53 protein-coding genes and 2 pseudogenes (1 of these 55 only partly in view) are annotated in these 57,069 nt (G+C 65.4%); 32 read left to right on the top strand and 23 right to left on the bottom strand.

Features of this window, described 5'->3' with window-relative positions; genetic code table 11:
* The first annotated feature begins 183 nt into the window (after positions 1–183).
* Positions 184–693, top strand: a complete 510-nt coding sequence (locus ACFXHE_RS37785; protein WP_379389556.1) for an SUKH-3 domain-containing protein — start codon at positions 184–186, stop codon at positions 691–693.
* 241 nt (positions 694–934) lie between these two features.
* On the opposite strand, the gene ACFXHE_RS37790 is transcribed toward ACFXHE_RS37785, so the two are convergent.
* From ACFXHE_RS37790 to ACFXHE_RS37800, 3 genes are all read right to left on the bottom strand, one after another.
* Positions 935–1,855, bottom strand: a complete 921-nt coding sequence (locus ACFXHE_RS37790) for a hypothetical protein (protein WP_379389558.1) — start codon at positions 1,853–1,855, stop codon at positions 935–937.
* A 158-nt stretch (positions 1,856–2,013) separates the two neighbouring features.
* A complete protein-coding gene (locus tag ACFXHE_RS37795) occupies positions 2,014–3,042 on the bottom strand; it encodes an SEC-C metal-binding domain-containing protein (RefSeq protein ID WP_379389560.1) in 1,029 nt (342 codons plus the stop codon).
* A 240-nt stretch (positions 3,043–3,282) separates the two neighbouring features.
* Complete coding sequence (locus ACFXHE_RS37800) at positions 3,283–4,998, bottom strand: plasmid pRiA4b ORF-3 family protein (RefSeq protein WP_379389562.1); 1,716 nt, start codon at positions 4,996–4,998, stop codon at positions 3,283–3,285.
* A 321-nt stretch (positions 4,999–5,319) separates the two neighbouring features.
* Here ACFXHE_RS37800 and ACFXHE_RS37805 point away from each other — a divergent pair, with 321 nt between their 5' ends.
* A complete protein-coding gene (locus ACFXHE_RS37805; protein WP_379389564.1) occupies positions 5,320–6,036 on the top strand; it encodes an LppP/LprE family lipoprotein in 717 nt (238 codons plus the stop codon).
* Between the two features lie 15 nt (positions 6,037–6,051).
* Here ACFXHE_RS37805 and ACFXHE_RS37810 read toward each other — a convergent pair whose 3' ends face one another.
* Positions 6,052–6,258 carry a hypothetical protein gene (locus tag ACFXHE_RS37810; RefSeq protein WP_379389566.1) on the bottom strand — a complete coding sequence of 69 codons (207 nt, stop codon included), beginning with the start codon at positions 6,256–6,258 and terminating at the stop codon, positions 6,052–6,054.
* A 395-nt stretch (positions 6,259–6,653) separates the two neighbouring features.
* The gene (locus ACFXHE_RS37815; protein WP_379389568.1) at positions 6,654–8,603 is read right to left on the bottom strand and encodes a UvrD-helicase domain-containing protein; all 1,950 of its coding nucleotides are present in this window, start codon (positions 8,601–8,603) and stop codon (positions 6,654–6,656) included.
* A gap of 510 nt (positions 8,604–9,113) precedes the next feature.
* On the opposite strand from ACFXHE_RS37815, the gene ACFXHE_RS37820 reads away from it, so the two are divergent.
* Together ACFXHE_RS37820 and ACFXHE_RS37825 are read left to right on the top strand one after the other, a co-directional pair.
* Positions 9,114–10,166 carry an FAD-dependent oxidoreductase gene (locus ACFXHE_RS37820; RefSeq protein ID WP_379389570.1) on the top strand — a complete coding sequence of 351 codons (1,053 nt, stop codon included), beginning with the start codon at positions 9,114–9,116 and terminating at the stop codon, positions 10,164–10,166.
* Between the two features lie 213 nt (positions 10,167–10,379).
* Positions 10,380–12,062 carry a DNA/RNA helicase domain-containing protein gene (locus ACFXHE_RS37825; RefSeq protein WP_379389572.1) on the top strand — a complete coding sequence of 561 codons (1,683 nt, stop codon included), beginning with the start codon at positions 10,380–10,382 and terminating at the stop codon, positions 12,060–12,062.
* 168 nt (positions 12,063–12,230) lie between these two features.
* Here ACFXHE_RS37825 and ACFXHE_RS37830 read toward each other — a convergent pair whose 3' ends face one another.
* From ACFXHE_RS37830 to ACFXHE_RS37840, 3 genes are read right to left on the bottom strand one after another with little or no spacing between them, the layout of a single operon-like run.
* Complete coding sequence (locus ACFXHE_RS37830; RefSeq protein WP_379389574.1) at positions 12,231–12,788, bottom strand: BRCT domain-containing protein; 558 nt, start codon at positions 12,786–12,788, stop codon at positions 12,231–12,233.
* Positions 12,745–13,260, bottom strand: coding sequence for an exonuclease domain-containing protein (locus ACFXHE_RS37835; protein WP_379389575.1), 516 nt, complete (start codon positions 13,258–13,260; stop codon positions 12,745–12,747). Before ACFXHE_RS37835 ends, ACFXHE_RS37830 begins: the two co-directional genes overlap by 44 nt.
* The gene (locus tag ACFXHE_RS37840; protein ID WP_379389577.1) at positions 13,260–13,841 is read right to left on the bottom strand and encodes a hypothetical protein; all 582 of its coding nucleotides are present in this window, start codon (positions 13,839–13,841) and stop codon (positions 13,260–13,262) included. The genes ACFXHE_RS37835 and ACFXHE_RS37840 overlap by 1 nt, the downstream gene beginning before the upstream one ends.
* A gap of 512 nt (positions 13,842–14,353) precedes the next feature.
* Here ACFXHE_RS37840 and ACFXHE_RS37845 point away from each other — a divergent pair.
* Positions 14,354–16,639, top strand: coding sequence for an AAA family ATPase (locus tag ACFXHE_RS37845; RefSeq protein ID WP_379389579.1), 2,286 nt, complete (start codon positions 14,354–14,356; stop codon positions 16,637–16,639).
* Positions 16,640–16,676: 37 nt separating this feature from the next.
* Entirely contained in the window at positions 16,677–17,321 is a 645-nt protein-coding gene (locus ACFXHE_RS37850; protein WP_379389581.1) for a hypothetical protein, read from the top strand.
* On the opposite strand, the gene ACFXHE_RS37855 is transcribed toward ACFXHE_RS37850, so the two are convergent.
* Positions 17,255–17,740 carry an ATP-binding protein gene (locus tag ACFXHE_RS37855; protein WP_379389737.1) on the bottom strand — a complete coding sequence of 162 codons (486 nt, stop codon included), beginning with the start codon at positions 17,738–17,740 and terminating at the stop codon, positions 17,255–17,257. The two genes, ACFXHE_RS37850 and ACFXHE_RS37855, sit on opposite strands and share 67 nt — an antisense overlap.
* Positions 17,741–18,066: 326 nt before the next feature.
* Between ACFXHE_RS37855 and ACFXHE_RS37860 the strand changes: the two genes are divergently transcribed.
* Complete coding sequence (locus ACFXHE_RS37860; protein WP_379389583.1) at positions 18,067–19,734, top strand: DUF262 domain-containing protein; 1,668 nt, start codon at positions 18,067–18,069, stop codon at positions 19,732–19,734.
* Between the two features lie 246 nt (positions 19,735–19,980).
* On the opposite strand, the gene ACFXHE_RS37865 is transcribed toward ACFXHE_RS37860, so the two are convergent.
* Positions 19,981–21,171, bottom strand: coding sequence for a Fic family protein (locus ACFXHE_RS37865; protein ID WP_379389585.1), 1,191 nt, complete (start codon positions 21,169–21,171; stop codon positions 19,981–19,983).
* 378 nt (positions 21,172–21,549) lie between these two features.
* On the opposite strand from ACFXHE_RS37865, the gene ACFXHE_RS37870 reads away from it, so the two are divergent.
* Entirely contained in the window at positions 21,550–21,930 is a 381-nt protein-coding gene (locus ACFXHE_RS37870; protein ID WP_379389586.1) for a hypothetical protein, read from the top strand.
* Between the two features lie 137 nt (positions 21,931–22,067).
* On the opposite strand, the gene ACFXHE_RS37875 is transcribed toward ACFXHE_RS37870, so the two are convergent.
* Entirely contained in the window at positions 22,068–22,670 is a 603-nt protein-coding gene (locus ACFXHE_RS37875) for a YbhB/YbcL family Raf kinase inhibitor-like protein (RefSeq protein WP_379389588.1), read from the bottom strand.
* A 456-nt stretch (positions 22,671–23,126) separates the two neighbouring features.
* Here ACFXHE_RS37875 and ACFXHE_RS37880 point away from each other — a divergent pair, with 456 nt between their 5' ends.
* Entirely contained in the window at positions 23,127–24,263 is a 1,137-nt protein-coding gene (locus ACFXHE_RS37880; protein ID WP_379389590.1) for a CapA family protein, read from the top strand.
* Positions 24,264–24,398: 135 nt separating this feature from the next.
* On the opposite strand, the gene ACFXHE_RS37885 is transcribed toward ACFXHE_RS37880, so the two are convergent.
* Entirely contained in the window at positions 24,399–26,237 is a 1,839-nt protein-coding gene (locus ACFXHE_RS37885) for an AMP-dependent synthetase/ligase (RefSeq protein ID WP_379389592.1), read from the bottom strand.
* Between the two features lie 183 nt (positions 26,238–26,420).
* Here ACFXHE_RS37885 and ACFXHE_RS37890 point away from each other — a divergent pair, with 183 nt between their 5' ends.
* Positions 26,421–27,044 (top strand): antibiotic biosynthesis monooxygenase, encoded by a 624-nt coding sequence (locus ACFXHE_RS37890; protein ID WP_379389738.1) that lies wholly within the window; start codon positions 26,421–26,423, stop codon positions 27,042–27,044.
* 217 nt (positions 27,045–27,261) lie between these two features.
* On the opposite strand, the pseudogene ACFXHE_RS37895 reads toward ACFXHE_RS37890, so the two are convergent.
* Positions 27,262–27,608 (bottom strand): annotated as a pseudogene (locus ACFXHE_RS37895) (IS1380 family transposase); the annotation flags it as partial.
* Between the two features lie 236 nt (positions 27,609–27,844).
* On the opposite strand from ACFXHE_RS37895, the gene ACFXHE_RS37900 reads away from it, so the two are divergent.
* The 6 genes from ACFXHE_RS37900 (at position 27,845) to ACFXHE_RS37925 (ending at position 33,742) form a co-directional block, all read left to right on the top strand.
* The gene (locus ACFXHE_RS37900; RefSeq protein ID WP_379389593.1) at positions 27,845–28,723 is read left to right on the top strand and encodes an alpha/beta hydrolase family esterase; all 879 of its coding nucleotides are present in this window, start codon (positions 27,845–27,847) and stop codon (positions 28,721–28,723) included.
* Positions 28,724–29,045: 322 nt separating this feature from the next.
* Positions 29,046–29,729, top strand: a complete 684-nt coding sequence (locus ACFXHE_RS37905) for a hypothetical protein (RefSeq protein ID WP_379389595.1) — start codon at positions 29,046–29,048, stop codon at positions 29,727–29,729.
* Between the two features lie 2 nt (positions 29,730–29,731).
* Positions 29,732–30,961 carry an exonuclease domain-containing protein gene (locus ACFXHE_RS37910; RefSeq protein ID WP_379389597.1) on the top strand — a complete coding sequence of 410 codons (1,230 nt, stop codon included), beginning with the start codon at positions 29,732–29,734 and terminating at the stop codon, positions 30,959–30,961.
* A 77-nt stretch (positions 30,962–31,038) separates the two neighbouring features.
* Positions 31,039–32,055, top strand: coding sequence for an alpha/beta hydrolase (locus ACFXHE_RS37915; protein ID WP_379389599.1), 1,017 nt, complete (start codon positions 31,039–31,041; stop codon positions 32,053–32,055).
* A gap of 98 nt (positions 32,056–32,153) precedes the next feature.
* On the top strand, positions 32,154–33,254 hold the full coding sequence (gcvT, locus tag ACFXHE_RS37920) for a glycine cleavage system aminomethyltransferase GcvT (RefSeq protein WP_379389601.1): 1,101 nt from the start codon (positions 32,154–32,156) through the stop codon (positions 33,252–33,254).
* Positions 33,255–33,283: 29 nt separating this feature from the next.
* Entirely contained in the window at positions 33,284–33,742 is a 459-nt protein-coding gene (locus ACFXHE_RS37925; RefSeq protein ID WP_379389603.1) for a GNAT family N-acetyltransferase, read from the top strand.
* 69 nt (positions 33,743–33,811) lie between these two features.
* Here ACFXHE_RS37925 and ACFXHE_RS37930 read toward each other — a convergent pair whose 3' ends face one another.
* On the bottom strand, positions 33,812–34,405 hold the full coding sequence (locus ACFXHE_RS37930) for a hypothetical protein (RefSeq protein WP_379389605.1): 594 nt from the start codon (positions 34,403–34,405) through the stop codon (positions 33,812–33,814).
* Between the two features lie 30 nt (positions 34,406–34,435).
* Positions 34,436–34,804: a hypothetical protein gene (locus ACFXHE_RS37935; protein WP_379389606.1), complete on the bottom strand. Its 369-nt coding sequence runs from the start codon at positions 34,802–34,804 to the stop codon at positions 34,436–34,438.
* On the opposite strand from ACFXHE_RS37935, the gene ACFXHE_RS37940 reads away from it, so the two are divergent.
* Positions 34,803–35,903 carry a branched-chain amino acid aminotransferase gene (locus ACFXHE_RS37940; RefSeq protein ID WP_379389608.1) on the top strand — a complete coding sequence of 367 codons (1,101 nt, stop codon included), beginning with the start codon at positions 34,803–34,805 and terminating at the stop codon, positions 35,901–35,903. The two genes, ACFXHE_RS37935 and ACFXHE_RS37940, sit on opposite strands and share 2 nt — an antisense overlap.
* Before the next feature lie 92 nt (positions 35,904–35,995).
* Here ACFXHE_RS37940 and ACFXHE_RS37945 read toward each other — a convergent pair whose 3' ends face one another.
* Positions 35,996–36,709: an MBL fold metallo-hydrolase gene (locus ACFXHE_RS37945; RefSeq protein ID WP_354847762.1), complete on the bottom strand. Its 714-nt coding sequence runs from the start codon at positions 36,707–36,709 to the stop codon at positions 35,996–35,998.
* Between the two features lie 115 nt (positions 36,710–36,824).
* On the opposite strand from ACFXHE_RS37945, the gene ACFXHE_RS37950 reads away from it, so the two are divergent.
* Together ACFXHE_RS37950 and ACFXHE_RS37955 are read left to right on the top strand one after the other, a co-directional pair.
* On the top strand, positions 36,825–36,956 hold the full coding sequence (locus ACFXHE_RS37950) for a hypothetical protein (RefSeq protein ID WP_379389610.1): 132 nt from the start codon (positions 36,825–36,827) through the stop codon (positions 36,954–36,956).
* Positions 36,957–36,996: 40 nt separating this feature from the next.
* The gene (locus ACFXHE_RS37955) at positions 36,997–37,701 is read left to right on the top strand and encodes a hypothetical protein (protein WP_379389611.1); all 705 of its coding nucleotides are present in this window, start codon (positions 36,997–36,999) and stop codon (positions 37,699–37,701) included.
* 137 nt (positions 37,702–37,838) lie between these two features.
* Here the strand turns inward: ACFXHE_RS37955 and ACFXHE_RS37960 are convergent, their stop codons facing one another.
* Both ACFXHE_RS37960 and ACFXHE_RS37965 read right to left on the bottom strand, forming a co-directional pair.
* Positions 37,839–38,804, bottom strand: a complete 966-nt coding sequence (locus tag ACFXHE_RS37960; RefSeq protein WP_379389613.1) for a carbohydrate kinase family protein — start codon at positions 38,802–38,804, stop codon at positions 37,839–37,841.
* Positions 38,805–39,008: 204 nt separating this feature from the next.
* Complete coding sequence (locus ACFXHE_RS37965) at positions 39,009–39,359, bottom strand: iron-sulfur cluster assembly accessory protein (protein WP_033089671.1); 351 nt, start codon at positions 39,357–39,359, stop codon at positions 39,009–39,011.
* Positions 39,360–39,554: 195 nt separating this feature from the next.
* Between ACFXHE_RS37965 and ACFXHE_RS37970 the strand changes: the two genes are divergently transcribed.
* Entirely contained in the window at positions 39,555–40,226 is a 672-nt protein-coding gene (locus ACFXHE_RS37970; RefSeq protein WP_379389615.1) for a DUF3043 domain-containing protein, read from the top strand.
* A gap of 68 nt (positions 40,227–40,294) precedes the next feature.
* On the opposite strand, the gene ACFXHE_RS37975 is transcribed toward ACFXHE_RS37970, so the two are convergent.
* Positions 40,295–40,519 carry a hypothetical protein gene (locus ACFXHE_RS37975; RefSeq protein ID WP_379389617.1) on the bottom strand — a complete coding sequence of 75 codons (225 nt, stop codon included), beginning with the start codon at positions 40,517–40,519 and terminating at the stop codon, positions 40,295–40,297.
* A complete protein-coding gene (locus ACFXHE_RS37980; RefSeq protein ID WP_364616437.1) occupies positions 40,516–40,638 on the bottom strand; it encodes a hypothetical protein in 123 nt (40 codons plus the stop codon). The genes ACFXHE_RS37975 and ACFXHE_RS37980 overlap by 4 nt, the downstream gene beginning before the upstream one ends.
* An 86-nt stretch (positions 40,639–40,724) precedes the next feature.
* Between ACFXHE_RS37980 and ACFXHE_RS37985 the strand changes: the two genes are divergently transcribed.
* From ACFXHE_RS37985 to ACFXHE_RS38015, 7 genes and pseudogenes are all read left to right on the top strand, one after another.
* Positions 40,725–41,690 (top strand): helix-turn-helix domain-containing protein, encoded by a 966-nt coding sequence (locus ACFXHE_RS37985; RefSeq protein WP_379389619.1) that lies wholly within the window; start codon positions 40,725–40,727, stop codon positions 41,688–41,690.
* 60 nt (positions 41,691–41,750) lie between these two features.
* Positions 41,751–42,023 (top strand): hypothetical protein, encoded by a 273-nt coding sequence (locus ACFXHE_RS37990; RefSeq protein ID WP_379389621.1) that lies wholly within the window; start codon positions 41,751–41,753, stop codon positions 42,021–42,023.
* A 97-nt stretch (positions 42,024–42,120) separates the two neighbouring features.
* Complete coding sequence (gene cobT / locus ACFXHE_RS37995; protein WP_379389623.1) at positions 42,121–43,977, top strand: nicotinate-nucleotide--dimethylbenzimidazole phosphoribosyltransferase; 1,857 nt, start codon at positions 42,121–42,123, stop codon at positions 43,975–43,977.
* A 201-nt stretch (positions 43,978–44,178) separates the two neighbouring features.
* On the top strand, positions 44,179–44,925 hold the full coding sequence (locus tag ACFXHE_RS38000) for an adenosylcobinamide-GDP ribazoletransferase (protein ID WP_379389625.1): 747 nt from the start codon (positions 44,179–44,181) through the stop codon (positions 44,923–44,925).
* A 303-nt stretch (positions 44,926–45,228) separates the two neighbouring features.
* Complete coding sequence (locus ACFXHE_RS38005; protein ID WP_379389627.1) at positions 45,229–46,035, top strand: DUF4239 domain-containing protein; 807 nt, start codon at positions 45,229–45,231, stop codon at positions 46,033–46,035.
* A 42-nt stretch (positions 46,036–46,077) separates the two neighbouring features.
* Positions 46,078–47,043, top strand: a complete 966-nt coding sequence (locus ACFXHE_RS38010) for a hypothetical protein (RefSeq protein WP_379389629.1) — start codon at positions 46,078–46,080, stop codon at positions 47,041–47,043.
* Positions 47,044–47,160, top strand: a pseudogene (locus tag ACFXHE_RS38015) (2-keto-4-pentenoate hydratase); the annotation flags it as partial.
* A gap of 20 nt (positions 47,161–47,180) precedes the next feature.
* On the opposite strand, the gene ACFXHE_RS38020 reads toward ACFXHE_RS38015, so the two are convergent.
* Complete coding sequence (locus ACFXHE_RS38020; RefSeq protein ID WP_379389631.1) at positions 47,181–48,044, bottom strand: MetQ/NlpA family ABC transporter substrate-binding protein; 864 nt, start codon at positions 48,042–48,044, stop codon at positions 47,181–47,183.
* A gap of 147 nt (positions 48,045–48,191) precedes the next feature.
* Here ACFXHE_RS38020 and ACFXHE_RS38025 point away from each other — a divergent pair, with 147 nt between their 5' ends.
* The 3 genes from ACFXHE_RS38025 to ACFXHE_RS38035 are packed head-to-tail and all read left to right on the top strand — an operon-like array spanning position 48,192 to position 50,856.
* On the top strand, positions 48,192–49,067 hold the full coding sequence (locus tag ACFXHE_RS38025) for a MetQ/NlpA family ABC transporter substrate-binding protein (protein WP_379389633.1): 876 nt from the start codon (positions 48,192–48,194) through the stop codon (positions 49,065–49,067).
* Positions 49,064–50,167, top strand: coding sequence for a methionine ABC transporter ATP-binding protein (locus tag ACFXHE_RS38030; protein WP_379389635.1), 1,104 nt, complete (start codon positions 49,064–49,066; stop codon positions 50,165–50,167). Before ACFXHE_RS38025 ends, ACFXHE_RS38030 begins: the two co-directional genes overlap by 4 nt.
* Positions 50,168–50,193: 26 nt before the next feature.
* Entirely contained in the window at positions 50,194–50,856 is a 663-nt protein-coding gene (locus tag ACFXHE_RS38035) for a methionine ABC transporter permease (protein WP_364616575.1), read from the top strand.
* A 28-nt stretch (positions 50,857–50,884) separates the two neighbouring features.
* Here ACFXHE_RS38035 and ACFXHE_RS38040 read toward each other — a convergent pair whose 3' ends face one another.
* The gene (locus tag ACFXHE_RS38040; protein WP_379389637.1) at positions 50,885–52,303 is read right to left on the bottom strand and encodes a DUF1254 domain-containing protein; all 1,419 of its coding nucleotides are present in this window, start codon (positions 52,301–52,303) and stop codon (positions 50,885–50,887) included.
* Positions 52,304–53,115: 812 nt separating this feature from the next.
* On the opposite strand from ACFXHE_RS38040, the gene ACFXHE_RS38045 reads away from it, so the two are divergent.
* Complete coding sequence (locus tag ACFXHE_RS38045; RefSeq protein ID WP_379389639.1) at positions 53,116–54,105, top strand: ATP-binding protein; 990 nt, start codon at positions 53,116–53,118, stop codon at positions 54,103–54,105.
* An 89-nt stretch (positions 54,106–54,194) separates the two neighbouring features.
* Here ACFXHE_RS38045 and asnB read toward each other — a convergent pair whose 3' ends face one another.
* Positions 54,195–56,162 carry an asparagine synthase (glutamine-hydrolyzing) gene (gene asnB, locus ACFXHE_RS38050; RefSeq protein ID WP_379389641.1) on the bottom strand — a complete coding sequence of 656 codons (1,968 nt, stop codon included), beginning with the start codon at positions 56,160–56,162 and terminating at the stop codon, positions 54,195–54,197.
* 314 nt (positions 56,163–56,476) lie between these two features.
* Between asnB and ACFXHE_RS38055 the strand changes: the two genes are divergently transcribed.
* Positions 56,477–57,069: the 5' portion of a cytochrome c oxidase subunit II gene (locus ACFXHE_RS38055; RefSeq protein ID WP_379389643.1), read on the top strand. The gene runs 526 nt beyond the window's last position; the window shows 593 of its 1,119 coding nt (coding positions 1–593); the start codon lies at positions 56,477–56,479; its stop codon lies beyond the right edge, outside the window.

Here is a 57,069-nt window from a genome sequence, read left to right on the forward strand (position 1 = left end):
GAACCCGGAAGCTAAGGCCACCTGCGCCGATGGTACTGCACTCGACAGGGTGTGGGAGAGTAGGACACCGCCGGAACATCCTTCGCGAAGGCCCCGACCATTTGGTCGGGGCCTTCTGCGTATCCAGGCACAGGTCAACCAAATCGATACGTGCCCAAAGCGATTCAGCACCGAATAGTCTCTATGCGCTTCTATTGGCCGAATCCAATCACGTCACAGGCTCTCACCGCCGCTGGCTGGACACCCTCCCGCCGAGTTGATATCACCGAATGGATCGACCGCCTGGAAGCCGAAGGCTTCCACGTCTCCCGCCCCGCGGCATCAACCCTCGAATCCTTCGGCAACCTCGCCATCCGCCCCCCGGACCTCGCCGGCGCCCTGTGGCCTCCCGACCCCATCTTCTTCGACCCCATCGATGTAGCCAACGGCATGTACGACCGCTACGCCGACTTCGAATCAGCCCTCGGCCACCGCATGACCCCCCTAGCCGCCAACGCCACCGGCACAACCTTTCTCCTGATGCTCGACAACGGCAACGTCGTCGCCGACGGCATCCTGGCCCTCCACCTCCTGGGCCCCACCTTCCCCCAGGCCCTCGACCTCATCCTGCGCCGCCACCGCACCCCCGACCAGATCCTCACGTACCACCGCGGCCGGCCGATCTCAGCAGCCCGGCAAACCCGAGCATCCTAGGTGCCGGCACAACCTCAGATCGGATGACCACCGCCTATGCCAACGTCTCGGATCTCACCGAGCCGCCAGGCAATACGACATCAGAGACCTTCCAGAGGAGCGAGCGTGACGGCCGAGGGGCAGGTGTGCGGCTCGATCGGTGTCGATCAGTCGTGGTGACGGGTTCGGTCCACCCGTCACCACGGTCGAGTTCTGTCTCCTAGCGAGAGGTCATCTGCACCTGACACCGTAATCCGGCAGGTTATGCAGGGTCCTCGAAGAGGCTGTCGACGGTGCTGGCCGTGATGGATTTGTCCAGCCAATCGAGGAGACGTTCGGGTTCTGTGCAGGACATGATGCGCTCACGGACCGCGGCGGTGATGGTGATTCCGTTTCGCTCCAGTGTGTGAATGACGGCTACGGCAAGCCCCTCCGCACGTCCTTCAGCGAGTCCTTCAGCGAGCCCCTCGGCATGTCCCTCAGTGCGGGCCTGCGCGCGCAGGCGCTGGGAGGTTTCGGAGCGGAAAAAGGAGAGGTCCACGGTCATCAACTGCCTCCAGAGTCGTCCGGCCGGGCTTTTGCCCAACCCGAGTTCAGTGAGTTCGGCGAAGATCAGTGCGTCGTCCTCGTCGACTCTTTGCAATGCGGTGGCCAGCGTTTTCAGTATGTCACCGATGCCAGGGTCGTTGGCATGGGTGATCGCGGAGAGGGTGGCCAGCGGAATATCGCTGACCGCCTCCTGTAGATCGGTTACCGGCCGCACGTTGTGCGGGCCCAGGACCAGGGGCCTGACGACGAGGCTGGCCCACTGGCGTGGGCCGATATGCTGTGGACCGGCGGCCCATGCCGCGGTCGCGGCGTCCTGGCATACGACGAGCAGGACCGGGTGCAGGTCGTACTTCGCGTGGACGTGGGCGAGGTAGTAGGCCCAGGCGCTCGGCTTGCGCTTGTCGTCTCGGCTCTGAGCCTCCACCAGTAGCAGGAATGGGCCTTCGTCGGTGTCGACGCGTAGGAGTGTGTCCACGCGCCGCTCCAGCGGTTCGATCTCAGTGAGATCGTTGGGCAACAGTGCCACGGTATTCGGTTTGGGGAACGGCAGATTCAGCGCGTCGAACGCGCGGCCGAATACATCCGGGTGGCGTTGGAAGAGCCGGTGCATCGCTTCGTGTTTGGAGCCGACCATGCGATGAAGCTATCGCGTCGGATCGAATGTGTGTGCGATTGTTGTGATGTCGTCCGGACCCTCCCGATTTGCACGGGACTCGGCGGGTTGGCGGCCGGGTGCAACCGGGAAGGTCCCTCGCGCTCGGTCCGCGCGTCGAGCGCGTCATCGGCGGGATCTCAGTCCGGTCGCCCGCAGCACTTCTTGTACTTGCGGTCGGAACCGCACCAGCAGGGGTCATTTCGGCCGGGTGGCCAGGGTGCGGCGTGGTGGGTGGTGTCGACGAGTTGTGTCGCGAAAGCGGCTCGCGTAGTGGGTAGTTCGGGGTTGGCGTTGGTTCGGGCCGCGTATTCGGCGAGCCCATCGACGGTCGTGGTGATCACCCGTGGCGACCGTCCCGGCTCGAGCTCACGCAGGGAGTGTTCCACCGCCGCGCGGTGCTCGTCGAAGGTGTCGTAGGCGTGCATGGCCGGCCATCGCCGAATGGCTTGTGCGAATTCGTGTTCCGGGAAGAACAGGACAGCGGTTCGTACGGGCTTCGCGGGGAGGTCGCGTTGGGTCAGATCGGCGATCACGCGCGCGCGGTGTTGGTCGACGCCCAAGTCAGTCTCGTCCTCCGGAAGTCCGAGCAGTTCGCGGATGCGGGCGCGACCCGATGCCAGCCGGAATCGTGTCAAGGATTCCCGGGCGTCATCGTCTGCTGCGGACATCCGCACCCGCTCGAGTCCCGATTCGAACCAGCGCAGTGCTTCCTCGAGATCCCCGTGCTCCGCGAAGGCCTCGCCGGCAATCTCGTACACCTGGTAGTCGTCGGATCCCTCGGCGAATACCACCTCGAGCAGGTCGTAGGCCTCCTCCTCGTCGCCGTGCTCGAGCAGGAATGTCGCATACCAGACGCGCGCGTCGGCGGCGACCGGACCGCCGTCGGCGATGGCGTCCAGATACCGCCGCCGTGCTTTGTCGTAGTCTCCGGCCATCGCCCAATACGAGGCGGCCTCGTTGAGGTTCTGTGCTCGGTCCAAAGGTTCGCCCGCCGCGGCCTCCCGCTCGAAGTCCTGGGCGATCTTCTCGGGAGGCTGCTGAAAACCCGCAAATTCCGCCGTGACCGCCGCCAACTCCGCAGTCAGCCGGGCATTCTCGGCTTCCAGCCGCTCCTTCTTCCGCCGCAGTGCGTCGAGCTGGCCGTCGTCGGTCGGTTCAGCGGGCATTCTTCCCCCTTACGATGACGGTGGTTTCGGCTTTCGTCACCACTCGGGGAAGCATACTGACCGGGGCTGGGCAGCAGTCTCGGCAGCGTGGTGTCTCGAGGGTCGGGATTGCGGCCGGTCAGTCTTGCATGGTGTCCGGCAGGTGTGACTTGCTCAGCGGTAAGCACTCCGGGCAGGTGTCCGCGTAGTTGCCGTCTCAATCATCTCGCACAACGAGTGGGGTGACCATTCTTCGGACACCTACCGCAACAGTATCGACCGCGCGAACTCGGCTGCGTGTGAACTGAACTGGCGTCCGAATGTGGTGCGGTCCCGCCGTAAGAGGTTCATCCGCTCGAACACATCGCTCATGTGCCCGACCGCGGACGTGATGTCCATCGTCTCGAGCGGGGTCCCGTCAGCGAGCCGCCAGCCTGTGGCGGTCAGGAGGTCGGCGACCATGCGGTCGACACCATCGGTCACACCGGCAGCGATTGCCATGAGATACAGCAGGGCTGGCTCGTCCCCGTACTTGCCGATCTGTTCACCGGTCTTCGTTGCCAGGTGCCACCACAACGCAATCGGGTCATTGCGGAGTGCACGGCCTTTCGTTGTGGCCGACAGCTTGCCCCGGTATTTGCGCACCAGGCCCATCTGCTGCGCCGACGCTCGCAGCTGTGCCACGGGTGGAGTCAGGTCTTCGCGATTGCCCTTTCCGATCCAGTCCTCGTCCATGCTCAGCTCGCGGAAGATGGACGCCACGACGGCCGGTGGAAGATATCCGGCTCCGGTCAGGGCGATGCCGCTGGTTCCGAGATGCTCGATGAGGCAGCGATAGGGGCGTACCGCGTCGGAAGCGATTTCCTCGTCGATGTGTACCGGGATGCCGAGCTGTACACGATCGATCAGCTGTCGCAATTGATTTCGAGCCGGCGGCGGTGCTGTCCGCTGGAGTATGACGACGTCGCGCATCAGCTCAGGCAGATCGGCGTCTGTGCTATCGATCGGCCCGGGCTCCCGGTCGGCGGGAATCTCCAGGTCGATGGCGGTGAGGCGCTCGTTGATCGTGTCGAGGTCGAAGGGTACCGGCGAGTAGTAGTTCTGATCGATGTCCTCGCCGTACAGACTCCGGAACTCGGCCACCGCCTGACGATGCTCAGGATGTGCGGGATCAGTTGCCGCAATGATCAATTCGTATCCTCCGACACCGCCGCAGTCCTCCGGCGGACCTGGCCTTCGGCCGTCCGTGCACACTGCGCGAGCAGCGCCGGGCTCGCGCGGCGACACGGCCTCCAACTCGATGACGTGCTGCCAGTCGTCGCCGAAGTCGTAAAGGTAGTACAAGATGTCGCCGACGTCGACCAGCACCTCATCCAAACGGACTTGCTCTTCGGGGATCCCCGGCTCACCCTCGTCGGCTTGGAACGCGCACAGGTAGTACTCCGTGCGTCGGTCGTAATACGCTGGCCCGCTGCCGAATTGATGCAAGTGACTGTCGGTCCAGCCGAACGCGGCCTGAATGGCCGCATGCAGTTCGTCGAGAAACAGTCCGGACGAGAGCTCGAGCCGCCGCCACACAGGCGGTTCGGTATCCACGAGATCGATGCGAACGCGATAGGTCATCGCCTGCTCCCGCCGCGGTCGGCGTCGAGAGGGCACCAGCACCTCTTCCGCCTCGCGGGGGCCCTCCATCAACTGCCCGATCAGCGCTTTCAGATCATCGGGATGCAGCTGCGCCAGCATTTGCTCGATGACGGGATCCATATCGCGCTGAGGCATAGCGAGCACGCTACTCGGCCCCCAGCTGCCCGCCCACCCGTGGACGCTCACGGGGTCCGCCGCCCGGTTTGCCGACCCGATGCCAAGCCTGGCAATCGGCACATCGATCGAACGACAGATCGTGAGATCCTCGAAGGCCGAAGGCCCGAGCTGACGGGTGGCCTTGGTGACGAGCGCCGGCGCGTTACTGCGCCCCACGCGGACGGTGTCGGGTTGCCAGATCCCCTTGCGACCAATACGGCTTCCTCCCAGCCGAATACAACCAGCCTGGGGTATGCGTTAGTGGTTTCGCTCGGGGTGTCCACGAGGGCTGTGGCCGATTGTTTGTTCGGGATTGACTGTCGTAGCGTCGCCGTCCGAAGCTTCTCAGCCGTCTGGGTGAATTGTGTTCGCGCCCCTGACTTTTGGGGCATCACGCCCACAAACGCTCCGGTAACGCCTGCCTGACTGGACCCGATGACCAGTTTGTCCTTCCGTTTGGATGGAAGTCGGGGATGGCGTATCGATGCGAGGAGAAATATGAAGGCCAGATCAGTGCTGTTCGCCGCGTTCGCCACCGTCCTCGTGGCGTCCGCGAGCGGATGCTCCGGCAGCTCGTCGACCCAGGCGGGAACAGCGAGCACGACAGTCGCCGCATCCCAGGGGACGACCGTGCCGCCGCAGGGTAACCAGTCGGCTCCGCCTCCCGCCCAGGCCCCGGGCGGCCAGGGCGGCAATCCATCTGCGGGCGATGCCAATTCGCCGCAGCCCGCACCTGCCACCAGTGCCGCGACCGACACGTCGCAGCCCACGATCGTGCCGGTGACCACGAATCCGGCACCCAACGGCAGCGGCCACGGACTGTGCTTCGACCTCAATTCCGGGCTCGCCAACTCGGCGATCAAGAGTCTCGCCTCGACCGCGAACGGCGGATGGGGCAATCCGTCGGCGAGCAATGACCCGATCTCGGCGGGCTGCGATGGCGTGCTGTCGTGGATGACGGTGGAATCGGGCAATATTCACCCATACACCCATGTCCTGTTCTTCACCAACGGCACCTACCTGGGTACCGCGACGTCCAACCCCTACGGCTACACCGAGGTCATCGGAAAGACCACGAATACCGTCTCGGTGCAGTACAAGTGGGCGAAATCCAGTGACGCCCTGTGCTGCCCGAGCGGCGGCCCCAGCGTGGTGACCTTCACACTCTCGGGTGGCAAGGTGGTGGCGAAGGGGCAGTTCCCGCCGAGCAATTGAGTGTCAGGCCGATGCTCAGGGCGGGCGGACCGCGTCCGGAGCATCGGCGAGTTGGACGAGCAGCGGCGTGCCGTGCAGGGATGTCGGTTCGGGCTCGCCCAGGGCACTGGCGGTGACGCGGGCGATGCCGAGGATCATCAGGCGCGCCCGCACGAAAATGAGGACGGCCAACGGGATTTCGGCGAGACCCGCCGCCTGCGCCCCCGCGACCAACCTGAACACAACAAGAGCCGAACCGTGCAGGCCACCAGCGAGGAATCTTGGCAGTGTCGCCTCGAACTGGCGCACAACCGAATCAAGGAATTGACCGAGGAAGTCAGAACCCTTTGCAGACAGCTCGCACTGGCCCACGGCCAGCGCCGAGCCGATCAGATCTCTGCGACGAAGACCATCCACGAAGCAGATCCCCAGGTCAGATTCTATGAGGACGACAGAGCCCCAGGAACCGATGTGCGATTGTTGTGATGTTGTCCGGACCCTCCCGATTGGCATTGGGTTCGGCGGGTTGGAGGCCGGGTGCCCCGGGAAGGCTTGGGAACGTCCCCTCCAGTAGGGATCGTTTCGGCCGGGTGGCAGTCTCGGCAGCGTGGTGTCTTGAGACATGGGATTGCGGCGGGTCAGTCTTGCATGAATCCGATCCAGAGGTAGTCGCGTGCTCGGGTCAGCGCGACCATGCGTTGTCTCGCGGCCAGATCCGCACGGTCACGTTCGGCGCCCGTGAGTGGTGTCGAGGCGGGCTTCGGCGCGTCGGTGAGGTGGAAGACGCCGGCGAAGTCCATGCCTTTGGCTCGATGGACTGTGCCGATCTTGACTGCTTCCTGGTAAGTGCCGTCGAAGCTTTCGAGGGAGACCGTGGGGATCGCCGCTCGGCGGAGAGCCGCCGAGGCTCGGCCGATTTCTCTATTCGTGTTGAGGATGACCGCGATGTCGGCCAGAAGAAGCCGGGAGTCCTTGATCGCTCGAACCAGCCGAGCCTCAGCCTCCCGGCGCGGGAAAGTCTCGGATTTCGCTGTGCCCCCGGGCAATACGACTTCCGTGTCGCGCAGGGCGAAGCCTGGTGCGCCATCGAGGTCGTCGACGGTGTTTCCGGCATCGATGCGTTTGGCATATTCGTGCACCGCTGCCCGATTGCGATAGTTGGTGTCGAGCACCGCGCCACGCCCGACAATGGGAATCCCGGCATCGGACAACCGCCAACCGCCGGCGTAGACCTGCTGTTGGCCGTCTCCCACGAGCAGCAGCTGGGCGGTAGGTTCGCCGCCGGCGATCTGGTGAACCAGCCGCAGCTCCAGCAGCGTGAAGTCCTGCACTTCGTCGACGACGACCAGCCCAAACGGATCGTCGAGTGGTGCGGCCCGCAGCTCCTCGATTGCCATGGTGATCACATCCATGAAATCGCAGACGCCGCGTTGCGCGAGCCAATCCTGATACGGCTGGAACAGTCGCTCCCAGACGATCTTCCGGCGTGCGTCGCCGAGGCTGATGCCGTTGCGGCCGGTGCGATCGATGGACTGGTACTGCGTCAGCGTGGTGATCCCGCGGCCCTTGATCACGCGCTGGATCTCGTCCTTCCAGTAGCCAGGATTGGATTCGACGGATTCGAGCGACCCGCGCGCATGGTCCTTCCACGCCTGGCTGAACGCGGTCTCGGCAGCGCTGTTGTCCAAGGTGAATTCGACCGCGCGATCCTTGAGGAACCCCATGGTCCACCCGTAGAGGCCAACGAATTCGGCCCGATCCCCGGCGTGTGGCGCCAGTCGGACGAATCCGGACCGGTGGTACTCCGGCAGGTTGCGCACAAAGCTGGTGAACAGCAGCCGGCCGGGATTGTGCTTGGCGAATCGCGCCATTCGATGCAGGGCCACAACGGTTTTCCCGGTTCCGGCGGGTCCGCTGAACCGAGCCGGCCCGTTGTAGTTGCGGATCACCAGGTCCTGCTGACTCGGATCGAGAAAGATCATCCACTCGTGGAAGGGACGCCCCAGCATCTTGGTGCGAGCGTCCTCGCGCAAGTCGGCGGCTGCGAACAAGCCCTCGGTGACCTGCGCGGCTGCGGCCGCCGGGGCCTCGTCGGTCGAAAGCAGTTCGTACCTGTGACTTCGTGCGGCGACCGTGTCCGCGATCTCCCGGGCCCGCTTTCTGGTGAGCCGCACTTCTCCCCCGAAGAGCGCACGCGGGATGCTGTTCAAGTCCACCGTCGAGAACGAAGCCTCCGGACCGAAGTCCGCTGCCCTGTCCATGAGCATCAGTAGCTCGATCATGTGCGGCACGTATTGGCTGCGTCCCACCCCGAGATTCGCGAATGTCTCCTCGGCGCGGTGACGAGCTCGTCTCACACTCGACGTTGCCGGAACCGTGTCCGTGAACATGAATGCGAACACGCCCGTGGGTCCGATCGCGAACGCGTCAACCCGCTCCGGATCGCCGAACCCGCCCTGCCGATCGACCAGCACATGCCAGCCACTTCGCATCAACGGAACCGACAGGAACCGCCGGTGTACCGCATCCAGGAACGACAGTTCCCCCAACTCCCGCTCGACCCACCGTCGCCGCTGCTCAAACTGCATATCCGCCACCGGAATCCCCTTTTCTCGTCGCTCCGGCGATGAGGCCGACCGATCGTCGTTGACGGTGGAGCGATTCATTCCGGAGACGAGTTCCTGTGTCTTGCAACATATTACGATGGCATCGTGGTCGTCTTGGTCACAGTATCGATTGTCACGGACCGTCACATGACTTGGCACAAAAGAGAATTCACGATACGCCTGCTATTAGGCGCGATGAACGACCGTGTGATGGGATGGCTGGTCTCCAGCTCCAGCTCCAGCTCCAGCTCCAGCTCCAGCTCCAGCTCCAGCTGGCACGGCGGGCCGGGCTATCCCCCGAACGGACATGCCACGGTGCGTCGACCAGCTTACGAGCGCCCACACCCAAGCGAACCCTGGAGACCGTCGAGATCGTCTGCCGGTCAAGGGCACATCGTGGATAGGCTTGCGAATGGTCGGCGCGAAGTGGTCGAGATGGCTGATCACCTCCGGCCGGAATATCCCAGATTGATTACCGCACAGGAGATCCGAATGACGACCATCATCGGCGGCGGCATCGCTGGCATCGCGCTCGCAGGTGCGCTGGCTCGCGCCCAGGACAAAGTGACGCTCTACGAACAACAATCGGCGGGCTCCGCTGGCGGCGGTGCGTTCCTGTTTCTGGACCAGCGCGGACATGACGCGCTGACCGGGCTCGGACTGGACCGGGATGCCCTGCATGCTGCCTCGCATCCGGTGCATGGCCTGGACTACACCAACAGCGCCGGCGTGCATTCCAGTCGAATGGGTCAGGGTCACCGGTTCTGGCTGCGCCGCAACCTGATCGGCGTCCTGACCGAATTCTTGGACGGGTCCGGCACCGAGGTGCTCGCAGGGGCCGCAGTCACCAACGTGACCCTGGATGGCGGGGCGGCGGTAGTCCACCGCGGCGGTGAGACCATCGCCATCGATTCATTGCTCATCGGCGCGGATGGTATCGATTCGGTCGTGCGCGCCGGCCTGGAACCGCATCGTCGCCCCACCTACGCCGGAGATGTCGTGTTGTACGGCATGACCACGGCCGGGTTGGAATTGCCCACGCCTCCCGATGTCCTGCACTTCTACGCCGAGATTCCCGAGCTCGGCGGCCTCGGCAGCACGTTCGGGCATGTCTGGAGCCGCGCTGAGAACACCACCGCCCTGTGGTTCCTGCGCATTCCACGTCCGCCACTCGACGCCGACGATCTCGGCTTCCGCCCGGTCGGCGAATGGGCCGACACCGTGCTCGAGGCTGCCCCGTCCAACCGCGAGATCCTTGAAACCCTGCTCGCACTTACAGATTCGGTGCATGTCAGCAATGCCCGCGACGTCTCCCTCGAGGGTGCAGCCGCGCCAAGTACGCCGGTTCTGCTCGTCGGGGACTCCGATCACGCAATCACTCCCGCAGCCGGAGTTGGTGCTCGCGATGCTCTGGAGGACGCCCTCGCGGTCTATGAAGCTGTCCGCAGCGCGAACTCGACCGCGGACGCGATGGCTCTGCGTCGCCGGCAAATCCTCGCCGATCGGGAACAGGCGCGGCGCGCGATTCCGCGCCCACGTGCTTAGGAGAACTAGCCCGCCCCGTTGCTGCCACCCGAACGGGCATGAACCTCACACGCGGAACTGTCCATCGCCGGACGGAATCTGATCGTGGTCGTCGCAGTGGGTTGTCGGCACCCTTCGCTAATCTGATCTCTGCGGCCCGCCGGGCACCGAAGGCCACTTCGTCGTTGCCTCCACCCGCACGTCGATTTCGCGCGCCCAGGTGGGGAAGGCAAAGTGGCTCTGATTCGTGGAAGTGCTCGCTATCTGCTCACGGAAGCACAGGCTGGTCGCCTGCATCAGCTACTGAGCGAGCAGGCCCGGCATCAGTGGGAACATCAGGTGGGGGCCAGCGAGGTCCGTTCCTGGATGCGCAGCCTGCCGCCCCTATTGACCGAACTCGTCGACGCAGGTCTGGGCGATGTCGAGGTGTTGCTCGAGCACAAGCTGCCGCATAGTCCGAAACGTGTGGACGTTGTCCTATGTGGTGTGCACCCACGCACCGGAGACGTCAGCTATGTACTGGTCGAGCTCAAGCAACGGTCGAAGGCGGAACTTCTTGCCGCCGACGTGGTTTCAATCGATGCCTATGCGGATCCTGTGTTGCATCCGGTTGCACAGGTCCGGGCTTACTGTCAATACCTCGTCGACTCGACACCAGTGCTCGCAGATCTGCCGCAGGCAGTGCATGGCATCGCATACCTGCATAATGCGACATCCGCTGACATTCCGTCGCTCATGGGGTACCGGCCCGACCGGTTCGGTCGCATGTTCACGGAGGACTTCAAGTCCGAGCTGGTCGAGCATCTGCGCTCCCTGCTCGACGTGGCAGCTGGACGTGATCATGCACGTGGGTCCGCGGACCGATTCCTGCGATTCGCGCATGGACCGAGCAAGCCGCTATTGAAACTTGCTGCCAAGGAGATTCAAGATCGCGAGCAGTTCGTCCTGCTCGACGAGCAGCGGGTGGCCTACCAGCTGGTCGAGCAGGCTGTGGCGACCGCTCGGGCGCAGCGGACTCAGACCGTCGTGGTTGTTCTCGGCGGGCCGGGCTCCGGCAAGAGCGTGATCGCGCTGAGCTTGTTAGGCGAGCTTTCGCGACAGGGGCGAAAAGTTCACCACGCCACCGGATCAAGCGCGTTCACCAACACGATGCGCAAGGTAGCCGGCAGTCGCAATGGACGCGTCAAGACGATGTTCAAGTACTTCAACAACTATGTCGGCGCAGAGCCGCGAGAACTCGACGTACTGATCTGCGACGAGGCTCATCGTGTTCGTGAGAACAGCGTGAATCGTTGGACTGGAAAGGAAAAGCGGGCTCTGGCCGGTCGGCAGATAGACGAGCTGATCGACGTCGCCTGGGTACCAGTGTTCCTGCTCGACGAGAACCAGATCGTGCGCCCCGGAGAGATGGGCTCGCTCGACGAGATCACTGCCGCGGGAACCGCAGCCGGATGCAAGGTCGAGGTAGTCCGGTTGGACGGTCAATTCCGTTGTGGCGGTTCGGATGCCTTCGACGAATGGGTTCGGCGGTTGCTCGGCCTGGAACAGCTTCCCCCGATCAGCTGGAACCGCCTGACCGCCGGCACCGACGACGACTTCCAGGTTGCCGCAGCCGCGAACCCGGATGCGATGGAGGAGTGGCTGCGGAATCAGAGTGAACAGCACGGCGGTACTGCGCGATTGGCTGCCCGATACTGCTGGCCCTGGAGCGATCCTGCGGGGACATCCGACGCGAAGCATCTCGTAGCCGACGTCGTGATCGGGGACTGGAAGCGCCCGTGGAACGCCAAGCCCGGCAAACGAGTACCAGAAGGGACTGCTGCACGATCAGGTGACAGGTTGTCACCTATCCATGCAGCAGTCCCGTTTGAACGACTGTTCCAGTGGGCGCGGAGGGAATCGAACCGTTGCGGGTAGCCTCGCGCATCGCCGTCACGCCGTTCGCGACTCAAATCAACCTGTCCTCCGTCGGCGCGATTCTTCGGCCTGTTGCGTGGGCGTTCACCGGCATGGCCCGCTGTGGGGTCCACAGATCGGGCACCACGTCGAACTTCACGCCGATGGCCCACCGGTCGGTGCCGGGATTCACGCTGAAACTGCGCTGCCCTTCGCACTCATCGGTGTCCGAGATTGGCGACTCGGTACGTTCGTCTCACCGCCCATGGCGATCTGGTCGAGCGGTTTGCCTTCGTGGCATCTGAGGAAATCGTCCTCGGTCATGACCTCGATGTCTTGGCCCTTATCCTGAAGCTCGAATGCTTTGCGGGCCTTGCCGGTGATGTTCGAACCTGGACGGAGCACGGCAGGGTTGATGTCGCCCACGACGAGGACGTTCGTTTTCGTTGTGACACCTTTGTTGGCCAGCGCGCCGATTCGAGCGCACTCCTGCCAGGCGATCTGCCGGGTCATGGACATCAGTTGGCCGGTGAAAACGACGACTCTGCCGTAAAGGTAGCCCTCTGGGTCTGCGTTCGGGTCGAGTTCAGGTTGGACAAGTCGGGATCCGGTGGCTCCGGAAATCGCAACGCTGCCTTTGTAAATGCCGGGGGCCATCGTGCCGATGCGCACGCCGACCGAACCGGCCAACTCGTCAAGGTCATCAGCGTTTTGCTTTCGGGCCAGCCCGCGAACCACATCCACCACGGCTCTGGCGTCCGCAAGTGGATCGTGATGGTTGTCGATCGACCCGCCGAGTGACTCCAGAACGTACGGAAGCCGGAAGCCGATACGAAGGCAGTGACAGGGCTCGGCGAGACAGAACCATCGTGCACAGGAATCGTAGGCCCGGCCAGTCGATTTGGTCGACCGCGCAGGCATATCGGATGACGCCGATATCGAATCCCGCATTGTGGGCAACAATGACGTCGTCGCCGATGTAGTCGATAAGCGCCGGCAGGATCTCCTCCCACCTTGGCGAATCCGCGACGGCTTCCTCGCTGATGTGATGCAGCGCAGTGTTGAACGTGTCGAAGTAGTCGACCCCCTCCGGGGGACGGATCAGCGAGCTGCGTTCGTCCACCACGATTCCGTCTCGGACACGGACGAGACCGACTGCGCAAGGCGATCCCCGATACGAGTTCGCGGTCTCGAAGTCGATGGCTGTGTAGTTGAACATCAGCCCACCGGTTCCGGCCGGACGCGGTCCACGAACTCATCGGGGAGGACCGCGATGGTCTGGCTATTCAGTTCCGTCGGCATGATCCATGGGCTTTCGCCCGTTTTGGGTGCTGTTGTACGGCGGTGCCGTTGCTCTTCGGTGAACAGCCACGCCGCCCACGCTTGGCCGATGTAGTCGGCTACTGCCAGAGCGCGATACTGCGGTTCGTCCCCTTTCGGTGAGGTGAGTATTGGTGCTGGCAGAAAGCTCGGGATTACAAGGTCTTTGCGGTTGCGAGAGTTGTACTCGCTGATCGCCTCGCAGATGCGGTCCTGGTGGATCGCGGTCCGCTTGACCAGTTCGTCGAACGCGTCGACGTGGACGGCGTGCGCGAAGCTGACGGGCGGCACGGTGTCGGTGGTGAGCACGACCGATCGGCCTGCCGTAAGCGCGCGGACCTTCGTGTCGTAGTCGGGATCGCCGTGTGAGATGACTACCGCGTTGGTGTTGTTCACGCTGGTGCTTCCGGTGCGGCTGGTCAGCCAGACAGCGGTGGCGTAGGCGGCTGGTTGGCGATCGACAATTGCGAAGCCGAGCATGGCTCTCCCGTGACAGTCGATGGTGTGTGTGCGTGGGATCGGAGTGCGTGTGGGTCGGTGTTACTGCGGTTGGAGCATTGCCCGAAATGTCCGGTAGCCGTGTCTGTCACTCGGTCATGTAGGAGTGATGGCGACGGTGTGAGAGCTGAAGGCGGAGATCCATGTCCAGTGCTCCCTCGCATGGTGGCACTGCTCAGATGTAGATCGCCGCAACAACTCCGCACGGCGGACGGTACGCGTTGCAGTGCGCCTCAAGGGCGTTCGTGAATGCTTGACCGATAGGCTGACCGATTCAGGCCAGGATTGATGCCTACTAGACGATGGCATAGTCCTACTGGCGGCAATGGATCGGCCACCAGCCTCGGAATCGCCCGCCTTTACTTCCGTGGCTCGATGGCACGACGAAACATACTGATCTGTACGGATATTCGAGCATCATGCGGGTGTAGCCGGCGGGCTGGCTGGAGAGATCAGTCTGCGATGGGCTCCGTGGAAGGAATTGGGGGCATTGATTGGTCGTCGAGGGTACCGCCGGTCTCACGCTTACCGGCGAGTTCAAGGATGCGCTGTCGCGCTTGGAGCGGGGCGAGAACCTTTTCCTCACCGGTAGGGCGGGTACTGGCAAGTCCACCCTGATTCGCCGGTTCCTCGCGATTACGACCAGGAACGTGGTCGTGGCTGCACCCACGGGTATCGCTGCTCTCAATGTCGAGGGTTACACGATCCACCGGCTGTTCGCGTTTCGACCGACAACCACGCCCGAGAATGTCCGGTCGGGCAGCTACTCTCCGGGTCGGTTCACTCCCATCCTGCGCAAGCTCGATACGCTGATCATCGACGAGGCATCGATGGTGCGGGCCGACCTGTTCGACTGCCTGGCTGCCGCGTTGGAACGGTTCGGGCCCAAGCCCGGAACCCGCTTTGGTGGGGTCCAGTTGGTGCTAGTCGGCGATCTGTTCCAGCTGCCGCCGGTGGTGACCGAGGGCGAGAAGGAGTACTTCCATACGAGGTACGCCACTCCGTACTTCTTTTCCGCTGACAACTACAGTCGCAAGCACTTCCCTACGGTCGAGCTCACCACCGTCTTCCGCCAGATTGGCGACTCGCGGCTCGTCGATATCCTCAACGCTGTGCGTGAGGGAGCTCTGCTGGACGGGGCTCGAACGGAACTGAACTCGCGAACCGATGAAACATTCCGGCCCCCGGTTGACGAGTTCTGGCTGACTTTGACTACGACCAATCGCATAGCGAGCGCCCGGAACCGGGAGATGCTCGACCGACTCCCCGGCTTTGCGTCACACCATAGAGCCACGGCGACAGGCGATTTGGACGGATTCGACAGCCCGACCGACGACGACCTCGCGTATAAGGTCGGGGCGCAGATCATGCTCCTGACCAATGACTCGGGCGATCGATGGGTGAACGGAACCATCGGGCGGATCACGGGGTGCCGCGTCGACCGCGGCGATCCGGTCGTCACGGTCGAACTTCCTGACGGCGGCGAGGTTGAGGTGGGCTCGCACGTCTGGGAGGTCACTCGGCCGGTCTTCGAGAGCGGGGCTCTCCGCCATGAGGTGATCGGAACGTATACCCAGTTGCCGTTCCGCCTGGCGTGGGCCATCACGATCCACAAGAGTCAGGGCCAGACGCTGGACCGTCTCGTAGTGGACCTCAGCGGAGGGACTTTCGCCGACGGGCAGCTGTATGTGGCGCTCAGCCGATGCACATCAATGGACGGCTTGGTGCTGCGGCGTGCGGTTCAACCCCGAGACCTCAAGGTGGATCAGCGAATTCGCCGGTTTCTTCGGTCAGGTAGACCCGAAGGGCGGCCGCGCGGGAATGTGTATCTCGGTATCTGCACCGTTGGTGATGAAGGGCGGGCGTGGAAGCCGCGGCCGGTGGAGATCGCGCTGGTGACTGACGACGGCACCGAGATCACGTCGTTGATCAACCCCACCCGCGATCTCGGTGACGCCCGCAGTGCCTACGGAATCACCGCGGGCGATGTGCAGCTCGCGCCTTTGCTAGTCGAGGCATGGGCTGCGATGGCTCCTCACTTGGCCGGGCGAACTCCGATCGGCCTCGATATCGACCTACACCTCGGATACCTCGACTACGAGCTCAAGCGCAACGGCTATGTCGCCCCCATGCCGCTCGGTATCGAGCTCGACAGCTCGAACCTGTCGGAGTTGGACTGGCGGCGGCTCAACGCCTTTCGGGCCCTCGACCGAGCCCACGCCGTGCAGGATATTTCGAGGCGCTCGCTGGCGGATACGAGTGCCGCCGACGTCTTTCCCCCGGCGGAACCCCGAACTGGATACCTCCTCTCACGAGGTTTCGGCGCGGATTGTTTTCAGGCCGGTGGTCTTGTCTGCTCCTCCTCGACTCCCGAGCAGGTCCTGGCAGAGTATCTGCGCACCAAAGCCCAGCAGGTCCATATGGACGACCGAACCTACAGGCTTGTCTGTGAACTTGAGGTCCGCCTCGGACACAGCATCGTCGCCCCCGACTTCGATGTCATCAAACAGGACATCAATACCGTTCTCGTCGCGGGTGTTCGAGTCTGCTTTACCGGAGAATGCATCGACGAGGAGGGGAACGAGCGGACCCGAAGCGAGATGGAAAGCCTTGCCGCAGCGCGTGGACTCGTACCGGTGAAGACTGTCACCAAGAGCAAATGTGATGCCCTGATCACCGCAGAGGCAGGATCGCAGTCGGGAAAGGCCAAGACGGCGATCGCATACGGCAAGCCGATCTTCACGGCGAAACAATTCCTCATGTGGACCGTGGGCGGCTGAATCGATACAGCTAAAACGAGATTGAAGAACTGATAGGTTGAGCCGTCTGGTCGAATCGGGTGAACACCGTTGCGACCGTCTATTTTTCATCAATGGGGGGAACGTAGTGGATAGTTGGCGCAAACTGGATGTCAGCCGTCGACGAGACGTACAGGGTTTGGTAGCGGCTCTGGGAGACCTCAAGAGCGGCATGCACGTCAGCGCGACGTTCAAGTCCGACGAGTACGGAATCTGCCTGATCGAAGGTATCGCGGTGTTGTCTGTCACTGGCAGCTACTTGGTCGGCGGGCAACCGCTTGACAGCGGATCGCGGCCAGGTAAGCCGCGCCAGCCGGTGGCTGCACTTCGTGCACTCACCCTCGGGATCACCGTCCGCGACGCCGGGAACACCGCTGAGGTGGCCGGACCGATCACGAATGATGTAATGGCTCATGGGGATCTGGTCCGCGCAACGTTCGAGCAGTCGCCGTACGGCATATTCGAGGTCACCGGAATAGTAGTATGGGCACCGGTGGGCAACGTGTTCGTCGTCGGAGGCGGATCGTTTCTCACCAGAAAATCTGGTGAGCAGGCGGCGCGGCTGAAGGGACTGGCGATACTGGCTCGCCGCGGGAGTCACCACCTGCATGTTCCCTCCAAGCTCGACACGTGGCCGAGCTCTGACGACACCGAGATGATCTGATCATCTGACCCGGCGTTCGTGCGGAGGCGGTGAGGAGCTGGGAGCCCGACGATCCGACGTCGGCTGTGAGAGCGCACCGGCAAGCACGCCGCGAACGTCATCGATTCGAAGCTCACGCGCAGATGCGGGTGCAACCGCTGCCAGAGCACTGTGTAGGCGATGTCGAATCGGTGGAACTTGATCTTCCGGGAACCGTATTGGGATCGCAGCACGGCAAGTGCCTCGATCGACTGCCGGTGGCTCGGCACTTGGAAGTCGACAGTCGCGGTGGGGTGCGCGTCCGAGGCTCGTCTGCGCAGTTCTGCCAGCAATCGCGATTTTCCGATGCCACCGACTCCGGTGAGCAGCAATACTTTTGGAGTGTCCGATGCTTCAGCAAGTAGCCGGTCGAAGCGAGCAAGCACTCTGTCCCGGTTCACGAACGGTCGGCCGATTGCTCCTGGTTGATAGCGTGCGATCAGCGCCGTAGAGCCTTCCCCCTCGCCGTGGCTGCGGGGCAATTGTCCCCGATGATCAGGTCGAAAGGGTGGAGTTTCGGAGGTTCGCGGACTCTCATGTCAAGTTGTCGAGACCAACTGCCCGGCACTATTTGCGAAGGCGCCGACGGGGCGACCGATACAGTGACCGATTCAGCGGGAAGATGCTCGAGCTGGTGTTTTCCGGTCAGCGGTTGTCGGACGCATCCGTGTGCGCGGCCGCCTCGGTAGGGTGGTTCGGCGGACCACTCGAACCATAAGGAAGCTTGGTGTTCTCTCCCGATCAGCTGGTTGTCGTGATACCCCGCGAGGACATCGAAAGGGGGGACCTGGGGCCCGCCCTCGAGGCCCTCAACTCGTGCTTCGTTTCGCCGGAGCGCGCCCGAATTTTCATGGGCGCAGTCGAACTGGTCATCGAAGGTTACGAGCACATCCCGACCGAACTGTTCGAGATGGAACCGGTCCGTCAGTTCGTACGACGGCTCGACGATGAGTTTCCCTACTGGTTGTATTTCCTCGGTCTGGGTGGCCCATCGCTACGGCTGATCTTCGGCTGCTTCCTGCCGCCGTTCCTCGACGAGGCCGAGCGGCGCCAGCAATTCGCGCACCGTCTGGGGGCGGTGATGGAGAACCGGTGGCTGCCCGCCATGAGCGACGTCGCGGCATTCGCCGGGCTCGCTGCGGCCGAGCTGGACTCCCGCACCACCAGCGTCTTCGACCACTACTTCCGTTCCAGCGCACCGGCAATCGCGACATCACCGGCCGACACCACCGTGACCTTCCGCGATCAGGCCGCAGCCGTGGTGGAGGAAGTCTTCTACGGTGAGCCGACCGGCGTCGAGATCGAGCGGGACGACCACCCGTTCGGAGGCCGCCCGGCGGCACCCTGGGATCCCGAACAGATTCGGATCTCCACCCGCACGTTCTCCCTGCGCAATGTTCTCGACATGATCGACGACGGCGATCTCGAACTGGCCCCCGACTTTCAACGCAACCGAGTGTGGAAGGGCCGCCAGAAATCCAGGCTCATCGAGAGCCTGCTGCTGCAGATTCCCTTGCCGGCCTTCTATTTCGCCGAGGACCGCGGGGGGATGTTCCGCGTGGTGGACGGCCTGCAACGGCTGTCCACGGTGCACGAGTTCGTGAAGGGCGGTTTCGCTCTCGACGAGCTCGAATACCTGGATGGCGAGCGCGAGAAGACCTTCGCGGAACTGGATCCGCCACTGCGCCGCCGCCTTCACAACGCCCAGATCGTGGTGCACGTGATCGAGCCGTCCACGCCCAACCGCGTCAAGTACGACATCTTCAAGCGCATCAACACCGGTGGAGAGCCGTTGAACGCCATGGAGATCCGGCATTGCATGAGCAGCGCGCGCAGTCGGAACCTGCTCAAACGGTGTGCCTCCGCCGAGGTCTTCCACGCGGCGACCGGCGGCGTGTTGCGCAATCACGTCCGAATGAACGACCGCGAGGCCGTGCTGCGTTTCCTGGCCTTCTACACCCTTCCGGATCTGCAGGAGTACGACTCCTACGGGTCATTGGAGAGCCTGCTCGACGCCACCACTGAACTCATCGATGACGTCGGCCAGATCTCCGACGCTCACCTCGAATCCTGGTTCGCCGCCTTCGAACGCGGCATGATCAACGCGCGAATCATCTTCGGCGACTATGCCTTCCGGCGCTGGCCCGCCGGCAACGATCGGCGCTCACCGATCAACCGGGCGCTGCTGGAGAGCTGGGGTGTCGTTCTGTCCGCCTACCACCCCGACCAGCTCGAGCGCGCTCGGCCCCGAATCGTCGCCGAGGCTCGCGCGGCCATGGCGAAGAACAACGAATACATCGCCGCGATCAGCGCCTCTACCGCCGACCCGAAACGCGTGCGGGTCCGCTTCGAGGTCGCGCGCCGGATCGTCGAGGACGCGGTCGCGCTGTCGTAGGCACGGGTTTCGTCCGGGTGCTGGCCCCGGAGAACATCGAGTCGTTGCGGTTGCAGGATCCTGGACGAGTTGGCGCAGGCCCGGTCGGTTCGTATCGCCGGTGAACCGGAACTGGTGTTCTCGGAGAGGGATTGGGAGGCGCTCGCCGGAGCGGTGGAGGCTAGGGAATTCGACCGGCCCATAAGGGCAGGGCTTCAGTCCTGCAACTCGCCGCTCATCGTCACATCGACCCGTGCGCCAGCTGACTCAAATGTGCTCGATCGTGCGCCGGCCGATGGCCGCGCTAAGCGCGTCCAGCTCCCCGAGCACGTCGGTCGCGGCCCAGATGCGGTTGCGTTTGCTCTCCGAGAGGAGCTCGAGAATCCCCGCATCGGTCAATCGTCCCAGTGCCCGGTAGGTGCTGGCGTCGGTGGTGCCGGCGATGCGTTGTGCGGTGTCGGCGTTGAGGATCGGGGTTTCGAGTAGTGCTGCGAGGAGGGTTTCCTCCGCCGAGTTTGCTCGCGGGCGGGCGATGTCTCGCCAGCGTCTCGGCAGGTCGGCGAGAGCCATGGCTGACTCCTGTGCGGCCTCGCTGGCGTGGATCGCGCCGACTGCCAGGTACTCGACGAATGTGTCGACGTCGCCATTGCGAAATCGGTTGAGGTGCATGAAGTATCGGCCGGTGTCCGCCAGCATGACCGACGCCAGCGGTACGGTCACTCGGCGGGTGAGGCCGCGGCGGCGCAGCACGGCACTGATCAGCGCCCGTCCGATGCGCCCGTTCCCATCGGTGAACGGGTGGATGGACTCGAACTGGGCGTGCGCGATGGCGGCTTGCGCCAGGATCGGCAGATCGTCTCGGTTGACGAAGACCAGCAGATCGGCGATCAACTCGGCGACCAGTTCGGGGGGTGGAGGGACATGCGCGGCGTTGATCGGCGTGTAGTCGCTGCCGCCGATCCAGTTCTGCACATCCCGCAGCTGCCCCGCATCGCGGGCGGTGTAGTAGTCGATGGCCATCAGTAACCGATGTGCTTCGAGTAGGTCATCCAGCCCGATGCTGCCCGTGCTGGCCGCATCGACCATCGCGATCAGGGCCTTGACTGCCGCCAATTGCGACTTCGCATCGTCGCTGGCCTTACCTCCGGCGACAGCTTTGCCGAAGGCTCGCCAGCCCGCATCGATATGTTCGATCTTCGAGGACGCGACAGACTCACCGCGCAGCAGGAAGTCGGCAAGTGGCACGAGGTGCTCGCCGAACCCGGCCTCGAGGCGGGCTATCGCAATCAACGCCGCTTCGTGGGCACGAGCAACGGGCCCGGTCGGATCGTAGTCGAGCTGGCCTATTCGGGGCGGAATCGCGACCGTGATCCGATCAAGGGTTCGATCCGCCCGCGAGCCGTGACGCTGGCGCGGGTTCCAGACCCGCTCTTCGCTCCGGTGTGGTGGCCAGTTCACGCGGTCTCCTTCGAGTAAGGTCGACCAACTCTGCGGTTAGCTTACTTTATAGATATGAAACGTAGCTAGCGCCGCCCTTAATCTACTTTGCGGCTCCTCCGCGTTGGTGATGAAGGCCCGATCCATCGGGGACGGTGAGCAGTGGGAGGCGGCGGGCTGACCAGCCGCGACCGAAAGACGTCGGCGTGGATGGCCTACTTCGAGTCTTTGTCGTAGCCGAACTGGCGGGCCAGGGCCCAGTTGATCTCTTTGACGAAGGGGCTCTCGAGCAGACGTGGTTCGGAGCAAGCGACGTCACATGGGAAAAGCGGGCCGATCCTCCTTTCTCTTGGGCATTTGGGCCTTGCTGCTGAGACCTAGAGGAGTGATCGTGGATTGATGACAAATGTCTCGAATCTGACCGCGCCGGAACGACGCCAGCTGGCCCAGCACACGCTGGACTCGCTGACGGACCGGGCGGGGCATACGTTGACGCAGGTGCGGTGCGGTTGTGGTCACCGCGTGGCGGCGGTGTTCGATACGCCGGCCGGCGCGGTGTATCAGTCGGCGACCGGGCCGCACGCGCATGGATCGCGTGATTTCGTCGATGCTGCGCACAGCGCTCACGGGCATGGCACCCGGTTTACGGACCTGCTTGCCGGTGATGGCTTTGTCGATGACGCGTTGCCCGCTTCCTGCGAGTGCGGGCCGCATACACTGTCGCGGTTCCGGCTCCAGGAAGCTGTCGCGAACCACGAGCATAAGATTCAGCTGCCCTGATCAGCCATCACAACGCCGGAAAACCGAGCTCAGAATCGAGCACCTTCGCTGGCAAGGTCCGGGGCCTTGGGCGACACGATCCTCCCGCCCGCCCTTGGAACCGGCGGTCGCCCCGGCGTGCCATGCGCTCGGGTGGCTCAGTTCGGGCTCAGGGCAGAGTTGAGCGTGTAGGTGCCGACGAGGTCGGCTTGCCCCAGGACGTGGCCGATCATCGCTTGGCGCAGCTGTTTTCCGGTCACTTCCCGTCGCAGCGGCAGCCGTTCGACATCCAGGGCGCAGACGGTGAACACATAGTGATGGATGCGCTGGTCGTTCCAGGGCGGGCAGGGGCCGTCGTAGCCGTAGTGATCCATTTTCGCACTGCTGAAGTCGTTGAGGCCGTACCGCGCATTATGGGGTGTAGCCGGACCCGGCCTGCCATGTGTGGTCTGGAGGCTGCCTGCGGGGATCTGCCGCACGTCGGCTGGGATATCGAACAGCACCAAATGGTAGAAGTCGTTGCGCGGCAACTCCTCCGGCACCGTTCGCCCCTCGATGTTCGCGTCCGAGCCGGTGCGGGGTACGTCGATGTCGCAGCACACGACCGCGAACGATCGTGTTCCCGCCGGCACCTCGTCCCACGCCAGATGCGGGTTGCGATTGGCGCCCGCCCGGACATGGTGCACGGCATCCGGTACGCCGTAGGCGAACGTGGCCGGAATGCGCGCATTATCGTCGAACGAATCACTTCGGACCTTCATAACGATGCCTTCCACTCATGCGGCCCGATAAGCCTCCGCTATTCAGGTGGCGATGGCGATGAGGTCGCAATAAACACAGCTCGTCGGTGGGATCATTCTGCTGCGTTCCCGCGCCATTGGGGGAATCTCATCTTGTCGGTCGACCACACTGTCGTCCGAACCTCTGCCTGAGCGAATCAATTCGTGCGATACATAGATTCTGCGCTTCTGCCCCGACCTCGCCCAGAAGCGAAGGTCATCGGAACGGTATCCCCGCCGCTACAATGGCCATTACGGACTGCTCACGCCCTGCAACTCAGCGGAAGAGAATTACCGCGGCCAGCTTTCGAGTCGGTCGTGAACGGTCAGATAACATTCGGTCGCTGAGTCGGGGACCTTCGGCCCGAGCGAATCTGGTTGGGGCCGTGAATCATTGATCAAGCCGGGCAAACCCTGAAGTGGTGAATCGATCGATAAATGATGACGCACAAGAGCAGTCCACCGCAACAGAGTCCGGTCACCGTGCTGCTGGGCGGTGATGTGATGCTCGGTCGCGGCGTCGACCAGATCCAGCCGCATCCGGGTGATCCGATGTTGTACGAACCGTGGGTCGAGGACGCCCGCCGCTACGTCGAGTTGGCCGAGAAGACGAACGGGCCGATACCGTACCCGGTCGACTTCGACTGGCCGTGGGGCGACGTCGGGCCGATGCTCGACCAATTGGCACCCGAGGTCCGGCTGATAAACCTCGAAACTTCGATCACCATCGACGGCGAATTTGCGCCCGCCAAGGGCATCCATTATCGGATGAACCCAGCCAATATCGCGACGCTGAAAGCGTTTCGGCCCGACGCCTGCGCGTTGGCGAACAACCACGTCCTCGATTTCGGAAACAGCGGTTTGCGCGACACGCTCGACGCGCTCAACGCGGCGAGCATCGGCACAGCCGGGGCGGGAACGAGCATCGACGCGGCCTGCCGCCCGGTGGTGGTCGAGCCGGTCACTGGGCTGCGGGTGGTCATCGTCTCGGTCGCCAGCACCAGCAGCGGCGTGCCGCTGGCGTGGGCCGCGCAACACGATCGGCCGGGAGTGTGGCTGCCCGGTGATCCGTTGGGCCGTGGTGTCGCCGACCATGTCGCGGCGCAAGCGTTGGTGCACAAGCGTCCCGGCGATACTCTGATCGTGTCCGTGCATTGGGGCCCGAACTGGGGCTACGGGATCGGGCGGAGCGAAATCCAGTTCGCACAACGGCTCATCGACGCCGGCGTCGACATCGTGCATGGGCATTCATCGCACCATCCTCGCCCCATCGAGATCTACCACGGCAGACCGATTTTCTATGGCTGCGGTGATGTCATCGACGACTACGAAGGCATCCCCGGATATGAGTCCTACCGTCCCGAACTGCGGCTGCTCTACCTGGTTTCGGTCGAGCCCGGCGGGCAGCCGACCGGAATCCGGATGCTGCCCATGCGGATACGCCGCATGCGGCTCGAACATGCTTCCCAGGCCGACGCCGATTGGCTGGGTAAGACGCTCACCCGCATCAGCCGCCGGTTCCACACCCATATCGACCGCGGATCCGACGACATGCTCGAGATCCGCTGGGGCTGAGCCGAACTCGCGCCCAGAGCCGAAACAAGTCCACGGTCCAGCGTCTCCGCTCACCACAGCGGCACCGACCCGTCTTCGACGAGATGGTCAACTCGCCACCCACGGCCAGCTCGAATCGAAAGTCATCGATCGACTTCAGACATAGAGGGCGTCGATGCTGTCGGCGAGGTTCTCGATGACTATTTTGCGGCGCAGTTTCATACTCGGTGTGAGATCACCGGTCTCGACGGACAATTCGTGGTCGATGATGTCGAACTTCTTGATCTGTTCCCAGCGATTGAGTTGGGTGTTGAGGTGGGCGACGTAGGCCTCGATCACGTCGTGGGTCTTCCTGTCCCGCGCGATTTCGGCGAGCGGTTTGTCTGCCAGACCGTGCTTGCCGGCCCATTCGGTGATGCTCTGGGTGTCGAGGCCGACCAATGCGACGCAATAAGGTCGTGTCTCTCCGTAGACGATGAATTCCGCTGCGTACGGACACATTCCCTTGAACGTGGCGGCAATCGCGGAGGGTGCGACGTACTTGCCCTGCGAGGTCTTGAACAAGTCCTTCTTGCGGTCGGTGATGTGCAGGAATCCTTCTGCGTCGATCTCGCCGATGTCGCCGGTGCGGAACCAGCCGTCCGCGTCCAAAGCCTCGGCGGTGGCCTCCGGGCGGTCGTGATAGCCACTCATCACACCGGGACTTCTGAGCAGGATCTCGCCGTCCTCGGCGATCTCGACCTCGGTGCCGGGGAATGGTTTGCCTACAGTTCCGAAGCGGTATGCATCCGGTCGGTTGATGAACGAGGCAGCGGCGGTCTCGGTCAGGCCGTAGCCCTCGAGAACGATGATTCCGATCGCGTCGAACCACTGCGCGACATCACGGTCCAAGGGGGCCGCTGCCGAAACGAAGAACCTCAGCCGACCACCGAAGCGTTCACGGACTTTGGAAAGCACCAGCCTGTCGGCGACTTTGTGCTGCAAGGAAACCAGCAACGACGGATCCCTGCCTGACTGCCTGGCACGCGAGACCTCCAGGCCGACCCCGACCGCCCAGTCGAAGAGCTTCTTCTTGATCCCGCCTTCTTCTGCCATCACGCTCTCGATACGGGCATGCGCCTTTTCGAAGATGCGAGGGGCGGCCGCCACAATGGTGGGGTGCAGTATCGCGAGGTTGTCCACGATTTTGTCGACCCGGCCATCGATCGCCGTCGGAAAGCCGATCAGGGGTGACAGCGCCAACATCACCTTGCCGAAAGCGTGGGACAACGGCAGCCACAGAAAGTTCAGGTCGTCGGGGCTGAGAACATTCAACGCGTCGATTGCTGCGGCGCTGTACGTCCATGCGGAATGCGGCAGCCGAACACCCTTCGGGGTGCCGGTCGTCCCAGAGGTGTACATGATGCTGCCCAGGTGCGCGGGCCGGATGCCGCGAATGCGGTCGGCGACCGCGTCGGGGGATTCGGCGAGCAGTCCGTATCCGAGCTCCTCGAGGTTGTCGAGAGTGATCACCCAGTCTCCGTCGCCCTCGCCATCGAAGATCACCACCTTTTGCACGTCGGGCAACTCGGCGCGATGCTCGATCAGCTTGTCGACCTGTGCCTGATCCTCGGCAACCACGATACGGCTGCCCGAGTTGGCGACAATGAACGCGACGCCGGGTGCGTTGGTGGTGGGGTACACGGTGGTAGTGGCCGCGCCGGCGCACATGACGGCGAAGTCGGCGAGCACCCATTCGTAGCGCGTGGACGACACAAGCGCGACCCGTTCTTCGGCCTGGATTCCCAGTGCAATCAGCCCGGCGGCGAGTATGTCGACGCGGTCACCGAACTGCTTCCAGGACACACTGGTCCAGCCCTCGCCATCAGGGAATCGGAACGCCTCCGCCTCTGGAGTCTCGGCGATGCGGTCGACCAGCATCTGGGCAACCGATGATGCCCGGCCCTCGATCTTGCTGAGATCGGGAAGTTCCTCGGATTGCCGGAGGAATGCCATCACTTGATTCTAGGGATTCCCCGGCCGATCGATGAGGCGCTCGGACGAGAAAAGGTGTGTAGTGGGGAGACTGCCCGATGCGGGCGGGTCGGCCCGCTATTGCCCTGGTGATCGGGAGGGGGCACTGTGAGAGACACCGGTGGCGCCACCGGGCGCTGCCTCTGTGCAGAAAGGAGGTGGATCGTGTTCGCACGGTCTACCACGCTTCAGGCGCAACTTTCCGCTCTCGAATCCGGGATCGCACATGTGCGGGACGAGGCTATGCCGGCGCTGGAGGGCATCCCCGGCTGTATCGGGCTTTCGTTGCTCGTCGATCGGCACACCGGCCGGTGCATCGTGACGACCTCATGGGAATCCGAGGATGCCATGCGGGCGAGCACCGAGCAGGTGACCCCGATTCGCAATCGCGCGGCAGAGAAATTCGGCGGCAGTCCGATGGTCGAGGAGTGGGAGATCGCGGCCATGCATCGCGCGCATCTGACGCCGCAAGGCGCATGTGCGCGCGTCACCTGGGTGAAGACCGATCCCAGCAGGATCGACAACGCCATCGAGGTCTACCGGGACCACACCTTGCCCGGTATGGAGCAGCAGCTCGAGGGATTCTGCAGCGCGAGCCTGATGGTGAACAGGTCGTCGGGTCGTGCCGTCTCGTCCAGTGTCTATGAGAATGCCGAGGCGATGGAACGCAACCGGATCGCGTCGGCCGCGTTGCGCGTGGACGCCGCCCGACAGGCGCGCGTCGAGGCCGTCGACGTCCGCGAATTCGAATTGGCCTTGGCGCATTTGCGCGTCCCCGAACTGGTCTGACCTCGAGCGGGGGTCGGCGAAACGACAGGCCGAGACCGGAGGTTCGACACGTCGGGTCCATCCCCGAGCAGGTGGTCACCGCAGCACGGCCGCAGCGCGCGGCCGTGCTCGGTCGCTCGGCGGCGAGTCGGACATGGATCCTTCGGGCGATCGTGGGGGTGGCTGTCTTCGCAAGCTGATTCACCGTGGGAAGTGGGGTGAGGGTCGGCCGCGCGGGCGGTGAAAGCTCTCTGCGCAGAACCTGTTTGCTCGCAATTCTGGTGAGCCCGTAGGACGCGACCTTCTTGGCATACCCATACCCCGAAACTGAACTCCCGCAACAGGGTTCCGATCGTCGACGGCGCATACACCCGGTCGAACACCCTGCCCATGCCGCCGCTGCGCGACACGTCGACATCATCGATGATTTCCGTGCCCACACCCGTCCGGGCGATCAGTGTCGCCAGCTTCCTCGCTCGCAACTCACCCGGTCCGGGCTGCTCGGCCAGCCGCATCATTGGCACCAGACCGGCCCGCGACACGAAATTCCAGATCATCGAGCACCGCTGACTCCGCGGTGACCATATGCGAAACTTGCCCCCGCAGTGCCCTTCGAGAACTGCCTTGACACAGCGATCATCCCAGCTCGAGGGGACCGCCGAGAGGAAACCCCAAGCATGATGCCCATCGCCGACCACTACGACATGTGATCGGCGGGGATGCTACGCGCCCGTAGCCATATTTTCGTCATCATCACCACCCGCGGGTTTGCCTATTGGATCAACGCTGGGCGGTCAGCCCTGACGAGGAGGAGTTCGGCGATGAGTTCCCTACGCGTCGGCAGTGTTTTGAGCACTTTCCTGACAGCCGTTGGGGTGATTGTTGCCGTCCTTATGCCGACCGGACCGATCGCTGCGGTGGCTTCGGCGGCGGGCTGCACGCTCACACCGACCGGCGGCACTGTCACACGAATGATCGGCGCTCGCAGCTACACGCTCAACGTGCCGGAGGGATTGGCAGGCCCGGCGGTTGGGTTGCTGATCAGCCTGCACGGCACCGGCGACACCTCGGCAGGCATCGAACGCGAAACCGGATGGAGTTCCTACGCAGCGGCTCACAATTTCATCGTCGCCTATCCGCAAGGCACCGAGTTCGACAAAACCTGGCACTTCGAGCAGGGGTCTGTCGACGTCACCTTCCTCAAACAAGTTGTCACCGACATCGAATCGACCTGGTGTGTCGACACCCACCGCGTCTACGCTGACGGCTGGTCCGATGGAGCGATCATGTCTCAGCGGATGGCCTGCGATGCCGCGGACCTGTTCGCCGCTGTCACCTCGTGGGAAGGCACTGACCCGACGGATCCCAACCCTCTCGAACCCAGTGCCGTCGGCACCCCGTGCACACCGAGCCGCCCTATTGCGGTCGGAATATTCCAAGGGGCGTTCGACCCCATCTCCAACCTCGCGGTCGGCCTCGCAAATGTCCGTGACTGGATCCGCCGTGACCGCTGCCCAGCGACAGCAGACCCCACCTCCGACCGTTACGGCACCCATACGAACTATCAGCCCTGCGCCGCCGGAACGAACGTCGCGTGGCGAGTTGAATACAACACGACACACCAGTGGCCCACCGGCACCATCGGCCAGGATCTACGCGATCAGCTCTGGAACTTCCTCGACTCCCGCACTCTCCCATGACCATTGAAACGTAGCGATTCCGCCGCCGCAGCCTTTGCTGGGCCGTCTCGCATCCCGTCCATGCCTTGGGCTCGGGGCGTTTTCTTGGTGCGGGGCAGGATCTTTTGCAAGACCAGGTGGTGCAGCCAGTAGTGGCCAGGGTCGACGAGGGCTTGGCGTGGGTCGAGGTGTGGGCTTCGGTACCGCGGGTCGAGCGCGTGGCCGAAACCAGGTCGGTCGGAACTGTTTGGGTCCGTTGATGATTCGCGTGGGTTCGCGGAAGTTTGTCGGGGGGGATGCTCTAACGTAACGCGGTATCTGTCCGTCACGACCGTGGAGCGTTATGGCTGCCTCGTTCGACCTTCATACCCTTGCGGTGCTCGGTGCGGCTGGGGAGCGGCTGGTTATCTGGCATGTGAATGTGGGTGCGGCGCTGGGGGAGTCGCGGCTATCGGGCGCTTGGGTGCTGGAACGGTCGCGCGCGGCGGAGATCGAGAGCCTCACGGTCGGATATCCGATCGTTGTGGCAGGCAATGGCGCTCCTGCTTCCGAAGCTGTGGGTAACGACGCCCAGACTGCTGGCACGGTGGGTATTCGCGCTCAGCATGCCGGGACGGTGGGCGAGGGTGATCAGTTGGCGGACGTGGTGGGTGTTGGGGCCGCTGCGGCGGGAGCGGACGGTCGGAATGTCGGGGCTGCCGGGATTGTCGATGTCGATGCGACTATCGAAACCATCCGTGCTGCAATCGAATCGGCCGACCAGCGGTTTGTTGAGCATCAGGATGCGAGCGGTGGGAAGCTCACCAAGCCGCAGTGGCCGGTGATCGCGGCGCCGGATGAGGTTGCGCTGCCGCAGTTTCAGGTGGATGTGGCCGATGATCACATTCGGCCGGTGCTCACGCTGGCGCGGGGGCTCGCGGATCTGGCGGATTCGTGGGCGGCGTTCGAGTCGCTACGGCTCGCCCGGCCTTTTCTGGAGGACCTCGGCGGGGCGGCTGCACGGCCGTTGCCGCTCGCGGTGCGGTGAGTATGGCGGGACTGTCGTTCGCCGCCATCGATGTCGAGACCGCTAATTCCGCACGGGGCAGTATCTGCGCGGTCGGCGTCACCGTGGTGCGGGACGGGCGGCGCGGGGAGACCGCGTCGTGGTTGTGCCGGCCTCCCTCGGGGCTGGACTTCTTCAACTGGCACAACATTCGCGTGCACGGGATCTCGGCTGCCATGGTCGCCGACAAGCCGGAGTTCGCGCAGCGCTGGCCGGAAGTGGAAAGCCTGGTCGGCGAGCTTCCCGTCATCGCCCACAATGTCGGATTCGACAGCAGTGCGATACGGGAAGCCTGCGGCCGCAGCGGAATTCGGATACCCGCCTGGTCCTACAGCTGCAGCCTCGCCCTGGCCCGGCGCCACCTGAGCCTCGACAGCTACCGGCTGCCCCACGTCGCGGCTGCCTTGGGCATCGATTTCACCAACCACCATGACGCGGCCGCCGATGCCGCCGCCGCAGCCGACATCGTGATCGCCCTGGCCGCCAGAGCCGGAGCCGATTCGCTGGCGGCACTCGAGCGCATGGTGATCGACCGTCCTTTGCGGACCGACCGGACATCGCGAAAGTCCGCAGCCGGCACGCTGATACCGGTGTCCAGGCGGAGAGCGAGGCAACCGTCGGAGTCCGCAGGCCGGACAATCGAGACGCCCCTGCCCGCGGGCTGGGCGATGGAGACGCCGGGGTCTGCGGGGCGGGCCGTCGAGACGTCAGGGTCTGCGGGGCTGTCAATGGAGACGTTGCGATCTGCGGGACAGGAGATGGAGACATCGGGATCTGCGGGATGGATGTCGCGGGCGTCGGTGCCTACGGGGCGGACTGTGTCGACTGTTGCCGAACGCTCTCCGCGCCGATCCTGGTTCGGGCGTGAGGAATTGGTCCTTCCGACTGTGACGGGCACCGATCCATCTCACCCGTTGTATGGCGAAATCGTCGTATTCACAGGTGATCTCGCTGCCATGACCCGCCAGGAAGCGTGGGATGCCATCGCGGCATGTGGCGCGACTCCCGCGCGGAACGTCACTCGGCGCACGACCCGGCTGGTCATTGGTGACGGCTTTCGTGGTGTCGATCCCGACGCGTTCACCACGACGAAGGCGCGCCGGGTCGCTGAGCTGCGGACGCGGGGGCACCGGATCGAGGTCATGGATGAGGCCGCGTTCGTGGCCTGTGTGGGTGCTGGGACCGGGTTGTCCGGAGGTCTGGGCAGGGTGTGAGAAGTGCGTTGTTGCATGGTTTTGACGGGCTCGGTAAAGAAGGTGAGGGGAATCGGTCGAATGAGTTAGAGGCGGAAATGACGAGTGCAGGTGGCCGACGTCGGTGGGTGGCGGCGGGAATCGCCCTGGTGGCGGCGGGCTTCGCTGTCATGCCGGGGCTCGCGTCCGCTGCGGAACCGCTGAATTCCGGTGCCGCATTCGCGGCCGACGGCTCGCATATCGACCATCTCGTCCAGCGGGACGATCGCAAATCCACCGTATTCGTGTATTCGGCCGCGATGAACCGCGTCATCGAACTCTCGGTCATTCGCGCCGCCGACAATTCCACGCCGCGTCCGACGGTGTATCTGCTCAATGGCGCTGAGGATGGCATCGATGGGAATGGCAACGAGGTCTCCTGGGAAACCCGCACCGATGTGGTCGACTTCCTGGCCGACCAGAACGTCAATGTGGTGAACGTCCTCGACGGCCGCTACACCTACTACACGGACTGGCAGTCCGACGACCCGATGCTCGGCCGCAACAAGTGGACCACCTTCCTCACCCAGGAACTCCCGCCCGTCATGGACGCGGCCCTCGGCGCATCCGGCCGCAATGCCCTTGCGGGAGTGTCGATGTCGGCCACCTCGGCCATCGCCCTCGCCGAATCCGCCCCCGGCCTCTACCGGAGCGTCGGCTCCTTCAGCGGCTGCGCCCAGACCGGCACCGACCCCGGCCGCCGCTACCTGCAGGCCACGGTTCTCTCCGGTGGCGGCAACCCTTGGAACATCTGGGGTGTCGACGGCTCCCCGGCCTGGACCGCGAATGACCCGTCCACCCCGGCCAACCTCGAGAAACTCCGTGGCACCGACCTCTATTTGGCCGCTGGAACCGGCGCGAACCCAGCTGCGGCGGGTGGCGGCCAAGTCGGCGCGTCCAGCACGGCACTGGAATCCACCGTCGAAACCTGCACCCGCGCTCTGCAATCCAGCATCGAAGACCTGAACCTCCCGGCGACGTTCGATTACCTCCCCGGCGGCGGCCACAACTGGACCTCGTGGCAGGCCGACTTTCACAACGCCTGGCCCGGAATCGCCCGCAGCCTCGGCGTGTGACTCGCAGCCTCGGCCTGTGAATCGAGGCACCACGCCGGACGGCCACCCTTTCGGTTCCGCTGTCACTCGGGTGCGGGCGGGCCGATAAGCTGCTTCGGGTGACCGACGAGAAGCTGCTGCAGGGACCCATCCACGCCGTCCATGTCGAGCTGGGCGCTACCTTCGCTCCGTTCGGGGGGTGGGAAATGCCGGTTTCGTACGCGGGCACCGTCGGGGAGCACACGGCGGTGCGCACCACTGTCGGACTTTTCGACGTCAGCCATCTCGGCAAGGCGACCGTCAAGGGTGCGGGTGCCGCGGCCTTCGTGAACTCGGCACTCACCAATGACCTGAATCGGATTCGCCCGGGAAAGGCGCAGTACACGCTGTGCTGCACGCCGGAGGGCGGGGTCATCGACGACCTCATCGCCTATTACGTGAGCGATGACGAGATCTTCCTGGTGCCGAATGCGGCGAATACCGCGACCGTCGTGGCGGAGCTGCAGAAGGTCGCGCCGGAGGGCATCGCCGTCACCGACGAGCATCGCGGGTACGCGGTCTTCGCCGTGCAGGGCCCGCGGTCGGCGGAGGTCCTCGCCAAGCTCGGCCTGCCGACCGACATGGAGTACATGGCCTACGCCGATGCCGAGTGGGACGGCCGCCCGATCCGGGTGTGCCGCACCGGCTACACCGGCGAGCACGGCTACGAGCTGCTGCCCCGCTGGGCCGACGCCGAGGCCGTCTTCCGCGCGCTGGTGAGCGAGGTGCAGGCCGCCGGCGGCCAGCCCGCCGGACTCGGCGCGCGCGACACCCTGCGCACCGAGATGGGCTACCCGCTGCACGGACACGAACTGTCGCTGGACATTTCGCCGCTGCAGGCCCGCACCGGCTGGGCCGTCGGCTGGAAGAAGCCGGAGTTCTGGGGCAAGTCGGCCCTGGAGGCCGAGAAGGCGGCCGGTCCCCGTCGAATCCTGATGGGGCTCAAGGCGATCGACCGGGGCGTGCTCCGGCAGGGCCAGACCGTGATGCGCGGTGACACCCAGGTCGGCGAAACCACCTCCGGCACCTTCTCGCCCTCTCTCAAGGTCGGCATCGCCCTGGCCCTGCTCGACACCGCCGCGGGCCTCGAGCCCGGCGTCGAGGTCGAGGTCGACGTCCGCGGCCGCCGCCTGCGCTGCGAGGTCATCCGCCCCCCGTTCGTCGAAACCCGCACTGCCTGAGCAGGTTTCCTGCCATCGAGAGATCTGCAGTGGACGCTGAGCCGCTGATCCGACCGGCCGCCCCTGGCGACTACGACGCTATCGCGCGCGTCGTGGACGACTGGTGGGGCCGGTCGGTCGTGGCGGCGGTTCCCAGGCTTTTCCTGGATCACTTCGCCGCGACCAGCCTGGTCGCCGAACACGCGAACACGCTGGTGGGCTTCCTGATCGGATTCTTCGCTCCGCACGATCCCGCCTGCGCGTACATCCATTTCGTCGGCGTGCACCCAGACCATCGCGGTACCGGCCTCGCGCGTGAGCTGTACGACCGGTTCGCCACCGCAGCACAGACCGATGGCCGGACCGTGATCAGGGCCATCACTTCGCTCGGAAACAGCGGCTCCGTCGCTTTCCATCGAGCGCTCGGCTTCACCGTCGACGGTCCGGTCGAGGACTACAACGGTCCGGGGCGCAGCATGATGACCTTCGAACTGCGCTTGGGACAGTAACTTTCAGCCTCGCCCACAGCAGAGCCCCAGCGACATCAGAGTTCCGGCCGCACCATCGCCTCAGCTGAACTACTTGGTCTCGGCCACACCATTTCCTGGCCGCACCAGGGCACTGCCGCTCTGTGTCTCAGCCGCACCAGGTGCCGACGACGTCGTTGTCCTGTTTACAGGCTGCGGCGTCGAGTCCGGCAGGGCGGAGGGAGTTGAACATCGTCCGGATGGTGTCGTCGGTGGCCGTGCCGTCCGTGCCCTGGTCGGCGTAGAGGACCATGACCTGCCGGGTACCGCGACGGCGTGGACGATCGAGGCGGCCGGGTGCGAGCAGTCGTTCGGGCCCGGGTTGGCGAGGGTCGCTGTCACGTGTGCGGCGGGTTTGCCCTGCACCGTGAGGGTTTCGACGGTGCTCAGCGTGTAGGTGGAGTTGGGGCGGTCGTCGTTGGCTCCGGCCACGGTGGCCCAGCTGCCGGCCACGTCCTTGGCCGCGGCGGACACGTCGCCCAGTTTCGGGCCCGTCACGCCCGCGATGGCTTTCGAATGGTGGCCGTCGCATGCCTTCGGGGAGAGTTCCGCGGCACCGCTCATCACCACGCGTCCGCCGCCGCCCTCGAAGCCGACGATGGTGGTCGGTGTCGGGACCGTCCAGTCCTGCGGTACGTCGTACACGGCATTGCGCGAGATGGAGTAGGACGTCTGTCATCCCGGCGTGAGTGACGCGATGGTGGATCTCGGTGCGCTCGCAGTCGTGGTTGGCAGCGGTTTGGTGCGGGTCGCGGTGTCCTGCGGCCCGTATTGGTCTGCGGGCAGCGCGGTTCCGGTGACGGTGTGCGCGGGCGTCATCGCTGCTACGACGAGGATGGCGACCAGGCCCAGCACGCTCACTGCGATCAGCGCGATCACCAGGGGCCGGTGCGAATTGGGCGGCTTTGACAGCGGATGCTCCGGATATACGCCGTCCACCCTATCCAGGGGCAGGGACGACGGCCGGTCACCGAACCGTCCGGCCCGGGGGACAGGGGTAGCCCGCACCAGCCGGTCGAGGGCAGGAATTAGACTCCCGGTCATGACTCTTGCCGCGCAATTCACCCGTGTACCGCATCCCGCGCCACTACCGGCGGAGCGGCGACAGGAGATTCTCGCGGAGCCGGGGTTCGGGCGCTACTTCACCGATCACATGGTGTCGATGGATTACGTGGACGGGCAGTGGACCAACGGCCGCGTCGAGCCCTACGGCTCGCTGGCCATGGACCCGGCCACCATGGTGTTCCACTACGGCCAGGCCATCTTCGAAGGTCTGAAGGCCTACCGTCAGGCCGACGGCAGTATCGCCACCTTCCGGGTGGATGCCAATGCCGCGCGTTTCCGCCGCTCCGCCGCGCGCATGGCGATGGCGCAACTGCCCGAAGAGCTGTTCATCGAATCGATCCGCCAGCTGCTCGAGGTGGACGCGGACTGGGTGCCCGCTGCCGGCGGCGAGGAGTCGCTGTACCTGCGGCCGTTCATGTTCTCCACCGAGGTCGGGCTGGGCGTGAAGCCCGCCTCCTCCTACAAATACCTGCTGCTCGGCGGTCCCGCCGGCGCATACTTCCCGCGCGGCCTGAAGCCGGTCAAGGTGTGGCTGTCCACCGAGTACGTGCGCGCGGCTCCCGGCGGCACCGGCGAGGCCAAGGTGGCGGGCAACTACGCTGCCTCGCTGCTGGCCCAGCAGCAGGCCGCCGAGAAGGGCTGCGACCAGGTGGTGTGGCTGGACGCCTGCGAGCACCGCTACGTCGAGGAGATGGGCACCAACAATCTCTTCTTCGTCTTCGGCAGCGGCTCCGACGCCCGCCTGGTGACCCCGGAGCTGTCCGGCTCGCTGCTCCCCGGCATCACCCGCGACTCGCTCATCACCCTGGCCGCCGACTCCGGCTACAAGGTCGAGGAGCGGAAGATCTCGGTCGAGGAATGGAAGAGCGGCGTCGAATCCGGTGAGATCACCGAGGTTTTCGGTTGCGGCACCGCCGCCGTGGTCATCCCGGTCGGCTCGGTCCGCTCCGCCGAGGGCGAATTCACCATCGGCAGCGGCGAACCCGGCGAGGTGACCATGGCGCTGCGCGAGAGCCTCACCGGCATCCAGCGCGGCACCTTCGCGGACAGCCACGGCTGGCTGCGCACCATGGCCTGACCGGCCCGCGGAACGAAAAGCGCCCGCCCCGAACGAATTCGGGGCGGGCGCTGGGCATTTCAGAGGTGCGGCACATGGCCCGCAGGAGCCGGTCAGCTGGGCATGAACATGTGCCACTGCTCCAGCGTCTGGGGGCGCATGACGTAGTTGTGTTCCTTGATGTGGGTGAGCGACGCGCTTGGCTCGTCCGAGTACCAGTGGCCCGGGTAGACCGTCGGGTTCGACTTCAGGTCGGCCAGGTAGCGCAGGCTGCGGAACATGGCGTCGGAGTCGCCGCCGGGGAAGTCGGTGCGGCCGCAGCCGTCGACGAAGAGGGTGTCGCCCGCGATCAGCCGGTCCTCGAACAGGAAGCACTGGCTGCCCGGTGTGTGGCCGGGGGTGTGCAGGAGTTCGATCTCGAAGTCGCCGACCGCGACCTTGTCGCCGTGCGCGTGGCCGGTCAGCTCGCTGGGCGCGATGCCGGTGACATTGGCGACCCAGGGCAGTTCCTCGGCATTGACGTGGACCGCCACATCGGTCTTCTCCAGCAACTCCTTCACCCCGCGCAGGGTGAAGCCCATCATGGTGCCGCCGACGTGGTCGGGGTGGTGGTGGGTGGCCAGGACTCCGGTCAGCCGCATGCCGTCGGCCTCGGCGATGTCGGCCAGCTGCCCCGCCTCGTACGCGGGGTCGACGACCACGCATTCACCGCTGTCCCGATCCCCGATCAGGTAGGCGAAGTTGCGCATCTGCGTGGCGATCGGATCGCCCACGGCCCAGTCGCGCCCGGAGAGCAACTGGCGAAAGTACAAACGGTCGGAGGCCATGCCTGACAGCGTATTGCCCGCCCGCCAGAACCAGGCATCCGGATCCGGGCAATATGTCCGAAATTGCCGTTTGACCAGGGGGTTTGTTGTCGGTCGGTGTTGCTAATCTGCCGCCATGCCCTCGGTCCTGCATGAAGTCGTCATCGACCTGTTCCGGCACCGCCCGCAACTCGTCGCCGAACTACTGCCCCTGGTGACCGATATCCCCCTGACCCGAATTCGACCAAGCGCGACTGGAATCCGGTGACTGCCCCGATATCGACCCCACCGAGTACCGCGCGGATGCCGTGATCGTGCTGGCCACTGGCTCCACACCGCAATTGGCTGCCGTGGTGGAGGTCCAACTGCGGCCGGACCCGGACAAAGGCTGGAGCTGGCCGGTCTATCTGACGACGCTGCGCGCCCGATTGCGTTGCGACACGGTGCTACTCGTCCTCTGCCCGAATGAGCACACGGCTGCGCGGTGTCGAAGTCCGATCTCCGTGGCACCCGGATTCATATTGACGCCGATAGTGATGAGCCCGTCGGATGTGCCGATCGTGACCGACGCGCACATCGCCGCCGAGAATCCGGAGCTCGCGGTGTTGTCGGCCGTCGCTCATCGGAACGCGCCGGAGCGGGACGCCATTTTGACCACGCTGGCCACCAACGTTGTCGACGTGCCGAACGGTGAAATGTACATTGACCTGGTAATGGCTGTCCTGCCACGGGCGGCCCGGCACTTCTTGGAGAGCCTTATGACTGCCGGAACATACAAGTACAAGAGCGAGTTCGCCCGGCGTTACTTCAGTCGGGGCGAAGCTGAGGGCCAGGCCAAAGGGGAGGCTAAAGGGGAGGCCAAGGCGCTGCTGGCAGTCTTGCGGAGCAGGGGGATCACCGTGGATGAGTCGACCGTCGCTCGCGTCGGGGCGTGCACCGATATCGAGCAGCTCGACGTATGGCTCGTCAGGGCGGCGACAGCATGCTCTGCCAACGAGGTGTTCGGGGTCTGACGTCCGGTCGCACTCGAGACTCCGGTGCCGACCTTCGCCTTCCGAGGACGGTGAAGAGGGCGGACATTTTTGCCGCGACACGAATCTGCACGCCGATTACATGATCGGCGTGCAGATTCATTAATTGTCGTGGTTGGTCAGCGCAGGATGGCTTCGATCTCGTCCGCGGCTTCGGGGCCGTACGTCTCGCGCAGGCGCTTCATGGCGACGTCGTGGTCGAGGATCCAGTCCTGGGGGCCAACGGTTTCCAGGACCAGGACCGCCACCAGCGAGCCGAGCTGGGCCGAACGCTCCAGGGACAGGCCCGCGGACTGGCCGGTGAGGAAGCCCGCGCGGAAGCCGTCGCCGACGCCGGTCGGGTCGACCTTGGCGATGTCGGGGACCACGTCGACGTGCAGTTCGGTGCCGTCGCGGTCGACGATCTTGGCGCCCTTGGAGCCCAGGGTGGTGACGCGAATGCCCACGCGCTCACCGATTTCCGCCTCGCTCAGGCCGGTCTTCTGGAGCATGATGCCCCATTCGTACTCATTGGTGAACAGGTAGTCCGCGCCGTCGATGAGGCGCAGGATGGTCTCGCCGTCCACCAGCGCCAGCTGCTGGGAGGGGTCGGCGGCGAAGCGGATTCCGGCGGCGCGGCACTGATCGGTGTGGCGCAGCATGGCTTCCGGGTCGTCGGCGCCGACGAGCACCAGCTCGAGGTCGCGGCCCAACTGGGTGATGTCGATCTCGCGGGACTCGGTCATGGCGCCCGGGTAGAAGGAGGCGATCTGCGCCATGGACTCGTCGGTGGTGCAGACGAAGCGCGCGGTGTGGGCCTCGTTGGAGACGCGCACGGCCGAGCAGTCGACGCCGTTGTCCTCCAACCACTTCCGGTACTCGCCCCAGTCCTGGCCGACGGCGCCGACCAGCAGCGGGGTGCGGCCCAGCACGCCCATGGCGTAGCTGATGTTGCCGGCCACGCCGCCCCTGCGGATGACCAGATCATCGACGAGGAAGCTGAGCGACACGTGCTGCAGCTGGTCGGCCAGCAGCACATCGGAGAACTTGCCCGGGAAACGCATGAGGTGATCGGTCGCGATGGAAGCGGACACGGCGATGGTCACGGGGTAGATCCTTCGGTGACGTGCGGCTGCGCACCGGGATACGGAGATGACAGACGCGGGGGCCGGCGGTGGATTACGCGGCCGACAGGGCCGCAGTTCGAAACTACTCTGTCCGAGACAGGGTATTCCAGATCTCGTATGAGTCTGCGCACACAACAGCGCGGAACATCCGGTGTCGGACGTTCCGCGCTGGCGGACGGTATGTCAGTTGAAGCTGTCGCCGCAGGCGCAGGAGCCGGTGGCGTTCGGGTTGTCGATGGTGAAACCCTGCTTCTCGATGGTGTCGACGAAGTCGATCGAGGCACCCTGCACGTAGGGGGCGCTCATGCGGTCGACCGCGAGCTTGACGCCGCCGAACTCCACGACCAGGTCGCCGTCGAGGCTGCGGTCGTCGAAGAAGAGCTGGTAGCGGAGGCCCGCACAACCACCGGGCTGGACTGCGATGCGAAGGGCGAGATCGTCGCGGCCTTCCTGATCCAGCAGCGCCTTGGCCTTCGAGGCGGCGGCATCGGTCAGAGTCACACCGTGAGTGGTGGTCTCGTTCTGCACAGTCATGAACTCTCCTAAGGGGACCTGTTTTCAACCCGTGAAGGCGCACGGCTCGATGGCTACCAACACCTGCTGGCAGGCGACTATTCCCTATCCTACGCGGCGCGTATTCCCCGGACGGCCCAGGTTGTGCAGTCGCTGACAGATAGCTGGTGAGGTGTGCGACACAACAATCCGGGAGACCAGGATTTTCCGGCAGACATGTCATCGAATAGCCTGGTCGGCGTGAAGTTCCTGCGCCGTGGCGAGTCCACCCCCACCTCCGACAGCTCCAGCACCGATGCCGTCGCCGCGGTGGAGGACAAGACCGTCACCCTGGGTAAAGGGCGGCCGACCCCGTCACGGCGGGAAGCCGAGGGCCGCCGGCGCGGTCCGGTGGCGCCCGCGCCCAAGACCGCCAAGGAGGCCCGCGCCCGCCGCAAGGCGCTGCGCGGGACCCGCGAGGACCGCAAGGCGTCCTCGGCCGAGCACAAGGCCGATGCGAACGATCGTCGCTCCCGCATGCTCGCCGGTGAGGAGCAGTTCCTGCTCCCGCGCGACAAGGGTCCGGTCAAGAAATACGTTCGCGACATCGTGGACGCGCGCCGCAATCTGCTCGGCTTGTTCATGCCGCTGGCGCTGGTGCTGATCCTCAGCATGATCCTGTCGCCGGCGCTGCAGGCGATCGTCACGCTGGCCATGCTGGTGATGATGCTGTTCATGATCATCGAGGGCGTCGTCCTCGGCCGGATCGTGAACAAGCGGGTCCGGGAGCGTTACCCGGACACTGCGGATTCCTCGTTCTCGCTGGGCTGGTACGCCTTCGTGCGCGCCTCGCAGGTGCGCCGCATGCGTGCCCCGAAGCCGCAGGTGAGCCCGGGCGACGCGGTCTGATTGCCGCTGCTGCCGTCGGCGCTGACGGTGCTGGACGGATTCCCTGACGGGCGGTGTCTCACCGCCCGTCAGTTGTGTTCGCGGTAGGTCGACAGGGCGCGGATCTCGAGCGCCATGCGGTCGCGGTCGCGGTCGACGACCTGGCTGGAACCGGCCATGTCCCAGGCGTTTTCGCGGTGGAAGGGGACGGCCCGGCCGGCGGCGGCCAGCAGGGCGACGATGCGGCGGAACATGGTGACTGCCTCGGGGGTGCCGGTCGCGGTGCGGAACTGGCCGGAGGTGATGGTGGTCATGCGCGGATCTCGCTCTCATCGAGGGGTTCGGTGGTGTCTCCGGCCATGAAGCCGAACGTCAGGGTGCCGAGCGCTGCCATGGCGGTTCCGGCTGCGACGATTGCGGACAGTGCTTGCATGGCAGTAAGTTTTCTCTAGGGAAGTTCCTGCCAACAGTGGCTGTTCTGACATTGTTCGCAAATATCCGGCCAGAGGGGATCGGACCATGCTCTCGAAGGTCGCCGTCGTACTCAATGACAACCTCGCCATGTTCGAATTCGGCGTCGTCTGTGAGGTTTTCGGCCTCGACCGGACAGCGGACGGACTGCCTGCCTTCGACTATCGGGTCTGCGGTGCGGAGCCGGGGAAACCGCTGAAGTCCAGCTCACCGGGCATTCACGTGACCCCGGAGTACGGCCTGGAGGAGCTGCTCGACGCGGATCTGGTTGCCATTCCGGCCTTTCCGATCTTCGCGGACAATCCCTTCGATCAGCGCGTGGTGGATGCCGTGCGGGACGCCGCGCAGGCCGGGGCCACGGTGCTCACGGTGTGCTCGGGGGCCTTCCTCGCCGGCGCGGCCGGACTGCTCGACGGGCGCAAGTGCACCACGCACTGGCGGTATGTCGATCTGCTGGCGGAACAGTTTCCGCAGGCTACCGTCGATCCCGATGTCCTGTACGTGGACGAGGGCAATCTCATCACCAGCGCGGGCACCGCGGCCGGCATCGACGCCTGCCTGCATCTGGTGCGACGCGAACTGGGCAGCAGTGTCGCCAACGCCATCGCCCGCCGCATGGTGGTGCCGCCGCAACGCGATGGCGGGCAGCGGCAGTTCATCGAGCGGCCGGTGGTGGACTGCGATTCCGACAGCCTCAGCGAGACCCTGCACTGGATGGGTGAGCATCTGGAACTTCCGCACACCGTCGAAGCGCTGGCCGCGCGTACCGCCATGTCGACGCGCACATTCGCGCGCCGCTTCGCCGCCGAGACCGGGACGACGCCCGTGAAATGGCTGACCGGGCAGCGGGTGCTGCTGGCCAAGCAGTTGCTGGAGGACACCGACCTGGATCTCGAATCCCTCGCTCACCGTTGCGGATTCGGGTCCGGGGCGCTGCTGCGGCATCACTTCCAGCGGGTGGTGGGGATCGCGCCCGTCGAGTATCGGCGGCGGTTCGGCGCCCGCGTGTCTTGACTGGGCGGTGCCTGAAACGGGCGCTGTCCGAAGCGGTGCCTCCGGCTACGATGCGCAACCGTGCGTTGGGGAGTGATGATCGCGGCCGTGCCCTTGGCGGTGCTGATCGCCGGTGGGATCGCCGGGTGCAAGGATCCGCGGAATGCGGCGGGGGACTGTGTGGTGGGGACCTCGCCCGATTCGCATGTGAAGCCGGCGCCCTGCTCGGGGCGGCACGACGGCAAGATCATCGCGAGTGTGAACCATCGAACGGACTGCCCGCAGGGCACGGACTGGTCGTATACCGCCAAGGACCTGAAGGTCATGTGCGTGCACAACGAGCAGAGCTCCTGAGCCGCATCCGGACGCGGGCGGTGAGGCTGCCGTCCGCGGGCGTGTGATCGTCGTGCCTACTCGGCCGGAGCACAGCTGCAGTTGATACCGTGCTGACGTGTCGCACACTGCTCAGACAACCGATCGGCCGTTGCGGACCCTGGTGCTCGGTGGCGCCCGGTCCGGGAAGTCGGCTTACGCGGAACAGTTGGTCGCGTCGGAGGCGGTGCGGTACGTAGCCACCGCGGTAGCCGATCCGGCCGACGCCGACTTCGCCGAACGTATTGCGGCGCACCGGGCTCGGCGGCCCGCGAACTGGACGATCGTGGAGGGCGACGCCGTCGCCGCACTGGCCGAGGCCACCCCCGTCACCCTGGTCGACGACCTGGGCACCTGGCTGACCGCGCGGCTCGACGCTCGAGCCGCCTGGGAGTCGCCGCGCGGCGTCGTCGCGCCGGATATCGATGCGCTCGTCAGCGCGGTGGCCGGATACGGGCAGCGGCTGATCATCGTCAGCCCCGAAGTGGGGCTCGGCGTCATTCCGGCGACCGCCTCCGGTCGTCTGTTCCGCGATGAGATCGGCACGCTGAACCAGCGGCTCGCGGAGGTTTGCGACGAGGTCTTCCTGGTGGTGGCCGGGCAGCCGATGCGGATCAAGCCGGACGTCGCGGCCGCGCTCGCGGATGCGGCCGCAGCGAATTCTGCCGCCGCAGTGGTGACTTCGGCCCAGGCTTACGAAACCGACGCGGATGTGGCTGCGGTGCAGCCGGTTTCGGCCGCTACCGCGGAGGCTGGATCGGTCGGCGCAGATACCGCGACCGGCGGTGCGGACCTAGCCGGTGCGGGTTCCGCGACTGCGGCGAGTGCGGGCGGGGACGTCTCGGGTGCCCCGGTTCTGACCAAGCCTGTGCGGATTTCGTTCGGGCCGGTGCAGGGGCCCGACGCCGGGGTGCGGAAGGCCGCCGAGGAGCGGCAGTTGCAGCTGACCAAGCCCGCCGGGGCGCTGGGGCGGCTGGAGAAGCTGGCCAACTGGGTCGCGGCATGCCAGGGTGTGTGCCCGCCCAAGCAGTTCGAGCGGGCTCGGGTGGTGGTCTTCGCGGGCGATCACGGGGTGGCGCAGCACGGGGTGTCGGCCTACCCGAGCGAGGTGACCGGGCAGATGGTCGCCAACTTCCTGAACGGCGGGGCGGCGGTGAACGTGCTGGCGCGCCTGGCCGATGCCACCGTCCGGGTCGAGGACATTGCGGTGGATTCCGATACCGCGCCGGAGATCTCGCGGCACAAGGTGCGGCGGTCCAGCGGTTCCATCGATCGTGAGGACGCGCTGACCGAGGCCGAGGTGCAGGCGGCGCTGACAGCGGGCGCGACCATCGCCGACGAGGAAATCGATTCCGGCGCAGACCTTCTCATCGCCGGTGACATGGGCATCGGCAACACCACGCCCGCTACCGTACTGATCGCGGCCGTCACCGACACCGAGCCGGTGATCGCCGTCGGCCGCGGCACCGGCGTCGACGATGCCGGATGGATCCGCAAGACCGCCGCCGTCCGCGACGCCATGTGGCGGGCCCGCCCGGTGGTCAAGGACCCGGTTGCCCTGCTGCGCACCGCATCCGGCGCGGACTTCGCCGCCATGGCCGGCTTCCTCGCCCGCGCCGCGGCCCGCCGCACCCCGGTCATCCTGGACGGCGTCGTGGTCACCGCCGCCGCCGTGGTCGCCGACCAACTGGCCCCGGGCGCCCGCGCCTGGTGGGTGGCGGGCCACCGCTCCAGCGAGCCCTCCCACACCATCGCCCTCCAGCGCCTGGACCTCGAGCCCCTGGTCGACATGGGCATGCGCCTGGGCGAAGGCTCCGGCGCGGTCGCGGCCCTGCCGCTGCTCCGCGCCGCGGTCGCCACTCTCGGCGAAATGGCGACCTTCGACTCCGCCGGAGTCAGCACCGCCGACACAGGCGCCGAAGCCTCCAGTGCCTAGCTCCCCACCGTTCGCGGCACCGAGCCCCGCCTCGCGAGACGCGGTGCCGCGCAACCCGGTACGACGCCATGCGGTCGTAACGTCCCGGCCGAATACCGCCGCCCGCGACCAGCGCGCACACGGCAGCTCCGCCGATGTGCCCGGCACCGGGGTGGCGGGAGCTGCGAAATGGGCAGCGTGGGAACGGTTCAGGGTGATCGTGTGAACGGGGTTCGGCTGGCGGTGTCGTGGTTGACCGTGCTGCCGGTGCGGGGGCCGGACGAGGTGGATCGGGCCGTGGCGGGGCGGGCGATTGCGTGGGCGCCGTTGGTCGGGGTGCTGCTCGGGGGATTGGCCGCCGGATTGCTGTGGGGGCTGGGTGAATTGGGGGCCGGGTGGCTGCTGGCCGGGTTTGTGGCGGTGGCCGGGCTGGCGTTGATTACGCGGGGGATGCATGTCGACGGGCTGGCCGACACCATGGATGGGCTGGGGAGTTATGGGTCGCCGGAGCGGGCTCGGGAGATCATGAAGAGTGGTGGGGCGGGGCCGTTCGGAGTGGCGGCGTTGGTATTCGTCATTGGGATTCAGGCGGTTTCGCTGGGAGCGCTGGCCGGGGGCGGGCGGTGGCTGGCGGTGGTGGTCGCGATCGCTGTCGGGCGGGTCGCGGTTGTGCTGGCCTGCCGGAGGGGGATCGAGGCGGCTCCGGGTGCAGGATTCGGGGCGTTGGTTGCGGGGACGCAGCATCCCGTTCTGGGTTGGGTCTGGGGTGGGATCGCGTGTCTCGCAGCGGTGTTCGCCACCGGGAATCCGTGGCAGGGGCCACTGGCCGTGGTCGTGGCCCTGGCGGGGGCGATGCTGCTGGTGCGGCACTGTGTGCGGCGGTTCGGCGGCCTCAACGGTGACGTGCTCGGTGCTGCACTGGAAGTGAGCGTCACGGTCGCTGCCGCAGTGCTGTCATTCGTCCGCTAGGTGCGGCGGCGGGATTCCTCGCCGCCAACTGCATGGGCTGAAGGTCGGTGCCATAGGCCGGGAATTCGGCAGCCGGCGCCAAGCGCGCGGGGATCGGGACGAAGGTGTCGGCGGGCAGCATCCGTTGGGCTCGGTCGATGAGTAGCGCGACACGCCCGGGTATGGGAAATGTCGAGGCGCGCAGTGGATTTGCCGCATTCGTCGCAACAGGGTGGCAGTTCGTTTGCGCTTCGCGATCCGACCGCCCGGTGGCCGCGAATACCTCATGATCGCAACTGCCGTGGGTGGGAATGGAGTCGTGCAATGCTCGGAATCCTGATGCAGCTGGGTGTGCTGGTGTTGTTCGCGGTGGTGGCGGTGGGGGTCTTCGTCGTCGGGGATCGGGTGCGGCCGAAGTCGTGGCGGCACAGCGACGATGCGGGGGCGGGGCACATGATGCTGGACATGGTCAATATGTTCTTCGCGGCCATCGTGGCGTTCGTGGTGGTGATCCTCTGGGAGCAGTACGACACCTCCCATGAGCACACGGTCAGCGAGGGCAAGGCGCTGGTCAGCGTGTACGAAACCGCCAATGACATGCCGGCGCAGGATCGTAAGCAGATCCAGTCGCTGGTGACCGACTACACCAAGCAGGTGATCGGCGACGAGTGGAAGGTCATGGACGAGCAGCGGCGGCTGAGCCCGGCCGCGCAGACGACGCTGGACGATCTGCGCCAGGCGGTGGCCTCAGCGCCCGTCACCGACGCCGATGCCAAGTCGACCCAGGACAAGGCGCTCACCGCGGTGGATTCGATCGCCGAGGCTCGCTACGACCGCGGCCTGGATGCGGCATACCGACTGCCTGGATTCCTTTATGTGGCACTGTGGTTCGCGACCGTCATGCTGCTGTTCGGCACGGTCTTCTCCGGCGTGGTGGTCACCAAGCGCAGCATCCTCATGACCGGACTCTTCGGTGTGGTGATCGGCGCGGTCATCGTGGCCATCTACCAGCTGGACCAGCCGTTCTCGGGCGGCAATCACGTCTCCAAGGACGCGTACGAACTGGCCCTGGCCCGCTTCCAGCACATCGCCTCGGACACGCCGGTGGCGAGCGGCGGCAATCCGCGCTGATCTGCTCGACCGAGCTACCCGCACTTGGCTTTCGGAGGCAATGTGAACGGAACTCGAAGAACAGCACGAGGATTCGCGGCGGCGACGGCGGTGCCACTGACCGCGGCGCTGCTCGCCATTCATCCGCAGGTCGCGGCCGCCGATCCCGGACTACTGGAGCTCCCGCCGATCGGTGAGATCATCAGCGGCAGCGCGGCTCCGGATACCGGGGCCGCACCGATCGACGCGTCGACCGGGAGCGCGCTCGGGCTCGGTACGGGCAGCAGCTACACCGGCAGCCAGGACGGCGCGGGCAAGGGCGGGGCCACCACCGGAAGCTCGGCGGGAGTGGCGCAGAGTCCGGTGGCCGGAGTCCCGCTCGGAACCGGTCCGTCCGTCAGCGCCGAACCATCGGACGGAACCGCGCCGCGCACAGCGGATCTCGCAATACCCGGACCGGCCACGGAGAGTCCGGCCGCCGCCCCGAACACCCTCGGCGGCCTGCTCGGCCTGAACTCGGGCAGCGTGCTCACCGCCTGTGCGGGCAGCGCTGTGCTGGGCAGTGCGGCACTGGGTTTGGGCATTCTGACCGGCAGCAGCATGGGCTCGGGGTTGATCGGCCCCGGCTTCGTGCCCGGGTCCAGCGGGCTGGTCGGGCCGGGCTCGGCCGGAGCGGGCAGCGTGGCGGTGGGCAGTGCGGCCACCGGAAGCGCACTGCTGACCTGCATGCTCATGCTGCCGGTGCCCATGGCGCCGGGACCCGGTATCCCGCTGCAGATCCCGCCCGCGCCTGCCATTCTGCCCGCAGCCGCACCGATACCCGTACCAGCGCCTGCAGCGATTCCTCCTGCGCCGGTGCCAGTTCCGCCGCTGCCGCCTCCACCGCCGCCCGTCGAATACGCCGCCCCCATCCCACCCGAGCAACGGCTGCCTCTAACCGCTCTCCAGGTCATGACCGTCATGATCATCACCATCATCGCCGGGGCCCGTGCCCGCCTCGCCCGCGCCCACCGCGGGGCAGTCGACTAGCGCAAGGTCGCCGCAACCGGGGTGCTCCTCGCGGCAGGCGACATCGTGCTGCCCGGCTCCTGCACCCGCGCCGTCGACGCCCGCTCGGGCGACGAGTTCATCGGCGAGTTCGCGGGAAGCAGTCGTCGAGTCGAAAGTCATTGCCGGAATCTGGCTTCCAGGTCGGTTGCGGTGGCCTGGAGATCAGCCGCGGTGTTGGTCTTGAAAATGCCCTGGAATCCCGCCTCGGCCTTGATCGCCGCCTCCACCTCCGGGTCGTGGTAGATCTGCGTCAGCTGCAAGTACTTCGGGTTGTCCTTGTCGGCGGCCCGCGCGGCGAAGATATTGATGTACTGCTTCAGGTCCGGACGGTTCGGGTCATCGGTGTAGATGATCCGATCATTGGTCAGCCCCGCCTGCCGCGCCCAGGTGTCGTCGACGTAGGCGGCATCCACGCTGTCCAGTGACGCGGCGGTCAGTGTCGGGTCGATGGTGGTGAGCCGGACCTTGGAGGCGGACTTGTCGACATCCTCGAGCTTCGAATCCCACGAGCCGCCGTTCTTCAGCACGATCAGCCCGGCGGCGGCCAGATTGAGCAGCGGCCGCACCTGATTGGCGGGATTGTTGCTCAGGGTGATCTCCCCGCCCTGGGGGATCTCCGACACCGACCTGTGCTTCTTCGAATACAGCCCCAGCGGATAGATCTCCGTGGCCCCGATCGGCACCAGCGTGTCGTTGTTGCGGGCGTTGTAATTGGCCAGATATCGGATGTGCTGGAACTTGTTGAGGTCGATGCGGCCCTGGGACAGCGCCGGATTCGGCTGGTTGTAGTCGGTGAAATTGGTGAACTCGACCGTGATGCCCGCGGCGGCGGCCTTCCTCTTGAACACGTCCCAGTGCGGTTGTGAGAGATCGTTCACGCCGATGCGGACCACGTCGCCGTGGTGTTCCGTGCCACAGGCGGCCGTCAGGGCCAGCGCGAACAGGACCGGAATCACCAGGAAACGGCGGAATTTTCGCATTTCAGGCACCGTAGGCGAGCGGTCGGCGCGGCCGGAAGCGTTTGGCTCCCCGGGATCGCAATCATTGCCCGGCGATTGCCCGCACGGTTGCATGGCCGGGTTCGATTTCCACCAGTCACGAAGCAGTACAAGCATGCGGGAGCACGAGTGAAATTCCATCGGGTACTGGCGATCCCGGTCCTGGTAGCAGCCGTCGCGAGCCTCACCCTCACGGCCTGCGGCAGCAGCGGCGACTCCGGCGGCACCACGGTACGCATGGGCACCACCGAGTCCGATCCGCACTGGGACGTCTTCAAGGACAAGGCCAAGGAACAGGGCATCAACCTGAATATCGTCCACTACTCGGACTACTCGCAGCCGAATACGGCGCTGGCGCAGAAGCAGATCGATGTGAATCTGTTCCAGCACTTGCAGTTCCTGGGGCAGTACAACGTGGCCAACAATCAGGATCTGACGCCGATCGGGGCCACGCAGATCGTGCCGCTGGGGCTGTACTCCAAGAAGCACAGGTCGGTGGCCGAGATCCCGCAGGGCGGGGAGATCGCCATTCCGAACGATCCGACCAATCAGGCGCGGGCGCTGTTCGTCCTGCAGGCGGCCGGACTGCTGAAGATCAACGGGTCCGTTCGCCAGCCGACGCCCGCCGACGTGGACAAGGGTGCGTCCAAGGTGAAGGTGACCGCGGTCGACGCGGCGCAGACGGCGCTGTCGCTGGAGTCGGTGGACGGGTCCGTCGTCAACAACACCTACCTGCTCAAGTCCGGCATCGATCCGAAATCCGCGCTGTACAAGGATGATCCGGGCAATCCCGGCGCCGAGCCGTACATCAATGCCTTCGTGACCCGTGCCGCGGACAAGGGCAATGCCACCTACCTGAAGCTGGTGGACATCTTCCACAGCCCCGAGGTACAGAAGTCGGTGCAGGAGGATTCCAAGGGCACCGCGCTCGAAGTGACGAAGAGCGGGCCCGAGCTGGAGCAGATCCTGGCGCGGGTGCAGCAGACCATCCGCGACACCAAGTGAGCGACGACGGTGCCGTAACGGGCGAGAATTCGGCCGCGACCGGCGGTAGCGCCGTCGCGGCCGTCGAATTCCGGTCGGTCACCAAGGTTTTCCGGACCGGTAAGCAGCGCCACACGGCGCTCGACGGCATCGACCTGCGCATCGAGCGGGGAGAGATCTTCGGTGTGATCGGCTATTCCGGCGCGGGCAAGTCCACGCTGGTCCGGCTGATCAACGCCCTCGAGTTGCCCACCGACGGCACCGTGCTCGTCTCCGGAGACCCCATCACCGGCGTCCCGGAATCGCGGGTGCGGCAGCTGCGCCGCGATATCGGCATGGTGTTCCAGCAGTTCAACCTGTTCCGCTCGCGCACCGCCGCCGGCAATATCGAATACCCGTTGAAAGTGGCGGGCTGGCCACGTGTGCGGCGGAAGGCGCGCGTAGCGGAACTGCTGGAGTTCGTGGGACTTTCGGACAAGGCGCGCAGCTACCCGGACCAGTTGTCCGGCGGCCAGAAACAGCGCGTCGGCATCGCCCGGGCACTGGCCACCTCGCCGTCACTGCTGCTCGCCGACGAGGCGACCTCGGCGCTGGACCCGGAGACCACCGGCGAGGTGCTGCGACTGCTGAAGAAGATCAACCGCGAGCTCGGCGTCACCATCGTGGTCATCACCCACGAAATGGACGTCATCCGCGCGGTGGCAGACCGCGTCGCGGTGCTGGCCGAGGGCCGAATCGTGGAGTTGGCCAGCACGTTCGAGGTGTTCTCGGCACCCGCCGCCGTACCCACCCGATCTTTCGTCGAGACGGTCCTGCACAACCGTCCGACCGCCGACGAACTACAGCGGCTGGGAGAACGGCGCGCCGGCCGACTGGTGACCGTTGCCGTCGACGACGAGAACGGGATCGGTCCGGCCCTGTCCGCCGCCGCAGCCCAGGGTGTGAGCTTCGAGATCGTCTTCGGCGGCGTGAGCACCTTGCAGGACAAGACCTTCGGCAGCCTGACCCTGGCCCTGGACGGCCCCGAGGACGCCGTGCGCCAGGTCGCCGAGCGCCTCGAGTTGGGGACGTCCGTTCGCAGGGTGGCGGTGGAGGCCGAGAGCGATCGGAGGAGTGCATGACCGGCGCTGTGAGCAGTCTGGCTGCCGTGCATACGGATTGGGATCGGCTGCGGCCTGTGCTTAGTGAGGCCGTTGGCACCACGATCTACCTGGTGTTGCTCACGTTCGTTGTCGGCGGCACGATCGGGCTGGCGTTGGGGACCGCGCTCTATACGACGCGGAAAGGTGGGTTGCTGGCGAATGCGCCGATCAATCTGGTGTTGAACGTGCTGGTGAATGTGGTGCGGCCGATTCCGTTCATCATCTTGCTGGCTGCGTTGGGGCCGGTGACGCTGAAGGTGATCGGGACGACGATCGGGACGGATGCGGCGGCGTTCGTGATGATCGTGGCGGCTTCGTTCGGGATCGCGCGGATTGTCGAGCAGAATCTGGTGACCGTGGATCCGGGGGTGATCGAGGCGGCACGGTCGATGGGGGCGGGGCCGCTGCGGATCATCCTCACTCTGCTGATTCCGGAAGCGTTGGGGCCCTTGGTGCTCGGGTACACCTTCGTCGTGATCGCCATTGTCGATATGTCCGCGATGGCCGGGACGGTCGGCGGGGGCGGGCTGGGCGACTTCGCGCTCGTGTACGGCTATCAGCGGTTCGACTGGCAGGTCACGCTGGTGGCGACGCTGATCATTATCGCTGGGGTGCAAGGGATTCAGTTCCTCGGCAACTGGCTGGCCCGCCGGGTGCTGCGCCGGTGAGGACGCGTGCGACCCGGCGGGACATCGGTCAGCTCAGCTTCTCCAGCTTCGGGACCTGCCACTGCCCGTTCAGCACCTCGTCTTTCGGCGCGTATAGCCGCAGGGTGAGGGAGAACGGGCCGGTCTCCGGAATGGGCAGCCAGTGCCCGTCGGGCACGTCCGCGCCGGGATCGGCGCTCTGCACGGCGATCTCGACCGTGCCGTCGGCGGCGGGTTTGAGCGGCACCAGGTGGCCCACCGAGTAGATGCCCGCCGGATTCTGGATCAGGTAGCTCTGCTCGTCATAGGCCGTGAGCGACCAGAACGCGCCGACCGGCGGCAGCTGATCCTTGGCGAAGGTCACCCGGAATCGGCTGCCGCTCTCGGCCTTCGTGTCGATGCTCGGATACACCGCGTCCCGGGGCAGATTCGCGCCCAGGCCGACCGCCGCGACCTGCGCGCGCAACATGTAGTTCGTGCCGTACGTGCCGATATTGAGATCGAAGGTCCAGTCGTTCTGATGCTGGGCCTGGGGGTCCCGGTAGGCGGCGAGCTGTTTGCGAGCATCGGCGACGGCCGCGGTGAGGATGTCCGGGGGCGCGGTGCTCGCGGTGGCGTCGGCGGTGATGCCGATGGCGGCGAACCGCTTCATGGCGTCGGCGTCATCGGGCGCGGGCGGGTTGCGGGCCATCACCGCGCACATGCGGGTGAAGAAGGTGGGGCCGTCCATCTTCATCACCATCTGGGCCGGGACGCCGCCGCCCGCGAGCTGGGCGCCCGGGCCTCCGTGCACCGCGCTCGGGTCGGCGCTCCAGTCGCTGAGCGGAGCCAGCTTCAGCTTCTGCTGCAGAGCCCGCACGTGCTTGATGTCGTTGTCGCCCTTGTACTCGATGCGGCCGAGCAACCAGCTGGTGTCGGTGGGCATGGCCAGCTGGGTCATGCCGTCGGGCACCGTTCCCTTCCAGCCCGGCCCGGTGACCAGATAGGTGTAGGGCGGGTTGGGAACCCCGTCGTCGAGCCGGGGGCTCGTGCTGGCCGGATCGTGCACCGTGTTGGTCCACGCGTCCAGGAGCTGCATGAGCCAATATCGACCGGATTCGATGGCGGGCACCTGCACCACCATCGGCTCGGTGCTCAGGTCCAGCCAGGCCTGCGAGTAGAGGGTGTCCAGGTTGAGCCGGACCACCTGCTTCTCCTCCGGCGTGGGCGGGTTCTGGTGCACGAATTGATTGGCCGGGCCGCCGGTTTCGCGGGTGACGTCCATGAGGACCAGCGGAAACCCGAAGATGTAGGCATCGGTGGCGACGGCCCTGGGGTCGTTGGAGGCCGGGGTGGTGCTGGTCGCGGTCGAGCTGCTGCCCGCCTTGCCGCAGGCGGTCAGGCCGAGGGCGGCCAGCGCGGCGGCGCCGAGTCCGAGGGCCGTGCGGCGGTTGACGCGCGGGGCGTCGCCAGTGGACGGGAGATCCATTGATACCGAGTCCTTTCCGAGAGGGTGTGGTGGCGAGGAGGACTTCCGGTGAAACGAACACCCTATTGCAGTGGAACTGCAAGTATAGTGGCTAACCAGTGGTTACCGTACTGCTGCGGCAGCGAAGGAGCGCACAAAATGAGCTCGGCCGATCTGATCGTCACCGGTGGGCCGATCGTCACCGTCGACGCGAACCACCCGAATCCCACCCATGGCGAGCGTCGGAACAGGCACAGCTTCCTGGCCTATTAGCCCGCGAGCCGTCCGGTATCGACCAGCCGACATTCAGGTGATGTAAGTTACATAGATTAAATCTAACTTAGATTGAATCTATGTAAGATGAAGTCTCCTATGGGTAGGAGGCTCGAGTGGAGTTCAGAGGACGGGTGGCGGACCTCGATCTGCTGGGGCGGCAGCTGGAACTTGTGACCGGCGGGACTGGTGCGACTCGAGGACGTGCCGTGGTCGTGACCGGCCGACGGCGGGTTGGGAAGTCACGCCTGGTGCAGGAGTTCTGCGACCGTTCCGGTCTGCCATATCTCGTCTTCCAGGCAACGCGGGGGCGAAACCCGGCCGCCGAACGAGGTGACTTCGTGGCTACCGTGGCACAGTCGCCCCTGCCGGGCGCGGAATTGGTCGCGGGGATATCGGCAGGCGATTGGAACCAGGCGTTGCGGACCCTGTCCATCGCATTGCCGGATGACGCCGCGAGCATTGTCGTGCTCGACGAGGTGCCCTGGTTGGTGGAGCGGGACTCCGAGTTCGAGGGAGCACTGCAGACGGTATGGGATCGGCACCTTTCGGCCAAGCCGGTGCTGCTGGTCCTGGTTGGCAGCGACATCGCGGTGATGGAAGCGCTGCAGACGCACGGCCGCCCATCCTTCGGGCGGGCGGCGAAAATGACCGTTGCGCCACTGCATCTGGCGGATGTGCAGACCATGACCGAACTCCCGGCGGCCGAGGCACTGGATGCGTTGTTGATCACCGGTGGATTCCCGGAAATCGTTCAGTCCTGGCAATCGGGCATGAGCCGCACGGATTTCCTACGTGAGGTAGCGCTGAATCCATTGTCGCCGCTGCTGGTGGCCGGCGAGTTGTCGCTGCTGGGTGAGTTTCCCGAGGCGTCGCGTTCGCGTGCCGTGCTGGAGGCGATCGGCAGCGGTGAACGCACTTTCAGTGCCATCGCCTCCGCGGCGGGCAGTTCGGGGGTGCTGCCGGCCGGAACGTTGACGCCATTACTGAATACCTTGCAGGCCAAGCGAATAGTGGCCGCGGATCTGCCGCTGTCCACGAAGTCGGACACGAAGAACAAGCGCTATCGAATCGCCGATTCCTATCTGCGATTCTGGCTGGCTTTTCTGGAGCGGGGAATTCCGCTCATCGAGCGTGGCCGGGGTGATCTGGCGTTGGACCGCATCGAGCGTTCGTGGACGACGTGGCGTGGCCGTGCGGTAGAACCGGTGATCCGGGAATCACTGCTGCGCTTGCTGCCCGATGCCCGATGGCCGGAAACCGAAGCAGTGGGCGGCTGGTGGAATCGGCAGAACAATCCCGAGCTCGATTTGATCGGTGCCGATCGCGAACCCGTCGCGGGTGCAGTGCATTTCATCGGATCGATCAAATGGCTGGAGGATCGACCATTCGATCGGCACGACTACGATGCCCTCGCGCGCGGTGTGCTCGCTGTGCCCGGCGCGCAGTTCGACACTCCTTTGGTGGCGGTTTCGCGCTCCGGGGTACACCGCGACTTGCCGGTTGCGGCCCACTGGGGGCCGGAGGATCTACTGCGTGCCTGGCAGTGAGCGGCGGAAGACTCGACCTGACAGGCGTCGCGCCGACAACGTAATGGCTGCACCCCCATACGGGTATGCAGCCATTACGTGTAGGACGACTACAGGTTGACCGGGTAGGTCGGTTCCTGGATCTCGGGCTTGATGCGGTTCTCGACGAAGATGCCGTGCCAGATCATGAAGACGATCAGGGTCCAGAGGCGGCGGCTGTGGTCGACCGGGCCGGTGCGGTGGGCCTCCAGCATGGCCAGGATGGCCTGCTTGTTGAGCAGGTGGTCGGTGCCGGACTCGGTGATCTGGGCGCGGGCCCAGTCGTAGAGCTCCGGGCCGCGCAGCCAGTGGCGCAGGGGGACCGGGAACCCGAGCTTGGCGCGGTTGAGGACGTGCGGGGGCACGATGTCCGTGAGCGCCTGGCGCAGGGCGTATTTGGTGGTTTCCTTGGTGATCTTCTGGTCGACCGGGATCTTCTCGGCGACCTTGAAGACCTCGGGGTCCAGGAAGGGGACGCGCAGTTCCAGGGAGTTGGCCATGGTCACCTTGTCGGCCTTGACCAGGATGTCGCCGCGCAGCCAGGTGAACAGGTCCAGGTGCTGCATGCGCGCCACCGGATCCCAGTGGTAGCCCTGCATGGCAAAGATGGGGGCGGTCACGTCCTGGTGGGTCCACTCGGGGCGGAATTCCCGCAGCACCGAACGCAATTGGGCGTCGTTGAAGCTGCGGGCGTTGCCGTAGTAGCGCTCCTCCAGGGTGAGCGAGCCGCGGTGCAGCAGGCTCTTGCCGCGGGTGCCCTCCGGAATCCGGTCCGACAGCTTGCCCGCCAGCTTGCGCAGCGGCTTGGGCAGGAATTCGAAGGGCTTGAGCGACAGCGGTTCCCGGTAGATGGTGTAGCCGCCGAACAGCTCGTCGGAGCCCTCGCCCGACAGCACCACCTTGACGTGCTTGCGGGCCTCCTTGGCCACGAAGTACAGCGGTACCAGCGCCGGGTCGGCCACGGGTTCGTCCAGGTACCAGACGATCTCGGGAATGGCGGCCGCGTACTCCTCCGGGGAGACCATGCGGATGTAGTGCTTGGCGCCGATGGCCTCGGCGGTCTCGGCCGCCACGTCTGCCTCGGAGTAGCCCTGCCGCTCGAACGCCGAGGTGAAGGTCAGCAGGTTCGGGTTGTGCCGGATGGCCAGCGCCGCAATGGCGGTGGAGTCGATGCCGCCGGACAGGAACGCGCCGACGGTGACGTCCGCGCGCATGTGCTTGGCGACGGAGTCCTCGAGCGTCTCCGCGATTTCCCGGTACCGCTTGGCCTCCGAGCCCGCCGCGAACTTCTGCACCCGGAACTGCGGGTTGAAGTAGCGGGTCACCCGCGGGGTCTCGCCCGGCTCGACCCAGGCGTAGCAACCGGATTCGAGGCGGCGGACGTTCTTGTGCAGGGTCTCGGCCTCGGGCACGTACTGCAGCACCGTGTAGTGCTCGAGCGCGCGCGGGTCCAGGTCGTCGGAAAGCTCCAGCGCCGGAAGCAGGCCCAGCAGGCTCTTCTTCTCGCTGGAGAAGGCGGTGCCGCCGGCGCCGGTCGCGATGAACAGCGGCTTGATGCCGAACGGGTCGCGCGCCAGGAACAGCTTGTTCAGCTGGGTGTCCCAGATGGCGAAGGCGAACATGCCGCGCAGCCGGCTCGGGGCCTTGGCGCCCCAGTAGTGGAAGGCGGCCATGATGGCCTCGCCGTCGCCCTCGGTGCGGAACATCGGCTCATCGCCGAACTCCGCCTCGTGCGCCTCCTTCAGCTCGGCGCGCAGCTCGAGATAGTTGTAGATCTCGCCGTTGAAGGTCATGGCGTACCGCTCGGGGTTCTCCGGCGGACCCCAGCGCAGCGGCTGGTGCGAGTGCTCGATATCGATGATCGACAGGCGGTTGAAGCCGAAGATCATGCGGTCGTCGTTCCAGGTGCCGCGCTCGTCGGGGCCACGATGGCGCTGGCAGTGCAGGGCCTCGTACACCTGTGCCGCGGTGGTTTCGACCGTCCGCCCATCCGGAGTAGTAGCCGTTGTAGCTGTCAGAAATCCGAGCAGACCACACACTGCGCCGAGAACCTCTTTCCGGGGTCTAGGGATTGGGGCGTACCCGCACGGGCACGCTGGACGCGAAACCTACTGCCCGAGTATGCCGTACCCGGGCAGATCCCGCCGCCAGAGGCCGTATCCACTGCATATGAGCTTTCCGGAGTGTCGAAAGGGACCCAGTCACAACGGGGGGCGTTCTTTGGTCTACGCTGCGTAGTACTTGGGAAACTCTCAGGGTCGGTTGCGCGTTCGCGCGTATCCTCCCCGAGGTCCAGAACTGTGCTGAAAATGTGTCGCCCGGCGGAAGGGAGTCCGGGCGACGCGGTGTCGGAATGACGACCAGGAAGGCGTTGAGCGTGGCGCACAAGGCGAGCGAGGCGATAGGGGCACGACCCGCCCAGGGTCGGCGGGGCCGCATCCTTCGGCGGGCCGGGCTGGCGGTGTCCTTGGGGATGACCGCGATGCTCGTCTCCGGCTGCTCGATCGACAACCCGTGGCTTCGGTTCGGCTGGCCTTCGGGCATCACGCCGCAGGCCACCCGCATGCGCGAGCTGTGGACCTGGTCCGTGCTCGCCGCCCTCGCGATGGGCGTGCTGGTGTGGGGCCTGACCTTCTGGACCATCGCGTTCCACCGCAAGAAGCCGAACTCCCCGGAGTTCCCGCGGCAGACCGGTTACAACGTGCCGCTGGAGCTGAGCTACACGGCGATCCCGTTCGTGATCATCGCCGTGCTGTTCTACTTCACCGTGGTGGTGCAGAACTACGTCCACGAGAAGGTCGGCAACCCGGACGTCGTCGTCGACGTGACCGCGTTCCAGTGGAACTGGAAGTTCGGTTACCAGAAGGTCGACCTCAAGGACGGCAGCCCGGTCTACGACGGCGTCGACACCGAGCGCCAGGACATGAACCAGGACATCAAGGAGCG

Origin of the sequence: Nocardia sp. NPDC059229 (assembly GCF_042754165.1) — a bacterium.
Lineage (GTDB): Bacteria > Actinomycetota > Actinomycetes > Mycobacteriales > Mycobacteriaceae > Nocardia.

Excerpts from the sequence above, each read along its gene's own strand:
- ACFXHE_RS37785 (WP_379389556.1), top strand. The coding sequence starts at position 184 with ATGCGCTTCTATTGGCCGAATCCAATCACGTCACAGGCTCTCACCGCC.
- ACFXHE_RS37790 (WP_379389558.1), bottom strand. The coding sequence starts at position 1,855 with ATGGTCGGCTCCAAACACGAAGCGATGCACCGGCTCTTCCAACGCCAC.
- ACFXHE_RS37795 (WP_379389560.1), bottom strand. The coding sequence starts at position 3,042 with ATGCCCGCTGAACCGACCGACGACGGCCAGCTCGACGCACTGCGGCGG.
- ACFXHE_RS37805 (WP_379389564.1), top strand. The coding sequence starts at position 5,320 with ATGAAGGCCAGATCAGTGCTGTTCGCCGCGTTCGCCACCGTCCTCGTG.
- ACFXHE_RS37815 (WP_379389568.1), bottom strand. The coding sequence starts at position 8,603 with ATGCAGTTTGAGCAGCGGCGACGGTGGGTCGAGCGGGAGTTGGGGGAA.
- ACFXHE_RS37820 (WP_379389570.1), top strand. The coding sequence starts at position 9,114 with ATGACGACCATCATCGGCGGCGGCATCGCTGGCATCGCGCTCGCAGGT.
- ACFXHE_RS37835 (WP_379389575.1), bottom strand. The coding sequence starts at position 13,260 with ATGTTCAACTACACAGCCATCGACTTCGAGACCGCGAACTCGTATCGG.
- ACFXHE_RS37840 (WP_379389577.1), bottom strand. The coding sequence starts at position 13,841 with ATGCTCGGCTTCGCAATTGTCGATCGCCAACCAGCCGCCTACGCCACC.
- ACFXHE_RS37870 (WP_379389586.1), top strand. The coding sequence starts at position 21,550 with ATGACAAATGTCTCGAATCTGACCGCGCCGGAACGACGCCAGCTGGCC.
- ACFXHE_RS37875 (WP_379389588.1), bottom strand. The coding sequence starts at position 22,670 with ATGAAGGTCCGAAGTGATTCGTTCGACGATAATGCGCGCATTCCGGCC.
- ACFXHE_RS37880 (WP_379389590.1), top strand. The coding sequence starts at position 23,127 with ATGATGACGCACAAGAGCAGTCCACCGCAACAGAGTCCGGTCACCGTG.
- ACFXHE_RS37885 (WP_379389592.1), bottom strand. The coding sequence starts at position 26,237 with ATGGCATTCCTCCGGCAATCCGAGGAACTTCCCGATCTCAGCAAGATC.
- ACFXHE_RS37900 (WP_379389593.1), top strand. The coding sequence starts at position 27,845 with ATGAGTTCCCTACGCGTCGGCAGTGTTTTGAGCACTTTCCTGACAGCC.
- ACFXHE_RS37905 (WP_379389595.1), top strand. The coding sequence starts at position 29,046 with ATGGCTGCCTCGTTCGACCTTCATACCCTTGCGGTGCTCGGTGCGGCT.
- ACFXHE_RS37910 (WP_379389597.1), top strand. The coding sequence starts at position 29,732 with ATGGCGGGACTGTCGTTCGCCGCCATCGATGTCGAGACCGCTAATTCC.
- ACFXHE_RS37915 (WP_379389599.1), top strand. The coding sequence starts at position 31,039 with ATGACGAGTGCAGGTGGCCGACGTCGGTGGGTGGCGGCGGGAATCGCC.
- ACFXHE_RS37940 (WP_379389608.1), top strand. The coding sequence starts at position 34,803 with ATGACTCTTGCCGCGCAATTCACCCGTGTACCGCATCCCGCGCCACTA.
- ACFXHE_RS37935 (WP_379389606.1), bottom strand. The coding sequence starts at position 34,804 with ATGACCGGGAGTCTAATTCCTGCCCTCGACCGGCTGGTGCGGGCTACC.
- ACFXHE_RS37945 (WP_354847762.1), bottom strand. The coding sequence starts at position 36,709 with ATGGCCTCCGACCGTTTGTACTTTCGCCAGTTGCTCTCCGGGCGCGAC.
- ACFXHE_RS37950 (WP_379389610.1), top strand. The coding sequence starts at position 36,825 with ATGCCCTCGGTCCTGCATGAAGTCGTCATCGACCTGTTCCGGCACCGC.
- ACFXHE_RS37965 (WP_033089671.1), bottom strand. The coding sequence starts at position 39,359 with ATGACTGTGCAGAACGAGACCACCACTCACGGTGTGACTCTGACCGAT.
- ACFXHE_RS37970 (WP_379389615.1), top strand. The coding sequence starts at position 39,555 with ATGTCATCGAATAGCCTGGTCGGCGTGAAGTTCCTGCGCCGTGGCGAG.
- ACFXHE_RS37975 (WP_379389617.1), bottom strand. The coding sequence starts at position 40,519 with ATGACCACCATCACCTCCGGCCAGTTCCGCACCGCGACCGGCACCCCC.
- ACFXHE_RS37980 (WP_364616437.1), bottom strand. The coding sequence starts at position 40,638 with ATGCAAGCACTGTCCGCAATCGTCGCAGCCGGAACCGCCATGGCAGCG.
- ACFXHE_RS37985 (WP_379389619.1), top strand. The coding sequence starts at position 40,725 with ATGCTCTCGAAGGTCGCCGTCGTACTCAATGACAACCTCGCCATGTTC.
- ACFXHE_RS38005 (WP_379389627.1), top strand. The coding sequence starts at position 45,229 with ATGCTCGGAATCCTGATGCAGCTGGGTGTGCTGGTGTTGTTCGCGGTG.
- ACFXHE_RS38020 (WP_379389631.1), bottom strand. The coding sequence starts at position 48,044 with ATGCGAAAATTCCGCCGTTTCCTGGTGATTCCGGTCCTGTTCGCGCTG.
- ACFXHE_RS38040 (WP_379389637.1), bottom strand. The coding sequence starts at position 52,303 with ATGGATCTCCCGTCCACTGGCGACGCCCCGCGCGTCAACCGCCGCACG.